This window comes from Shewanella sp. 10N.286.52.E4, assembly GCF_041468785.1.
GTDB classification, from domain to species: Bacteria; Pseudomonadota; Gammaproteobacteria; order Enterobacterales; family Shewanellaceae; genus Shewanella; species Shewanella electrodiphila.
Genome location: NZ_JBFRJJ010000007.1, coordinates 112491 through 158194, shown reverse-complemented (window position 1 = coordinate 158194; position 45704 = coordinate 112491). Strand labels below are relative to the sequence as shown.

The window sequence follows — 45704 nt, the reverse complement described above, 5'->3', positions numbered from 1 at the left end:
ATAAAATAAAAATATAATTATATTGTTGTTTTTATTGGTTAATATTGTTTTTAGGTTTTGTTAGGTCTGAGGCGTTTTATGATGTGATCTAGCTCAACAAATCATTGGTTTTTATCTTTAAACTTAGTCTTGCTCAAATTAATTATATCGCTAGCTGAACTGCCAGGTTCGACTGCAACATATAAAATAATGATGATTAGGAGTGGGACAATGAAACAGGCTAAATACAAGATAGCAGCACTAAGTGTGCTAGTTTGTCTTGGCATTGTTGGCAATGCAACAGCTGCTGGTGGCAAGTATAATAGTTTGCCAGAAATGGGTAAGACAGCACAGAAAGTTATTTCAAATCCAAATGGAGATGAAGAATCAAAAGGCGTTAAAACGCTACAAGATTATATTGTTCAAGAACAAGAACTTTTTGATTATTTATTCCAGAACCATCCAGTATTTAAATACCATGAAGAAGGTAACTTAGTGGGTGATTACCACATTAGTGATCGTGGTGAAGAGTATTTAGATACAGGTAATAGCCCTAAATATAGCAAACGTGTGGGTCGTCCAAGCGCTGTCCAATATCGTTTAGGTGCTAAATCAATTCTTGATTACCCAAACAAGTTTGTTGGACCTGAAAAATGTGGTGAATGTCATGCTGTCCAATACGAAGCATGGAATCGTTCTCGTCACTCTAAAACAATTCGTTTCCCTGGTGAACATCCAGAAGTGGATAACGATTTGAACAAGACCATGTACAACACCAAAGATACCTCTATTTTGGCTGATGGTATTACGCCTGACATGATCTACGCAACTGTGGGTACACCACGTACTAAATACGGCTTCATTGATGCATGGTTAGTCCGTGGTACTTACCATATTCGTGACGGCTTATTGAGAGATGGCAGCGGTAAAATGGTCGCTGGTGGTAACCAATTCTCACGTGGTTGGGCTGAATGGTTAACACCTGAAATGGCTGCCAAAATTAACGCAGTTATCCCAGAATTTCCTGAAACTAACGATGGTAAAGCATTTGGTTTAAGTGGTTCTCACCAAGTGGGCATGAGCTCATACGGTGCGAAGTATGAAAAAGAAATGTTGTTCCAACCTGCAAGCTCTTACTGTGAAGTGTGTCATAGCTTCAAGTTCGACTTCGAAACTAAAGATGAATACTTAGCTGCTTTAGGTGACCCTAAAAAACTACAAGAACATACCATTTCTAAAGGTATTGCTTGTGAAGAATGTCACGGAGCAGGTGGTCATCTCGATGGTGGTAATGGCGGCGGAATGCCTTCGAATTGTGAACGTTGTCACCAACGTTTTAACTTCGTTGATGAGCTAGCTGATACAGAAGAAGGCCAAGATAAACTTGAGTATGCTTTTGGTGTGAAAATGAAGTCTGCATGTCCATCATGTGGTACTGAAGGTTCGCAAATGTTCGCTTCTATGCATTATGAAAAAGGCATGCGTTGTGCGACTTGTCATGATCCACATGAAGTTACAAGCAACGATTGGAAGTCTGGTTATACCAAACCGAAAATGAAGAAAGAGTGTTCTGACTGTCACGCAGCGCAAGCTGAAATCGCAGCAAACACTAAGACTCATAGCGACCAAAGCTGTACAAGTTGTCACATGCCTAACATGGGCAGTTGTGAAAACTTCACCGCAATGCAGTTCCCTGATCAAGCTGGTTTCGACGCGGTTCGTAAGTCGCACATGTGGAAGATTGAAATCGACCCAACTCAGAAGACATTGAACCCACCAGAAGGCAAACCTCGTGAATCTACTGTGAAAGGTTGGACTGTTGCGAAGAATGCTAATGGTAATAACTACTTAGATTTAATGTGGTCTTGTGCTCGTACTGCTATCTCTGATGATAATGTCGTTAATGGTAAAGGTTGTCACAGTCAGTTCCAATCAGAACTTGATCCAAGCCTACACTACGAAGATCAACAAGAGATCTACGGTGAAGTGATGAAGTTCCAAACGCCTATCAAAGAAACTTACGCTCAAGTTGTCGGCGCTCTTGACACTATCGACCAATTATTAGAAGTGACTAAGTTATCTGTTGAAGATAAATCACAAGTTCTTCTATTGGCTGATAAAGCACAAGATGCAGTGACGCTGCTTGAAAAAGATGGTTCTTGGGGTGTCCATGGTGCGCGTTATACCCATAAACGTATTGATGCAGCACTCACTTACGTGACTCAAGCTCAAGCCATTATTAATGGTAAAAAAATGTAAAACCCTAATGGCTACTCACGTATGTGAGTAGCCATTTTTTAATAACTCGGCGTCAGCCGATGCCGAGATATTTTGAGAGAAAACCATGAAAAAACTACTTAGCAAGATTTTGATTTCAGTATCGTTGTTCGTCGCAGTGCAAGCACAAGTGTTTGCTGGTGCGGGTGGGGATCTCATTCCAATTCCTATTAATGACATTCAGCTTAATCCGATTTCAATGCGTGAAGCTGAGTCGTTAGTGGGCAATGAAGATGTTTATTTTTTTGATGTAAACACATTGGAGTTATGGGCTGAAGGGTTTATCCCTGGTGCGGTGTACTTCAACGTGAAGAACTGGAAAAAGTTACTTCCAAAAAATAAGGATGCGGTGATGGTGTTCTACTGTGCTAACACTTTATGTACTTCAAGTGCGATGGCTGCACGAGAAACAGTAAAACTAGGTTACACAGGGGTTAGACATATGGCCGATGGAATTTACGGCTGGCGATTGTCAGGAAGAGTAACAGAATTACCTTAACCATTTTATTACCTATTTAAGACCTGATGATGTGTTGTCGCTGGGTCAATCTATTTTCCAAGAGAGAGTGCCAAATGAAATTATTAAAGAAAAGTACCTTAGCCATTGCAACGTGTATGACATTGGTTTTATCAGTAGGCAGTTTTGCTGCTCAAAATGTAGAAAGCGATGTTGAAAAACAGTCTTACAGCATGGGCGCTTCTATTGGTAATTACCTATCAAGCCAAATTTATAACCAAACAGAGCTTGGCGCTCAAATTAATGTTCAATTGGTGATTGATGGTGTGATTGATGCGCTTAAGAATGAACAAAAAATGTCTGATGAAGATGTGCTGACTTACTTAAACGATCGAAGTGAACTACTTAATTTATTGAGTAGCCAAAAAATGCAACAAATTGCCCTTGAAAGTAAAAAAGCCAGTGATGCTTTCTTAGTTGAAAACAAAGCGAAAGATGGCGTTAAGGTGACGGGTTCTGGCTTGCAGTATGAAGTGATAAAAATGGGTGAAGGCAAAAAACCTAACCCTGAAGATGTGGTAACGGTGAAGTACAAAGGCACATTAGTTGATGGGACTGTATTTGATGAAACGACAGATCCAGTTCGTTTTGCATTACTGACAGCCATTGCTGGTTGGGAAGAGGGTTTACGCTTGATGCCTGAAGGCTCAACCTTTCGTTTTGCCATTCCATCTGAGCTAGCGTATGGCAAAGACGGTGCTGGTGATATTCCTGGTGATACCGCATTAATTTTTGAAGTGGAATTAGTTAAATCTGAAGCGCCGAGTGAAAACGCAAAAGGTATGGGCCTAACAGGTATGGGCATGAACGGCATGATGGGCTCTCACTAAGCTTTTACTAACAACAAGTTGTCATTGAACGTTTGGTGATAACTCATTAATTAAATTCAAGAAAGAAGAGACGCTTATGAATATTCTGGCCTTAGGTATAGCAGTATGTCTGAGTATATTTATCGGACTCTTCTGGATTCATCACAGTGTATATAACCGTAATTTGAGCAGCACTGTGATGAAACAAGCCAATAAAGTGGCTGACGGTAACAATGGCGAGCATTGCCTTAAATATGATGAATTTAAGCTTGCTGGTTCTTATCAAAGTCCATTATGGATGTCAGTCGCTGTATTGATTTTTTCGTTATCTATATATGCCAGTGGAGGACATTTCCAAGGTTGGGATAAAGGTCAGGTAGATGAATCGGTGGATTACTTGATTGCAGCCAGTATTACTAAAGGGCGAGATCAAGTTCAGCAACAACCACAAAATGAATTAGCGCTTATTTCGTTAGCACAATCATTTGCAGAAGGCGGTTTATATGCTGACTCTGTGACGACGCTAGATCAGTTAATTGAGCTAGTGGGTGCTGATGCTGAGTTATTAGGCATAAAAGCGACATCAATGTATTACCGAGATAGTCGTCAGTTTTTACCTGAGACCAAAATGGTCATTGATACAGCGTTGAGTTTTCAACGTGATGAGCTTAATACCAGATTGCTACTCGCAACAGATGCTTACCTTAAGGGTGAATATGTTGACGCGATAGATCACTGGCGCATCTTACTGACCAATCAAACTCAATCTTTTAATAGACAATCTATTAATAACGCAATTATGAAAGCCGAATTTAAATTAGATGAATTGAGTCGATGATTCGTCATTTGAATTTGCAGCGAACCAATAAATACCAGTCAGCGATAGCTGCACTAGGGAGGATGTTGTGAGTGAAAATATAGAAAGACGGAGGTTTCTAAAAGGTATTGGAGCTGCTTCTTTAATTCTGGGCCCTATGGGCTGTACTTCAGTTAAAGATGACAACGAAGATGCTAACAAACCTCATTACGTTATGGTGTTTGATCAAAATAAATGTGTCGGTTGTGGTGAGTGTAAAGAGGCATGTAATGTCGCGAATAACTTACCTGACGGCAAATCAAGAATGTTGATGGAACATCAATCTGGCGGTGTTGAAGGGCAAGCATGTCCACATTGTGGCAAAGAAGAGTGTAACTGCGAACGTAAGTTTGTACGTGTTTCTTGTCAGCAATGTAAAAACGCGCCATGTGTCAGTGTATGTCCTACAGGTGCGGCACATAAAGATCCTAAAACAGGGATCGTCACCATGGACGCAAGTAAATGTGCAGGTTGTAAATACTGTATTGGCGCCTGCCCATACAATGCACGTTTTATTAATGAAGAAACTGATGTGGCTGATAATTGCGATTTCTGTTTAAACAGCAAATTATCAAAAGGTGAGTTACCAGCTTGTGTACAACAGTGTAAATATGATGCGTTGATCTTTGGTGATGCAAACGATCCAACCTCATACGTTAATAAATTATTAGCGGTGAAAGACTCTGTGCGTATGAAGCCTCAATTTGGTACTGAACCAAGCCTTCGTTACATTCCAGTTGTTAAGTTGGGGGTATAAGATGGACGGTTCAATGGAGTTTACCATGGGGCTATCTGAAGGGGTTGCATGGCCTTGGCCAATTGCTGTTTACCTTTTCTTAGCCGGTATTTCAGGTGGTTCTTTAGTGGTTGCTTTAGCAATTCGCTTTTTTAAAGGCCAAACTGAAACTACCCCACTGTATAAAGCTGCCAGCTTAATCTCGTTTGTGACGATTGCACTGGGTATGTTATGTCTGGTTTTAGACTTAACCAACCCATTGTTCTTCTGGCGTATCTTGGTGTTCTACAACTTCACATCTGTGATGTCAGTAGGGGTTATCGCTTTATGTGTGTACATCCCACTTACGGCAGTGTTGTGTCTTTATGCCTTTGAAGATGAAATCAAATCGATTCCAGCATTAAGTTTCTTGCTACCTATTATTAATATGCTTAAACCAGTTCGCAAACCTTGTGAAGTGACTGTATTAATTTTAGCGGCATCTGTATGTGCTTATACCGGTTTCTTGATTTCAGCGTTGATCCGCTTCCCACTGATTAATACTGCAGTTTTACCAGCGCTATTTATAGCGTCAGGTGTCTCAGCAGGTGCGGCAGCATCAAAAATGTTGTCGGTATTCTTGTTCAAAGAAGACATGCACAGCAGTGAACTTAAAATCCTTCATGGGGCTGAATGGCCAATCATGATTGCTGAAATTTTGTTTATCTGCATGATCGCAATGTCGCTTGCAACGGGTAATGCTGGTGCGCAATCAGCTTTTGAAGCATTTACCGCTGGTGTATGGGCAAATCTATTCTGGATTGGTGTTGTAGGTGTTGGGTTCTTAGGGCCTATCTTGCTTAACTTCGCCACAGGTAAAACCTTTAGCCATTCAGCTAAAGCATTTTACTTATCAGGATTTTGTGCCATTAGCGGCATGATGTGTTTACGCATGTTTATCCTGTATGCAGGACAAACATACGCAATTTAGTGTTGCCAGAATCACCCTTAAGCGCATATGTCTTCCCTTAGTCATTTTTAAGGGTGATTCTTTTTACTTTGTAGAGCTCGTGTTGAGTTGGAAATTTAAATGAAAAAAATCCTATCGTTATTACTACTAGTGCCATTGTTATTTGCCTGTACTCCAGACAAGGTTGGCGCAGAGGCGAGTGGTCACAGCCATGCCATACATGAGCATGATCGTTGTCATATGTGCGGCATGATGATCACAAAGTACCCTGGTCCTAAGGGGCAATTGAGCTTAAAAAACGTTGAAGTAAACCCTTCTTTTTGTTCGACACGCGATCTGTTCAGCTTTTTATTACAACCAGAAAATACCCGTCAGGTGAACCAAGTTTGGGTGCATGATATGGCCAAAACAGACTGGGATAATCCCAAAGATGAATTCTTTATTGACGGTAAAACTGCGACATATGTTTATGGCACCAGTCGACAAGCGGTGATGGGCCCGGCTGTAGCCTCATTTAGTACTAAACAAGCAGCGCAAGATTTTGCCCGTGAGTTTGGTGGGGCTGTATTGAAGTTTGACGACATTACCATTGAATTATTAGGCGAGAATATGAGCCATCATTAAGCCTATAAAAACAAAGGTGTTAGCTTGGTAAAGTATTAATGTTTTTAATTTACTGAAAGTCATTAGCTAAGCAAATTCAGATAATTGGTTAGATGAAAGTGAGAAACTCCATGGGTAAATTTGTATTGATTTGGTGGTGGATTATTGGTGTATTTACTGCACCTATTACGCTTGCTGATTCAATGGAAATAGATGTTAATCCACTAGTCAAATCTGTTTTATTGCAAGAGATTATTGACGAAGCAAGTGCCCATGACAGCATTACTTTGAGTAATAAAACTTATCTTGGTAATGCGATTATTAATAAGCCCCTCACATTAATCGGTCATCCCAGGTCAATTATTGATGCTCAAGGTCAAGGTAGCGCCATCACGATTGCCAGTAATGACGTCAATATTAAGCAATTAAATATTCTCAACTGGGGAGACGATCAATATGAACTGAATGCAGGCATATTGATTAATGATGGCATGACTAACATTGTCATCACAGACAATGTACTCACAGGCGATGGTTTTGGCATACGCGCCGATAATACTCAGCATATTGAAATTTCTCACAACCTGATTAGCGGCGATGCTGAACGCTTTGTATTGGATAGAGGCGATGGTATTTATCTAAAACGTGTGGATCATGCTGTTATCAATGGCAATGTTATTAAAGATGTAAGAGATGGCGTGTATCTAGAATCAGGTAAACACAGTTTAGTCACCAATAATCAATTTTCTAAGCAGCAATACGGTATTCATTACATGTATACCGAAGATGACGAAGCCTTTAATAATGCAGCCACAAAAGTCGATGGTGGTTACGCATTAATGAACTCTAAGCGGATTAATCTACATCATAATCAAGTTAATGGTGCTGCGATATTTGGTGTGTTGCTAAACATGACCAATGACTCAGACGTTCATGCCAATCATGTGAATAATATCGTTAATGCAAACCCTAAAATGCCAACGGGCGATGAAGGTAAAAGCATGTTCATTTATGGCGCCCGTGATAACCGTGTTTATAACAATGAATTTGCTAATAGCGAAATTGGTATTTATATGGCGATGGGCGGCGAAGGCAATCAAATATATCGTAACCAGTTTATTAATAATCAAGCTCATGTGAAGTATGTCGGCGATACGATTGTTGAATGGAGTCATAAAGAACAAGGTAATTATTGGAGCGGTTTTATCGGTTGGGATCGAACAGGTGATGGGTTTAGCGAGCAAGCTTATCAGCCAAGCGATCATTTAGATCGTTTGTATTGGCTTTATCCTGAAGCGCATTTTTTATTGAAAAGTCCTGTGGCTTCTTTGCTGCGCTGGACTCAGCAGCAATTTCAAATTATGCCGGAAGCAGGTGTGATGGATAGTTTTCCAATGATGAGTCCGGCTGCAAATTCCAGTATTGGTTATGCCGCTGAACTAGCAGATTATCCATATGTAAATTCAAAAATAGTTTCAACAACTCAGCCTTCTGAGCATTCGTTAAATAAGTAGGTTTTTATGCCAAGAAATTCAGTTATTCAGGTTCAGAACCTCATTAAACAGTACGGTGAATTTACTGCCGTCGATAAGATCAGTTTACAGGTACATGCGGGGGAAACGTTAGCATTGCTAGGGCACAATGGTGCAGGTAAATCTAGCCTGATAAAAATGCTGTTAGGCATAGTAAAACCCACATCGGGCCAAATTACCATGATGGGTAAAACGGTGACTCATGAGAAAGATCGCCGTCAGATCAATCTAGGTTACCTACCTGAAAATATCAGTTTATATGAAAAGCTCACCGGCAAAGAGGTGTTGAATTATTTTGCCGCGTTAAAGCGGATTGATAAATCAAAAGTTCTACAAGTACTGGAAGAGTTTGGCCTTGAGCATGCGCAAGATAATCCGGTTAAAAGCTATTCAAAAGGCATGAAGCAGCGTCTAGGTTTTGCCCAAGCAATATTGTCATCTCCTGATATTTTATTACTTGATGAACCTACAGTTGGACTTGATCCACAGGCCTCACTGTTTATGTATCAAAAGATTGATGAACTCAAACGCCAAGGTTGCGCCATTGTAGTGTGTACCCATGAGTTGGCAGTTGTTGAAGATAATATTGATCGTGCTTTTATTATGGCTAACGGCATGGAATTAGCCTCTGGCTGTGTAGAGACGTTGCGCCAATTAACAGACTTAAAAGTGTTGTTTAAAGGAGAGGAAATTAATCAAGCGATAGCAGAGGATGAGTTTTTAAATACATTGGCTGTGAATAATCAATTATTGATTCATCAGGTAGATAAGCCAAGAGTCATGCAGTATCTCACGCAGCATTGTGGCGTTTATAACTTCTCTATTGAAGAACCTGGTTTAAGTGATATTTATCATCACTGCATGAATAACCGTCAGCAAAACGTTGCTTGAGGAATTATGATGTTTACACCTATTTTAACCATCGCCAGTAAAGAAATTAAAGACAACTTTCGTAATCGTTGGGTGGTGTTTATCGGTCTGATATTAACTAGTTTATCCTTAATAATTTCATTTTCAGGTTCAGTTGTCACGGGTGAGTTAGCTGTTCCAGAGCTGCCAATGTTAATGGCCAGTCTAAGTTCCATTGGAGTATTTATTTTACCATTAACGGCTATTTTGTTGAGTTATGACAGTTTTATTGGTGAAGAAGAGTCTGGTACCTTGCTGTTGCTATTGTCATACCCTTTAAGCCGCAGTCAGATATTATTAGGTAAGTTTGTTGGCCATATCACTGTGCTAGCTTGCACTATTGTATTTTCTTTTGGATTAACAGCTGCACTTATTCATGTGTTTACTGGCACTGAATTGTCATTATTGTTGCCGTTGTTCTGTCATTTAGTGTTTAGCAGTATTTTACTGAGTATGTGCTTTGTATTAGTGGGTTATGTGGTGAGTTTGCAGGTGGCTGAAAAAGCTAAAGCCATTGCTATTTTATTGTTTATTTGGGTAGCGGTTGTATTGGTTTACGACCTTATTTTACTCACACTTATGGTAGCGGAAACTGTGGAGCTTTCTAGTCAACTTTTACAGGTAATGATACTGCTTAATCCAAGTGACATTTTCCGCGCTCTGATGTTAGTTGCTGCCCCTCAACAAGATACTAGCAGTAGTTTATCGTCGTTAGTTCAATTTCCTCTGTCTAACTTGTATATCGCATTAACAATATGGGTTGGGGTAATGATGTTGATTTCACAAAGTTTATTTCATCGAAAAATATTTTAACTGCAATGCTTAATTTTAGAGAATGAAATGGTTATTCATTCACAATGTTAATAGCAGTAATTAACAAAAATATATTTTGAAGTATATCTATATAAGTGTTTGTATTATCTGATTTTAAAATATTTTAAGACTGAGTCGGCAATCACATATTTTTGATAAGATATGAATTATGATTCATGTGATTTCAATTGACTCAATAGTAAAACTTTAGGTGCAGGCAGTGCTAAAAATTACTTCATATTTAACACTCGATACTTCAGCCAAGCAGCTGATTAATCATCTTAATGATGAGAAAACCAGTCTGACTTTTTCTGAAAATGCAGTATTAATTAAACTATTAGATAATAGCGAAGAAATCTGGACAAAAGAGCACCTATTGGCGGAAGGATGGCCTGATAGGGTGGTTGCGCCTACCTCATTAACTCAATGTATTAGTACATTACGCCGTAAATTAGAGCCTTTTTCTGAAATTCATTTAAAAGCTGTCGCAAGACGTGGCTACCAGCTTCATATTGATGAACGCAGTCATGTGAAAATGGTTTCTTTAACTGACTCCGGTACGATTAGAGCTGCTTTTTTAGATGTCAGCGTGATGGTCAAAATTGCTGGAGCGTTATTTGTTATTGGATTAATCATTCTTGCTTGGTATCAATGTGAGTACCATAAAGTCCTAAAAAATACCGCATTTTGGAGCAGCGACAAGCAAGTCGAACTCAATATTGGTGGTGTAAAAGAAAGCGCAACCTTATTATATAAAGATGATACAGATCAGTTGCATGAGTCGAAATGGCAAAAACATATTGCGCCTGAAAGTAATGTTGTGCTTGGACTCAAGGGCTTTAGCGCTTTCGCATTGACCAATGGAAACAATTACTCATTTGCTGCTTGTCCTGGTTATGCATTAGATGATTGTAATGGCGTTGGGATTATCAATATCAATGCGCTATCTCCAGAGCCTGCTGGCTTGAATATGCGTGAATTTGTACCGTTAACTAAAAAAATGGAAGAACGTATTCGATTTAATCGAGTGCTGATCCCAAAAGATAGCGTTGGCAATATTATCGAGCATCATTACCATGCTGACGTGTATTTTCCCGCAGCAGGTGAGAAGCTTATCCGTGGTGATTTTAGTCTCTCACTTGTCTATGACGGTGAAAAGAGTGGCCAAATCTATACTACGACCTGCATCACTGACGAAGATTGCAGCACGACGCCAATTAAATGGAAAACCCGTGGTACGTTTAATCAATATGAACAAACCATTGGCGATTATGAGGTTGACGTTTTCTATAGCAAAATAGCTCAAAAAGAGTTTATTAAGCCAGACTTCGTTACCCCGTCAGCAATGCGCTTTTACCGTGAAATCCGTCGAATGGATATTCAAGAAACCGAATTGATTTTCTTTAGAGTGCATTCCACTGAGAATACCGCTGTATGGATATTCCCTTTTATGGATGGACTTGTAGCTTGGTCTAAATATGAGAAAGTACAATTCTAGCCATTAGTTTAGCGTACTGAATAATTGAGTTTTAGTGCGAAGAAATAATGGGGGTAAACAAAAAGCCGACTAAAATAGTCGGCTTTTTAATGGGTAAATCAATTAGGCTTATTTGATAAATGCGAAGGCATCACCATAAAGGTGAGCTTCATCAACGCCCATTTCACGAAAGACTTCACGTGCTGCACCAACCATATCAAAACGGCCTGCAATGTAGATGTCGTAACCCACTAAGCTGACATAGTCTTGCTTAATTTGCTCAAGCAAATTGGCTTGTTTGCCATTCCAGTTAGCAGGTGCTTCTTCGACAACAGGCACAAACTCTAACCAGTTGTGATCAGCGTGCCATTGACGGGCAATCGCTTGATAGTACATTGCATCTTCAGTGCGGCAGCCCCAATAGAATTGAGTTGCTACTGTTTGACCTAACGCGATTTGATTTTCAATGATGCTTTTGATGTAAGAGAAACCTGTACCACCAGCTACCATAATACGTGGACGTTGGCTTTCAACGCGTAAAAAAGCATTACCTGCTGGGGCTTCAATGTCTATGTATTCATCATTTTTTAGACGCTCTACCACTTGCATTGGGTAGCTTTCAGAAACAGCAGCGCCGATATGCAGCTCAAGCAGTTCTGCATTTGGTGCAGATGCTATTGAGAAAGGACGTTTGTCTTTTTCTCCCATCACGATCGATAAGTATTGCCCAGCTTGGAACTCAAAAGCCGCTTCAGGCTTAAGAAATACCTGAAAAACTGCGTCATTAAACGCGGTGACTTTTTCAACTTTACAGCGAATGGTGTTCATCTAACGTCCTTTGTGACCCTTTCTGAGAAGGGTTATTTTCTTTTTATATGTGGGTTCTAGGTCAAGCTAGTGTGATATAGATCACCATTATAGCGTTGGAGTGTCATCAATACCTAATTCTTCCCAAATATGATCAATCTTTTCTTTCACTTTGGTGTCCATGACTATCGGCGTACCCCATTCTCTGTCAGTTTCACCAGGCCACTTATTAGTGGCATCTAAGCCCATTTTTGAGCCTAATCCAGCCACTGGTGAAGCGAAATCTAAGTAATCGATTGGGGTGTTATCTACCATCACAGTGTCACGGGTTGGGTCCATACGGGTAGTAATAGCCCAAATGACATCTTGCCAATCGCGGCAGTTCACGTCTTCATCTACAATGATGATGAACTTAGTGTACATAAACTGACGTAAGAATGACCAAGCGCCCATCATCACGCGTTTAGCATGACCTGCATATTGCTTACGAATCGAAATCACAGCCATACGGTACGAGCAGCCCTCTGGCGGCAAGTAGAAGTCGATTATTTCAGGGTATTGCTTGCGCAAAATTGGCACGAATACTTCGTTCAGTGCAACCCCGAGCATCGCAGGTTCATCAGGTGGACGACCTGTGTAGGTGCTGTGATAAATAGCATCTTTACGTTGGGTCATATGGGTGACAGTAAAGACTGGGAACTTGTCTGTTTCGTTATAGTAGCCTGTGTGATCACCATAAGGACCTTCTTCAGCCATTTCTTCTGGGTCAATATAACCTTCTAAAATGATTTCGCTGGTAGCGGGGACTTCTAAGTCGCAACTTAATGCTTTACAGACTTCAGTGCGTTCACCGCGCAATAGGCCGGCAAAGGCATACTCACTCATTGAATCTGGTACAGGAGTAACGGCGCCTAGAATGGTCACAGGATCTGCGCCTAGAGCTACAACAACAGGGTAGCGCTCACCTGGGTGTTTTTCTTTAAAATCTTTAAAGTCTAACGCGCCACCACGATGGTCAAGCCAGCGCATAATAAGCTTATTTTTACCGAGTAGTTGCTGGCGATAAATACCTAGGTTTTGGCGTTTCTGACGTGGCCCTTTAGTGATGGTCAGGCCCCATGTTACTAATGGAGCGATATCCCCAGGCCAGCAGTGTTGAACTGGTAATTTGGTTAAATCCACATCGTCACCGGTAATAACCACTTCCTGACATGGAGGGTTACGCACGGTTTTAGGCGGCATGTTCAAGGCTTGCTTGAATTTAGGGATTTTAGCAATCGCGTCTTTAAAGCCACTAGGTGGTTCTGGCTCTTTTAAAAACGCCAGCAATTCACCGACTTCACGCAGCGCTAATGGATCTTCTTTACCCAATGCCATGGCCACACGTTTAGGTGTACCAAACAGGTTAACTAGTACTGGCATGCTGTTATCTGTTGGGTTTTCAAAAAGCAGGGCTGGACCACCAGATCGTAATACACGATCGGCAATTTCTGTCATTTCTAGATTGGGATCAACAGGATAACTAATACGTTTCAGTTCACCGTTGGTTTCTAGGTGATCGATAAAGCTACGTAAATCCTTAAAACTCATGGCTTATTCACTCTATTGTTAATCGCTCTTTGGGGCGCACTATAGCATTTTTATAATATTGGGTTAAGCCAAGATTATTAGTAGGACGGAATTTTGAGGTAAACTGAAATGAGTAAAGTTTGCCCGTTTCTTCATGTGAGTTTTTGTTTGAACCCAATTGTCAGGTAAGTGGGAATGAACTGAAGAAACTAAGGAGTAATAGTATGACTGATAAACATGATGACCGAGAGCTTTTGCACCGTAGGCTTTACGGTTTAATAATACTCACGCCTCTTTTACTAACTGTGTATTCAAGTGCTACTAATGCTGAAGTATATACTCATCATCAGCTCTCTAAAGTGGCTGCAGATGAACATTCGCGGCACGCTACAAGTTATTCGACAGGTAAGCATGTAAACGATCGGTACTCTCGCCATTCAGGATCGTCAGTGAGATGGGGTGTAGGTTATAACAACTATTGGGGCCCAAGCGTTGGTATTGGTTGGAGTAGCGGTTGGAATAATCGATGGCATAACCGCTGGGGCTATAATGGTTGGCGTTCCCCATATCGATACGATTATTATGATCGTTATTACCGTGATCGATATATGAATAATAGACCGCGCAGCAATTACGTTCAAAAAGCGACGCCGATCGAAGCGCCTAAGCGTACTACGACTAGTATTGAATATGCCAAAGGACTGACTCAGCTACCAGAAAATGCGCGAGTAATTCAGCGCGATGGTCAGACTTTTTATCAATGGGATGGTAAAGAGTACTATTTTGATTGGTCTACAGAGCGTTATCTGGCAGTGAGTCAATAAGCTCTTATTCTGCTAATTCTGAACAATATGATCACCAGTACCTGTGACAGTATGTTTTTAACTTAAAAATGGTGAGATGCAGATGTTATTCGAGCTGTCATTAAAAGTACCATTGAATAGAAAGGTAAAAGCCCTAATGAATCCATTTCATTAGGGCTTTTGTTGTTGCATTGTCTTACGACATTTTATCGTTACATATTATTATTTTTATTCCCTGTAACGTACTTCAAAATAGCCGCTGTTGTTTATGGGGGCACAACAGCAATTATTAAGAATGAACTGACAAACTTGCCTGTCATTATATTTTTATTATCCCTTCCCAATCGCTTTCGCTGATGAGAAGTCAAGCAAGTTTGTCGTAGCACTTTACGCTGTGAACCTAACCTTAATTACCACTAGATCCAGCATAATAAATTGACAAGATATGTTGCTAGTTTTAACTCTCGCTGGGGATCGAAAGCTAAACAACTTATCTTGCCGAAACTGCTAATGATTATTGAGTAACTCGCTTAACTTAGTTGTTCAATAAAACATTATAAAATTGACAAGAAGAGTGACTGTTATCAGCTAATCATAACTGCCTAATATTCGCTGGGGGACGAATATTAAAGCCACTTTTCTTGCCTGAACCGCTAATGACATTTTAAGACAAACCACTCATTCATTTGCTCAAATTCTCACTGTAAAATTGACAAGAGAAGTGGCTGTTATTATCTAACTGCTTAACCTTCGATGGGGGACGAAAGCTAAAGCCACTTTTCTTGCCTGAACCGCTATTGAAATTTTAAGACAAACCACTCACTCATTTGCTCAAATTCTCACTGTAAAATTGACAAGAGAAGTGACTGTTATTATCTAACTGCTTAACCTTCGATGGGGGACGAAAGCTAAAGCCACTTTTCTTGCCTGAACCGCTAATGATCTTTTGAGGCAAACCACTTACTCATTTACTCAAATTCTCACTGTAAAATTGACAAGAGAAGTGACTGTTATTATCTAACTGCTTAACCTTCGCTGGGGGACGAAAACTAAAGCCACTTTTCTTGCCTGAACCGCTAATGATCTTTTGAGATAAACCACTCACTCATTTACTCAAATTCTCACTGTAAAATTGACAAGAAGAGTGACTGTTATTATCTAACTGCTTAATCTTCGTTGGGGGACGAAAGCTAAAGCCACTTTTCTTGCCTGAACCGCTAATGATCTTTTGAGACAAACCACTCACTCATTTACTCAAATTCTCACTTTTAAATTGACAAGAAGAGTGACTGTTATTATCTAACTGCTTAACCTTCGATGGGGGCGAAAGCTAAAGCCACTATTCTTGCCGGAACTGCTAATGAACCAATATTTTTATTGTGTTCACTTATTTATATTCATTACTGGCTACGAACTAATTACTATTGATTGCAACCAGTTGCTGGTTTAGTTGAGACAGCTTACGTTGTAAGTTCGCTATTTCAGCAGTGATGGCACTTTTGTTCATGGTGGCGCTTTTGTTCATGGTGGCACTTTTGTTCATAGTAGCGCTAAGTCTCTGGTCTTTCTTTCTCACCCATTGATAAATGGTTTTAGCAGACACACTGTACTGTTTTGCAACATCCGAAATTAACCGGTTTTGCTGTTGAACTTCCATGATCACTTGCTGTTTAAGCTCGGTTGTATAAGTTCTGTTTATTGCTGTCATAACACTACCTACTACTTAACTTGATGCTGTTACTATTCGTATTCAATTTATTACTTAAGCCGATAACTCTATGACTTGATATTGTTATCCACATCCCAACAGCTAAAACCAAGATGATGAAAAAAGTTCCATTGGTATTGGCATTGCTCAAAGATAACTTTTAGATGCTCCATGTTTTTCTCCTTTATCATATTTTGTGTCTTCACTGTTGCTCCAAATGGGTCTTTTGGGGTGAAATTGGTCAAATATCAAACTACCCCTAAGGTGGTATATATCTATATGGAATACTTGTGCCAATTTTGTGATAAATATTTTTTCATTTAAAAACAGTAGTTTAATTTTTTAAAGTGATAACTCTAAAATATAAGGTCGCCCCTTATTGGTGCAAAATGTCTGATCTGGTGCAAAGTTGCGTGTAATTGGTAAAGAATAATAACCAGTGTTGTCAGCAAGGATTTTACCTTAAGTTTGTGTCAGAAATTTGATCGTCTAGCTAAGAAGGTAAATTAGCAATATAAGCGGGAACAGTGGTTCTAGATTTCATTGATAAATTATATAAAAGTTACAAAAATGACTGCTTTAAGTGCTTATAAATCATAGGTATAGCTAAGTAGGTTTGTATGAATTAATGTCTGAAGTTGTTATGTGAAATCTGCGTTTGAGAGTTTGAACTTTAAGATAGCCAATATGTATAGAGTAAAAGGCTCGTAAACTGCAGGGGTTTGGCTGTTTATATTATTCATTAGCTTAGGATAGATGTTCTAGCCTCGTATGATGAGGCTAGCGATGGTGGGATTTTTTACTTACACTTTTATATTAAGTAACTGATTACATGAGGAATATTGTTGCAAGCCCTAAGAATGCAAATAAGCCAATCACATCAGTGACGGTTGTCAGTACCATGCCACCTGCAAGTGCTGGATCGATGTTGAGTTTTTTAAGTATCAACGGGATACTTGCACCAGCCAAGCCTGCGACAGTCATATTGATTAGCATGGCCCCGCCAATTAAGCCGCCTAATGCCATGTCATCTTTCCAGAGCCATACCGCAAAAAATACCAGTACAGACCACATGATCCCGTTAAGGAAACCAATGGCTAATTCTTTACCGATAAGCCAACGGGAGTTACTTTGACCAATATGGCCTAGCGCAATACCACGTATAACCAGCGCTAATGTTTGGTTACCCGCAACACCGCCCATACTTGGCACAATGGTCATTAAAATAGCAATGGTGGCAAACTGCTCTAAGGTGCCTTCAAACATGTTACTTACTGATGCAGCAAGTAACGCAGCAAATAAGTTAATCGTGAGCCATAGAGAGCGTCTGAAGGTACTTTTCATGACGGGGCCGAAGGTATCTTCGTCATCATCCATACCAGCCATCCCCATCATGGAGTGTTCGGCGTCTTCACGAATAACATCCACCACGTCATCAATGGTGATACGACCTAACAGCTTTTGTTCTTCATCTACGACAGGGGCTGAAATCCAGTCATGGCGTTCGAATAATTGCGCGACTTCATTATCAGGCATTGCCACAGGGATACTTTCAAGCTCAGGATCCATAATGGTTCGGATCGTTTCGCTCGGATTACAAGTGAGCAAGTCGGCTAAGCGAACTCCGCCCAATACATGATCGTTTCGATCAACGACATACAAGGTATCTGTCGTATCGGGTAAATTCCCGCGCTGGCGAAGGTAGCGTAATACTACATCAATATTAACGTCTGGTCTGAGGGTGACGGTATCGGTGTTCATGATACTGCCAGCGGTGTCGTCAGGGTATAACAATGCTTGCTCTACACGGTGACGATCTTGGCTGCTCATTGATTGCAGTACTTTTTTATATACTGCATCAGGAAGGCTTCTTAAGATATAGGCTAAGTCATCGGTATCCATGCCAGAGGTAGCTTGCGCAACTTTTTCGGGTGTCATACCGCTGATGAGCGAATCTTTAAGTTCTTCACCAAGATCTTCTAAAATATCACCCGCTTGCTCTTGGTCAATGAGTTGCCATAGAACTTGACGAGTTTTAGGTGGAGAAGATTCAAGGATGAGGGCGACATCTGATGCTGCCATATCATGGAGCATGTTTCTAACATGGACAAACATACCGCTGCCCAAAGCTTGAGTCAGCTGATTTAGGCGCTGTTCGGTAAGCTCGCTGTCGATTACTTCGATACTCATTCGCCACTCCTCAAAAATTCGATTGCCAATATTAACTTAACAGGGTGGAAAGGGAGAAGCAGTTTCTAAGCGTCGTCAAGTTACTGCATAAAAATTAAGCGCTTTATTGATTTTTGTTTGACTTTAAACAGTATAGCGAACAAAACAAACTTGAAGGGAATTAACTGGAGAAAGGGTAGGAATAATTATAAATAGAGAGTTTGTATACCGTTGGGGTTGACTGAGGCAATTGAGATTACAACGGGTTTGATATCAACACTGGTGATTAATGTCGAGATTAGCTTTCTTCATCAAACTTGTCATTGATCAATTTACATACCGCATCTAAAGCGAGTTGAGCATCAGCGCCTTGTGCTTTGACGGTGATGACTTTACCTATGCCACTTTCTAGCATTAATAAGCCTAATACACTGGCAGCGCTAGCCTGCTTTTCACCTTGAATGAGGGTTATGCTTGCTTCAAACTCAGTGGCTAGTATGGCCAGTTTAGTGGCAGCTCTTGCATGGAGTCCAAGTTTGTTACTGATGGTGATATCTTTCGAGATACTCAATTCAGTTGTCACAGTTTGAGTTCTCTATGGCGGGCACTGACTTGATGCTTAGTATTAGAAAAGCGTTTTGTTAGTTGATCGGCAATATAAACTGAGCGGTGCTGACCACCAGTACAACCAATCGCGATCGTTAGGTAGCTACGGTTGTTACGCTCAAGGTGTGGCATCCAAGTTTCGAACAAGTTTTCAATTTGCCAAATGAATTTATTCACCAAAGGCTGTCTACCTAAGAATTCCTGCACGGGTAAATCGAGACCTGTTAGAGGTCGTAACTCAGTTTCCCAATGAGGATTTGGTAAAAAGCGTACATCAAACATAAAGTCAGCTTCAGTAGGCATACCATGTTTGAAACCAAAAGATTCAAAGTGGATCACTAATTCTTTATCAATGCTACCCATTAAGATTTGTCTGACTTGATCGCTTAAGTCATAAATCGTTAGCTGTGAAGTATCAATGTAGTGATCGACCATTTTAGCGATAGGCTCGAGTAAACGGCCTTCTAATTGAATCGCTTCTTGCAGTGAAATTTGGTTTTTTGACAGAGGGTGTAAACGGCGGGTTTCACTGTAGCGCTTTAACAGCACTTGATCATTAGAATTTAAAAATAGACTAATGATGGTCGTATCGTCAGAAAGTAAGGCTATCTGCTCTTCTAGCACTTTGCCTTGCTCTTCAATATTACGAACGTCGACGCTAATCGCGACAAGGTCGTTATTGCCTTTGAGCTGTTCAAGTAAACTACCAATAAGTGGTAAAGGTAGGTTATCAACACAGTAATAACCTAAATCTTCTAATACCCTTAGTGCTACTGATTTACCTGAGCCTGATCGTCCTGATACGATGACAAGTTTCATGCAGTTATAACCTGATAAAGTTCTGTAGCGTCATGACTCTTTCGAAGTCGCTTAAGGATTAATTTATCGCTCAGTTTTTCAGCCATACTCGACAGCGTACTTAAATGCTGTTGGCATTGATCAGAAGGAACTAACAGCGCAAATAATATATCCACGGGTTTCTTGTCGATAGCATCAAACTCAATGCCTTCTTCACACTTGATCAAAATTGCTATCGGTTCTTCGATATCAGTTAATCGACCATGAGGAATCGCAATGCCATTTCCTATACCTGTACTACCCATTTTTTCACGGGCTATTAAACTTTCAAAAATAGCCTGTGAAGATAGGGTTGGGTACTGGGCAGCCATTAAATCGCTGATAAGTTCCAGTACTTTTTTCTTACTGCCCGGCGTGGCGCAGGTAGTGCACGCCGGCTGCAGAATGGTGCGAAGTTCCATCGTTAGTGTTTAATTAACTTCTCTTTGTGTTTAATTACCTGACGATCTAATTTGTCGATCAGGGCGTCAATTGCAACATACATATCAGCGTTCTGTGATACCGCAAAAACTTCACCTCCTTTGAGGTGTAATTTTGCCTCTGCAATTTGTTGCAGCTTTTGAACATTGAGCACAACGTGAACATTATTGATCTGTTCGAAGTGTCGTTCAAGCTTTGAAAACTTAGTTTGTACATACTCACGTAAAGATTGAGTAATTTCCACATGGTGCCCAGTCAGGTTAATTTGCATATATCATCCTCCAATAACAAAGGCTTATAGGCTTTTGCGTTGGTTTGAGGGAGGGATGAGCATTGCTTCACGATATTTGGCGATCGTACGCCGAGCAACATTGATCCCTTGTTCTGCCAATAGCGTCGCCATTTTACTATCGCTAAGTGGCTTTTGCTGGTTTTCTGCCGCAACAAGCTTTTTAATAAATGCGCGAATTGCAGTAGAAGAACACTCTCCGCCATCATCAGTACTCACATGGCTTGAAAAGAAATATTTTAGTTCAAAAAGTCCCCTAGGGGTGTGCATATACTTTTGTGTCGTGACACGCGAAATGGTTGATTCATGCATTTCAACGGCTTCAGCAATGTCATTAAGTACCATTGGCTTCATTGCTTCTTCGCCAAACTCAAAAAAGCCTTGTTGAAATTGCACAATACAATTAGCCACTTTTAATAAGGTTTCATTGCGGCTTTCAATACTTTTGATAAACCATTTTGCTTCTTGCAAATGACCACGGATAAATTGGCTGTCTGATTGGTTTGCTGAGCCTTTTGCCATTGCTGCATATTGCTGATTCACACCAATTTTTGGCATGTTATCTGGATTTAACTCAACGACCCAACGGCCACTCTTTTTAAACACTGTCACATCTGGAATGACATATTCATCTTTAATAGGAGTGATCTGTAACCCTGGACGTGGGTTAAGCGTTTGAATAAATTGAATCGCTTCGCGTAAATCATCTTCTTTAAGCTTGGTTTTACGCATTAATAATCTAAAGTCGCGGCCTGCAATTAAGTCTAGGTGTTCTGCAATCAGTAGCTTAACGTTATCGATACAAGGTATTTCACTAGGGTATTGGCCCAGCTGAATCATCAAGCATTCGCTTAAATCTCTTGCTGCAACGCCTACAGGATCAAAATGCTGTACTCGTTTGAGTACAGCTTCAACTTCATCGAGTTCAATATCTTCTAGGCCTAAAGCTTGCAATATGTCTTCAGTTGTTTGGGTTAAGTAACCACGTTCATCAACGGCATCGATAATCGCCGTAGCAATTACCAGATCGTTTTCAGAAAAAGGGGTGAGATTTTTTTGCCACTCTAAATGCTCATATAAGCCTTCTGTGGTTTCACCCTGAAAAGGCATATCGTCATCACGAGCCACTGCGCCAGAACCTGAACTTGGTGATGCTGTGTAAACTTCATCCCATGTGGTATCCATTGGTAATTCGTCTGGCATGGATTCTTTGGTTAACGATTCAGTGGTGTCTACGGTTGAGGTGTCTTTTTCAACAGTCACTTGGCTGTTATCACTAAAATCAGTATCGGTTTGCTGGGCGTTTTCTTTTACAGGTTCTTTTGCTTTAGCAAACTCATCTTCGAGCTCAAGGAGTGGATTTGAGTCAAGTGCTTGTTGAATTTCTTGCTGTAGCTCCAATGAGGAAAGTTGCAATAAGCGAATGGCTTGTTGCAACTGTGGGGTCATAGTCAGGTGTTGACCCATTTTGAGTTGGAGTGAGGCTTTCATTTACCGCTTATCCCTAATTGAGTTTCATCATCGCGACTAACAATTGTGTGGGTCTAGCACCTTTTTAAACTGCTTCTAGGCTTAAGCTGAACCTTGGCTTAAGTTCAGTCTAGAACATTGCACTAAAAAGTGGGACTGATACTGGTCGCGACATGCCATATTGTGCACTAAAGAATGCTAACTATAGCTTGAATTGCTCACCTAAGTATACTGACCTGACTTGCTGATTGTCTAAGATTTCAGCAGGCGTGCCTTCTGCAATTAAATCACCGTGGCTAACAATATACGCGCGCTCACATACATCAAGCGTTTCACGAACATTATGGTCGGTAATGAGTACTCCAAGTCCACGATTTTTTAGTTGTTGAATAATTTTCTTGATATCTATCACAGAGATAGGGTCGACACCAGCAAAGGGCTCATCTAGCAGAATGAACTTAGGGTTTGCCGCTAATGCGCGTGCGATTTCAACACGTCGACGTTCACCACCCGATAATGCCATACCTTGGCTATCGCGAATGTGAGTAATATTAAACTCTTCTAATAAGTGCTCTAACTCTTCGATGCGCTGCTCAGTCGTTAAACTTTTGCGGGTTTGCAACACCGCCATAATATTATCGTGTACGGTTAACTTGCGAAAAATGCTGGCTTCTTGCGGTAAATAACCAATGCCTTTGCGTGCACGCAGGTGCATTGGATCTGCCGTGAGATCATCTGAATCAATTAATATGCGGCCTTTATCACTTTTAACTAAGCCAACGACCATATAAAAGGTGGTGGTTTTACCTGCACCATTTGGCCCTAATAGCCCAACAATTTGCCCAGTTTTAACGGTAAGACTGACATTTTTGACCACTTGGCGACTTTTGTAGCTTTTAGCCAAGTTTTCAGCTGTTAAGGTAATTTGGGTCATTATTGAGTTTGCTCTAGCGCTGGTGTTTCAGGTAATGCATCTGAAGCTGGTTGCTCATCACTTGATGCAGGTTTAGCTATTGCAGGTGTTTCAGCTTCAGTTGCTGCTGCCGAATCCAAACCATTTTCAGTGTTTTCGATAGCGGCATCAGATTGATTTTCAATTAACTTCTCAGCTGTTTCTTCAGGTGCTTGCTCTGTGACTTCTTCTGTTGAAACAGGCTCAGATGAGGCGCTATCTGGTTGCTCTGAAGTGTCTTTCGATTCATTTAAATCAGGATAGTTTTCAGGCTGGAAAATTGTGATGACTCGGTCTTTTCCGTCGCCAGTACTTTCAGCGATCAATTGCTGTTTTTCAATATTATAACTGATGAGGTTACCGGTAACTTGGCTACCTGCTTGATCAAGTTTAGCGTTACCTTTTAAGGTTAAAATACTGCTGGCTAGCTCATATCTGATTTCATTGGCACTGGCTGTACCAATACGACCATCATCTAACTCTTGCGAGAATGTAGCCGGATTACCGGTGGCAACCATGGTTTTTTGACCGCCAGACTCTTCACTAAATGCGCGCAATTCATCTGCATTAATGTTAATCGTGCCTTGGGTGACGTTAACAGGGCCAAAGAAAATAACTTGGTTATTTTTAATGTCTGCTTTTTGGCTCACAGCTGCGACTTTTAGCTCTTGTTGTAGATCGCCTTCTTTAGCGTTAACGCCAGTCATTCCAATTAGGCTTATTCCAACTAGGCTCAACTTTACAAAATGTTGTAGTGAGACAGTAAGGTTATTACTTTGCTTCATACGTTCCTTCTACTTGACTTAAAAGCTCTAATTCTTCGGCATTTAAATCAGCGTAAAGGCCTAAGCCTTGTATATTAAAATCTTGACCTGTGACATATATTTGTCTGTCAGACGTCATGATCATAGTGTTCAAATCGAGAGCCAACATAGTGGTTGTCAAAGATTGTACTGGTTCATTGATGTTTATTGCATCAATAATAACATTATTTTGTAGCACTACTTTGCCAGTTTCTTTATTAAGCTTGCCTAAATCAGCAGTTAATTGCCACTCAGCTTCACCATTTTCTGGATAGACAAGATAAACAGGTTCAGTGAACAAGGTTTCATTTGTTTGCTGAAAATGTTCCATGTGTTTTGCTGATACACGACTTTGGACTAAGCCTTGCTCGTTAAATTCAGTACTACGTAAGTCATTAGCTATAAACTCAGGACGAGCAGGATCAGGCAGCTTTGATGCTTCCATCTGGCTGCGCTTGACTTGGACTTGCCAATATAAAATCAGTGCAGCGCCAAAGAAGGCTAAAATGGCCAATGTGGTGCGGCTCATATACTCATTCCATGGGCCGATTCAAATTTGTCTTGGCTAACCAATAGCAGATCAGTTAATTCGCGTAGTGCCCCATTGCCGCCATTTATACTAGTAATCATTTGGCAGTGACGTTTTACAAAAGGGTGACCGTCTGCCACACAAACCGCAAGACCCACTTCTTTCATGACGGGTAAGTCGACCATGTCATCACCGATATAGGCGACTTCATCAGGTTTGACATTATAAATGCTCAGCAAGTCTTTAAACGGGGTAAGTTTATCATCCACGCCTTGATAGATATGGCTGACGCCAAGAGCTGTCATTCTATTTTCTACAATGGCAGATTTACGGCCTGTGATCACAGCGACTTGAATACCACTAGTTAAAATTGAGCGGACGCCATAACCATCTCGAGTATGAAATGCTTTGAGTTCTTCACCTGCATTACTTAAGTAGATGCGGCCATCGGAAAAAACGCCGTCAACATCGCAGATAAGCAGTTTGATTTTTTTAGCGCGCTGCCAAATGTCATCACTGACAGGGCCATATAAGCCTTGATGAACTTGTGTTTCAGACATATTAAATGACTCCTGCTTTAACCATATCGAGCATGTTTAGTGCGCCAACAGGTTGTTGATTGTTATCAACCACGATTAAGCCGTTAATGCTTTTTTCATCCATAATTTGCAATGCTTGTGCAGCCAAAATATCGGCACTGATGGTAATACAGTTTGGTGTCATGACATCGGCAATGGCTGTGGTACGTAAATTCTTTTCTGCATCAATCACGCGGCGTAAATCCCCGTCAGTAAATATACCCACAAGTTGACCGCCATCATCAGTCACAGCAGTCATACCTAAACCTTTATTTGAAATTTCATATAAGGACTCAGTGATACAGACACTGCTGTTAACTATAGGTACATCAGCACCTTGATGCATAACATCTGACACTTTTAACAGTAATTTACGGCCTAAAGAGCCGCCTGGGTGAGATAAAGCGAAATCATCACGAGTAAAGCCCCTTGCTTGAAGCAAAGCGACAGCTAGTGCATCGCCCATGACCAATGTTGCCGTTGTGCTTGAAGTGGGGGCGAGTCCTAACGGACAAGCCTCTTCTGGTACTTCAATACAAAGATGCAATTTCGATAAGCGCGCCATATTCGAGTCAGGTTTCCCTGTAACCGCGATAACCGGTACGCCCATTCTTTGAATTACTGGTAGCAAAGTGAGAATTTCGCTTGATTCACCAGAATTTGAAATTGCTAAGACGATATCATTTTTAGCCAAAGCCCCTAAATCGCCATGGCTTGCTTCACCTGGGTGAACAAAAAACGCTGGTGTGCCTGTACTGGCGAGAGTGGCTGAAATCTTGTTACCAATATGGCCCGATTTTCCCATACCCATGACAATGACTTTGCCTTTACATTGCAAAATAAGTTCACAAGCTTGGCCAAACTCATCGGAATCAACATATTGATAGAGGTTATCTAATGCCGTTTTCTCGATATCAATGACCTGACGGCCCCATTGGCGCAATTGTTTCTGATCTATCATAGGTCTCTCGCTCTGTTCTAACACTAATTAAACATTAGCATTAGTGAGATAAAAGTCTTTATGCCCCGTTATTGAGATTGAAATAAGACAATCTGGTACGCAATAAAGACGACTAATAAAATGACGCCATGCCAGCGAGTTAGCTGCTTTTTGGCACCACTGGATAAAACGAGTACTGCTAATGCGGCACTGGTACCCAGCACCATATAAAAATCTCGGCTACTTGCTTGCGCATCAATCTCACCTGGAGCGATGAGCCCAGGAATAGCCAATACTGCTAAAATATTAAATAAGTTCGATCCGACAATGTTACCAATGGCGAGATCGTCTTCTTTCTTCAACACCCCAGCAATACATGCAGCAAGCTCAGGTAAACTGGTACCCACTGCAATAATGGTCAATCCGATGACTAAGTCGGAAAGCCCAAATGTCTTGGCAATGCCTACAGCACCAGTCACCATCCAATCGGCAGAAAGCGGCAGTAGGATCATGCCCACAATGATCCAGATAATAGCATGTAATGTGGGTACATTTTTAGGGATCTCTGCATCAGATTCGTCAGATAACGGATCTATTTGCTTATTTCTCATGGCTTGCCAAATGAAATAGCCCATTAATCCAAAAAATGCGACTAATAAAACACCGCCTTCAAAACGAGTTAGCATGCCGTCATGGATGAGGTAACCGGCTAAAACAGTCGCTGCTAGCATTAGCGGTATTTCTCTTTTGAGTGTTTGAGAACTCACTGAAATAGCACCAAGTAGGGCGGTAATACCAAGAATTAAGGTGATGTTAGCAACGTTTGAGCCCAGCACATTACCTACGGCTGTATTGCTCATGCCTTCCATTGATGCTGTGGCTGCGACAAACATTTCGGGTGCTGAACTTCCCATTGCAACAATGGTTAAACCAATCAGCATTGGCGGCAGTCCAAGGTTACGAGCGAAAGCGGCTGCGCCATATACGAAGCGATCTGCGCTCCAAACTAATACGCCTAGGCCAGCGATTAGCATCAAGATATTAAAAAGCATGTTTGTCCAAAAAAAGTGTTGATAGCTATATTTGTGCAGAATTTTAACAAAAATATGAGCAGATGCGATAATTGTTGTGGATTGTAACTCATGGTGATTGATTTGTTGTAGGTTCTTACACAATTTCGTACAATTCAGATCTACATCTTGCGGGCCAGGAAGGCTATTATTTCCTCTATGTCAGATTCAAGTTCATTACAAAATACATCCCCTTTGGTTGAAATTCGTCATATGAAATTCAATCGTGGTTCACGTGTCATCTTTGATGATATTTGTTTGAACATTCCTAAGGGAAAAGTTACCGCAATTATGGGCCCCAGCGGCATCGGTAAAACGACGCTCCTTAAATTAATTGGTGGTCAATTAACCCCAGACAGCGGTGAAGTAATATTCAGTGGTGAAAATATTCACCAACTCAAACGTCAGCAATTATTTGAGCTGCGTAAACGCATGAGCATGCTATTTCAAAGTGGTGCCTTATTCACCGACATGAATGTATTTGATAATGTGGCTTTTGCATTACGTGAGCATTCTGGTTTACCTGAAAGCATTATTCGTAAAGTGGTGATGATGAAGTTGCAAGCGGTGGGATTACGAGGCGCAGCTCAGATGAACCCTAATGAGTTATCAGGTGGTATGCAAAGGCGAGCAGCGTTAGCGAGAGCGATTGCCTTAGAGCCTGAAATGATCCTTTATGATGAGCCATTTGCTGGGCAAGATCCTATTTCAATGGGGATGCTGGTGAAATTAATCGGTGAGCTATCCAGTACCTTAAAACTCACTTCTGTCGTTGTTTCCCATGATGTTGACGCTGTTCTGAGCATTGCTGATTACGTGTACGTGATTGCTGAAAAGAAAGTGATTGCCTCAGGGACTCCCGACGAGCTTAGAGCATCAAATAACCCTCAAATTGAACAGTTTATTAATGGCCGACCAGACGGGCCTGTGCCTTTTCATTTCCCCGCTGAAGATTACCAACAGGAGATGCTAAATGGGCGTAGTTAGTCGTGTGGCGGACTTAGGCCGAGTTGCATTGGATGTTTTAGCAGGGCTAGGCCGTGCAGGCTTAATGCTTTGGGGTGCGATTATCAATGTGCCTAATATCAGTAAAGGTTTGCCATTAGTGGTTAAGCAAATTTATGTGCTTGGTGTGCGCTCAATGGTGATAATCATCGTATCAGGCTTATTTATTGGTATGGTTTTGGCGCTTCAAGGTTATACCGTTTTAGCTGATTTTGGCACTGTTGAAAGTTTAGGCCCGATGGTTGCGCTGAGTTTACTGCGTGAACTTGGCCCTGTCGTGACGGCATTATTATTTGCGGGACGTGCAGGTTCAGCATTAACCGCAGAAATAGGCTTAATGAAATCCACTGAGCAATTATCTAGCTTAGAGATGATGGCTATCGATCCATTAAGGCAAGTGATTGCGCCGCGTTTTTGGGCAGGGGTGATAAGTGTACCTTTATTAACAATGATGTTCTGCCTCGTTGGTATTTTAGGTGGTCATCTTGTTGGGGTTGAATGGAAAGGCATCGATAGCGGGTCTTTTTGGTCAATACTGCAAGCATCTATCGAATGGCGCCAAGATATTGTGAATTGTTTGATTAAAAGTGCTCTATTTGGCGTGGTAGTAACTTGGATTGCTTTGTACCGCGGGTATGAGGTCACGCCAAACCCAGAAGGGATAAGTAAGGCAACCACTTCGACAGTGGTGCAAGCAAGTTTAGCGGTACTCGCACTCGACTTTTTGCTTACAGCAATCATGTTTGGTCAGTAACAAATTTCGCATTCATTAATTAAGTGGTTGAAGCATATGTTGACAAGGAAAGTAGAATTATTCGTTGGGCTCTTTTTACTAACAGGGTTGTTGGCATTTTGTGTATTGGTGTTTAACGTTGCCAATGTGGAACTAAAGTCGAGTAAAGAGACCTATACTTTAAGAGCTGAGTTTAACAATATCGGCGGTTTAAAGGTGCGTTCACCTGTGAAGGTTGGCGGTGTTGTCGTTGGCCGAGTCTCGAAAATTACACTGGATAATAAGAAGCTGGTGCCCGTAGTTGCCTTAACCATGGATAAAGAGTTTAATCAGTTCCCTGAAACGAGTAGCTTATCAATTTTAACGTCAGGGTTATTAGGTGAGCAATTTTTAGGGCTGACCCCAGGCTTTATGGACGATGACATAGAAATGTTAGCAGATGGGGATAGAGTGCATGACACTCGCTCTGCATTGATTTTAGAGGATTTAATTGGGCAGTTATTATATAGCGTTTCTTCAAAGGACAATTAGGAGAGAAGTATGAGCCAAGTCTTTAAACGTATTTTGCAAACTATGGTGTTGTTAGTTGGCAGTGCTGTGAGTCTCACAATGTCAGCGAGTGAAGTGACAAGTGAAGTTATAGATACTCATGATCCTTTTAAGTTAGTCCAGCAAGTATCGAATAAAACCTTTGATCGCTTTAATACTGATAAAGCGTTAATTGATGCAGATTTAAGTCATTTAAAGGTGATTGTGCGTGAAGAATTAATGCCATATGTCGATTACAAATATGCTGCTTATAAAGTCATGGGGCAGTATTTACGCGACACGACACCAGAACAACGTGAGCGTTTTGTCGAAGCGTTTGAAGGTTACTTGGTGGCGACTTACGCTCAAGCCTTTACCGAGTATACAGGTCAAAAAGTACAGTTTTCCCCTGCGAGTGATTTTGCCGATGAGAAATTCGTCGATGTAAATGTGCAAATTATTGAAGATGGCCGCCCACCGATTAAAGTGATGTTTAAAGCAAGACGCCTTAAAGATGATAGTTGGAAGGCATTTGATTTAGTCGCTGAAGGGGTGAGTCTACTTGCGTCAAAACAGTCTGAAATTTCAAACTTAATTCGCCAGAAAGGCGTGGATTCGGTGATTGAAATGCTAAAAGATCGCACCCAACAAGAAATCAATTACAAACAGGATAAGGAAAATGCTGCGTGATTGAGTTTTTACAACAAGGTGACACTTGTGAAATTAAAGGGCAATTAAGGCAAACAGAGGTCATTGATTTATGGCCAAAACGACAACAGTTGTTTACTGATAGCACGCAAGTGTTAGACTTGTCTGCTTTAGAGTATGCCGACAGCGCAGGCGTCGCATTTTTACTTGAGCTGATATGCTTAGGTAATTGCAGTAAAAGCACTACTCAGCCAAGAACATTGGCAAATCCGAGTACACATCTAAAAAAACTCATTGAGTTATATGATTTAGAATCCTTTTTTCTAGAAAACTAGCATTGAATTTAAGGTAGCAAATTCCATGGATTGCAAAGTAATCGAACAAATTTTATCAGACGCACTCACTGTAGATGAAGTTCATGTCACGTCTGACGGTAGTCATTTTAAGGTCGTTGCCGTAGGCGAATGCTTTGATGACATGAGTAAAGTAAAGCAACAACAGACGATTTACGCACCATTGAATGAATTCATAGCCAGTGGTGAGTTGCATGCGCTGACCATCAAAACTTTTACGCCGACACAGTGGAAGCGTGAAAAACTATTTAATATGTAATTTCAGAGAGTCAGTGTGGATAAACTAACAATTCAAGCCAGTCAGCCGCTTTCTGGAAATGTGACCATTTCTGGGGCGAAAAATGCCGCTTTGCCGATTTTGTTCGCAAGTGTGCTAGCAGAGACTGACTTTATCGTTTCTAACGTACCGAGTCTTCGAGACGTCAATACAACGTGTAAGTTATTGCGTTGTTTAGGCGCAGAAGTGAAAGAGTTAGGCGACAGCAAGTACTGTATTTCAACTCAAAACTTAAATGAGTTTTGTGCTCCTTACGATCTCGTTAAAACCATGCGAGCGTCTATTTTAATCTTAGGCCCATTACTCGCAAGGTTTGGTACTGCAGATGTATCATTACCTGGTGGTTGTGCCATTGGTGCCCGCCCTGTAAACCTTCACTTGCAAGGCTTAGAGCAAATGGGCGCTAAGATTGAAGTGAAAGAAGGTTACATCAAAGCGCGTGTTGATGGCCGTCTTAAGGGCGCGCATATCTTTATGGATATGGTCAGCGTCGGCGCGACTGAAAACTTACTTATGGCCGCCACACTTGCAGATGGTGAAACAATCATCGAAAACGCTGCGCGTGAACCTGAAATTAATGATTTAGCCCATTGCTTAATTAGCATGGGGGCCAAAATATCTGGTGTAGGCACTGCAACACTAAAAATTGAAGGTGTTGAACGCTTGTCTGGCTGTGAGTATCGAGTGATGCCAGATCGAATCGAAACCGGTTCGTTTTTGGTTGCAGCAGCAGTAACGCGCGGAAGTATTCGTTGTGTTGATGCTGACCCTTCATCACTTGAAGCTGTACTTGCCAAACTTGAAGATGCAGGTGCGAAAATTACCACAGGTGATGATTGGATCGAGCTTGATATGCAGGGTAAACGTCCTGTCGCTGTTAATATTAAAACAGCGCCATATCCTGCATTTCCAACCGATATGCAAGCTCAGTTTTGTGTACTTAATGCATTAGCTGAAGGCACCAGTCATGTGACTGAAACGATTTTTGAAAATCGTTTTATGCATGTACCTGAGCTAAGTCGTATGGGCGCCGAGATGGAACTTGAAGGTAATACTTGCATCATTAAAGGTATAGAGCGCATGAATGGTGCTCAAGTGATGGCGACGGATTTACGTGCATCAGCAAGTTTAGTGATTGCGGGCTTAATGGCTGATGGTGTCACAACTGTCGATCGGATTTATCATTTAGATCGCGGCTATGAACATATCGAAGATAAATTTGCAGGCTTAGGCGGCAAAGTGGTTCGCGTTAGCTAAGCTAATATCTGTATTGATAACTAAAGCCGCTTTTTGAGCGGCTTTTTTATGTCTTAATATTTAGTCATCATGAATTTGGAGTGATTAAAAAGCCTGCATAAGCAGGCTTTATTTGAGGATAAACCAGTTTAAATTAACTATCAGTAGGGAGCTTCTCTCCAATAACAACGGGTAGTTCTAGTGGTTTGCCTTCACGAATAATAGTGATATTCACTTGATTACCTGGTGTGGTTTCAGCAATTCTATCCATTAACATTTCAACGCCTGGTACGCTTTCTTCTTCGTATTGAATAATCACATCACGAGGACGCAGCGTTGCTTTTGATGCAGGGCCATTTGGATCAACACCTGTGACTAATACGCCTTTAAGGTCGGGTAAGTTGAGAATTTGCGCCATTACAGGACTCAAAGGTTCGCCTGAAATACCCAGTGCACCACGGATCACGCGGCCGTTAGTAATCAATTTCCCCATAATGCTATGGGCAAGCTTTATAGGAATAGCAAAGTTAATCCCGTGACCACCACCTTCAGCCCCAATTTGGAAAGCAGCAGTATTAATACCAATAAGCTCACCACCGGTATCAATTAACGCGCCGCCAGAGTTACCTGCATTAATAGCAGCATCGGTTTGTAAAAAGTCGAGATAGCCTGAACTTAAACCATTACGACCTGTAGCACTAATGATGCCTTGCGTAATAGTTTGGCCTAAATTGTATGGGTTACCAATCGCTAACACGACATCACCGACTTGGGCTGGATTATTGAGGTTAATTGGTACAATGGGGACGTTATCACCATCAATCTCGATTTTAAGTACCGCTAAATCGGTGATTTGATCTGAGCCGACAACTTCAGAGGTGAACTTTCTACCATCTTGCAGCGCGATAACAATCTCATCGGCTTTTTTGATCACGTGGTAGTTAGTTAAAATGTAGCCTTCTTTGCTCATGATCACTCCAGAGCCAAGGCCTTGGAGTGAGCTTGAGTTCAGTGGACTATTTTGATCTAAACTTAAGCTGTATATGTTTACAACTGCTGGAGCGGCTCTACGTACAGCGCTAGCAAATGACAATTCATTATGATGTTGAGTCGTCGTTAAGCCGTTATTGAAGCTATTGTTGTTAGTAATGGAATTAACAAATAAGAATACAGCAGCCATGACCAAACCAAATACCACAGCCTTGCTTAAGTAAAGAATAGTGTCTTTGAAGTTCATTGGTCGACTACATATAGGAAAGATGAGCAAATATTATCATGACTAAAAAAATTAAGCATCGTAGCGACAAACTACAATGCTTAATTTATGTTTGATAATAAGATTTAATTTAAGGCTTTATCTCAGTACTAAGTACATTAATTTGTTATCGCGGAGCACCTTTAACGCAACAGCACCTTGTGGATTCTTTAGCTCTTCTTTTAACGCGTTCAGGTTTTTGACCTTACTGCGATTTAAGCCGACAATTAAGTCTCCTTCTTGAAGGCCATTTCGTGCTGCTGGAGAGCCCTGTGCAATACTCGTAATTTCGATACCTTTACGGCTATTACTCAGTTCTGCCCCTTCTAACATTGGGTGGAGGGCATTATCGGCAGAACCTGAACTCGAGGTTGATTCACCTAGAACTACGTTCGCGGTTTCTTCATCGCCATCACGAATAATGCCAATTTCAACTTTTGCACCAGCGCCCATCGTGGCTACTTTGGCTCTAAGCTCTTGGAAATTTTTAATCTTTTTACCATTAACGCTAACAATAATGTCGCCAGCTTCTATGCCTGCTTTATCAGCGGCGCTATCAGGCATGACTTCACTGATAAACCCGCCATGTTGGGTTTCAAGGCCAAACGCTTTTGCCAGCTCGTTATCTAAATCGCGCCCCGTGACACCAAGTACGCCACGCTTCACTTCACCATGTTCAATAATTTGATTAATGAGGTTGTTCACCATATTGGCGGGAATTGCAAAACCAATCCCGACGTTACCGCCACTTGGTGCAACGATTGCTGTATTGATACCGATAAGCTCACCATTTAAATTAACGAGTGCGCCGCCAGAATTACCGCTGTTAATCGCGGCGTCGGTTTGAATAAAGTTCTCAAGCATTTCAATGCCAAGGCCACTACGTCCTAGAGCACTAACAATCCCTGAAGTTACGGTTTGTCCAAGGCCAAATGGGTTACCAATAGCCACAGCAAAGTCACCCACTCGAATATCATCTGAGTTAGTCTGTTTAATTGCCGTTAGGTTTTTTGCTTCAATTTGCAGTAGCGCAATATCAGATTCTGGATCAGCGCCTATTAATTTAGCATCAATTTCTCGTCCATCATGTAGGCCAATTTTGATTTCATCCGCGCCGTTAATGACGTGGTTATTGGTGACGATATAGCCTTCTTTGGCATCAATAATAACCCCTGAACCTAAGCCTCTGAATGGTCGCTCTTGGACTTGCTCTTGCGGCGCATTAGGGCCAAAGAAATACTTAAATACATCTGGGATTTGTTGTTTCGATGTTTGGGTACCACTTACCGCAACCGATACAACAGCAGGTGTTGTTCTTTCAAGCATGGGCGCTAGGCTTGGTAATGCTTGACCATCAACAGTTTGGGGAATTGCCGCTTGTGATAAGGCCGGCATTAAAGATAGCGAGGCTGATAAAATTGCTGCTGAGAGTAAAGTTAATTTTGGTTTCATTAATTATTGCTCCTTGAAAAATTAAATCATGGCTCGGTAAAAGTTTACAGTTATCGCCTTTGATCAAATTTAATCTGATAATCGTACATGGTATATATAACCTCGGAGTCTATGCTGTTTCAATAAGTTCAGCCTATATTAACAAAGGTTAATTTTTTGTAGTTATAAACGTTACCTCAATTGTAGCTGCATGCTATGATTGTTTCGAATTTTCAGCAGTATAAGAGAGTCGTACTTGTGTCGCAGTTAAGCCCTTGGCAGCATTACCAGCAAGATTTAACCCGTGATGGTTTTTCTCACGATATAGCACAAGAGCAAGCGGTAAAATCGCTACAACGAGTTTATGAAGAAGTCATTGCTGCCGATGTCCAACCTTCAGGTATTGGCAAGTTGTTTAGTGCGATAGGATTGAAAAAATCTGACTCATCGATTCAAGGACTGTATTTATGGGGTGGAGTAGGGCGCGGTAAAACCTACTTGATGGATACCTTTTATGATGCACTGCCTACAGATAAAAAATTGCGTGCACATTTCCATCGTTTTATGCACCAGCTGCATCATGATCTCGGTGAAATGGAAGGGGTACAAGATCCGCTCATTAGCATTGCTAAGAAAATGGCGCAGCAATATAAGATAATCTGCTTTGATGAATTTTTTGTCTCAGACATTACCGACGCGATGTTACTGGGCACCTTATTCCAATATCTCTTCAAAGAAGGTGTTGCCTTAGTGGCGACCTCTAATATCATTCCTGACGACTTATATAAGAACGGGTTACAACGCGCACGCTTCTTACCTGCAATTAAACTGATTAATGAGCATTGTGAAATATTAAATGTCGATTCGGGAATTGATTACCGTTTACGTACTCTTGAACAAGCAGAGATTTATCATTTCCCCTTAGATCAGCAAGCGGATACCAATTTAATCACTTACTTTGGTCAACTCGCGCCAGAATCAGAAGTGCTTACAGGTTCTATTGAAATTGAAGGCCGTGAGATTGCTATTCGCCAACAATCTCAAGGTGTCTTATTAGCTAACTTTAGAGACTTATGTGATGGTCCTCGTTCGCAACGTGACTATATGGAAGTGGCGAGGCTGTATCACACTGTTTTAGTGAGTGGCCTCGAGCAAATGGGGTCTTCAACCACAGGTGACGATATCGCGAGGCGCTTTTTGGCCATGGTCGATGAATTTTACGAACGTAATGTAAAACTGATTATTTCTGCAGAAGTTTCATTAGAAGATATCTATACCGATGGCTTATTGAGCTTTGAGTTTAGGCGCTGCCGTTCAAGACTGATTGAAATGCAGTCTCATGACTATTTAACTTTAGAGCATCTTCCTTAAATAGGGCATATATCAAATTGCTGTTTAGGTTTACTTATATAGGTAACTTATTCGCTAGCTATATTTGAGTTGATAGGGTTGAGTGTTTATTGAACGACTCATGTCGATGAGATAGTGAATATTCAGCATAAAATCCAGAAATCACCTTCATAGGTGATTTTTTTATAATTATGAAAAAATTAGATGATTTTTAACTCAAGTTTGTCTATAATCCGCCACCTGCCCTCGTTACTCCACCGAATTTGGGTGGAAGATTTAAACCAATTTCAGCTCGAAGGGGCTTTGAAATGGTCATTGTGTTGATTGCATGTGCAGTCAGCATTGAGACAGAATTTTAATCATTGGGTTTTTGTAAAATGAAGACTACATTTACTGCTACACCAGAAACAGTCACACGTGACTGGTTCGTCGTTGATGCTGAAGGTAAAACTTTAGGTCGTATCGCTACTGAAATTGCTACTCGTTTACGCGGTAAGCATAAGCCAGAGTATACTCCTCATGTTGACACTGGTGACTACATCATCGTTATTAACGCTGAGAAAGTTACAGTGACTGGTAACAAAGCTAAAGGCAAAGTTTACTACTCACATTCAGGTTTCATCGGTGGTATCAAGCAGATTACTTTTGAAAAGCTGCAAGATCATAAGCCTGAGATGATTATCGAGAAAGCAGTTAAGGGTATGTTACCAAAAGGTCCTTTGGGCCGCGCTATGTTCCGTAAACTTAAAGTTTACTCTGGCGCTGAACATAACCACGCTGCACAACAACCACAAGTTCTTGATATCTAATCCGGGAGTAAGCTAATGTCTGCAACTCAGTACTACGGCACTGGCCGTCGTAAAACATCAACTGCTCGCGTATTCGCTAAAGCAGGTAGTGGTCAAATCGTTGTTAACCAACGTCCACTAGATGTATATTTTGGTCGTGAAACTGCTCGTATGGTTGTTCGTCAACCACTTGAGCTAGTTGAAATGACAGATAAACTTGACATCTATGTAACTGTTAAAGGCGGTGGAACCACTGGCCAAGCAGGTGCAATTCGTCACGGTATTACTCGTGCATTGCTTCAGTTAGACGAAGCTCTACGTCCTTCTTTACGCGGCGCTGGTTTCGTTACCCGTGATGCTCGTAAAGTTGAGCGTAAGAAAGTTGGTCTACGTAAAGCACGTCGTAAGCCACAATTCTCAAAACGTTAATTCGTTTTTGGAATTCAAAAAGCCCAGCTATATGCTGGGTTTTTTATTGCCTTTTTTTTATCAAATACAGCTATGATACAAAATGATAATGGTGTTTCATTTATTTGATGCTGCCACTGTTCTGTTGTTGAGTTAATAATAAATTGTGGGATGAATGATGGATTTTCAAGTGTGGATGTTTGCGATTGGTTTAGTTTTGGTTTTAGAAGGGATTGGACCGTTACTATTTCCACAGCAATGGAAAAAATATTTAGCTGAGATTTCGAGCCAAAACAAGAATGTTCTCAGGAGGTTAGGTGGATCATTGGTGTCTGCTGGCATAGTACTATTAATAATTTTCGCATAAAATACTTGCAATACACCCCCAGAAATCTGTTAAAATTCGCCTTTATACCGCAACCTTGCAGCAGACGATGGGCAAAAACGTAGTAGTACTCGGCACTCAATGGGGTGACGAAGGAAAAGGTAAGATTGTCGACCTTCTAACAGAACAGGCAAAATATGTAGTTCGTTACCAAGGCGGCCACAATGCTGGTCATACTCTTGTTATCGACGGCGATAAAACAGTACTTCATTTGATTCCGTCAGGGATCTTACGCGACAATGTGAAATGCATTATCGGTAATGGTGTAGTGCTCGCTCCCGATGCTTTGATGAAAGAGATCAACATGCTTAAAGAGCGTGGTGTTCCTGTCGAAGAGCGTCTTCTTATTTCAGAAGCATGTCCACTAATTCTACCTTTCCATTGTGCTCTTGATGTGGCTCGCGAAAAAGCGCGCGGCAATCAAGCTATCGGTACAACGGGTCGTGGTATTGGTCCAGCTTATGAAGATAAAATTTCTCGTCGTGGTCTTCGCGTAGGTGATTTGTTCAATGCTGAACTTTTCGCTGTTAAGCTAAAAGAAGTGATGAAATATCACAACTTCATGCTAACCGAATACTATGATTGTGAAGCTGTTGACTATCAAACAACGCTAGATGATGCATTAGCTATCGCTGATTATCTGAAAAGCATGTGTACTGATGTGACTGAATTACTAGATACTGCCCGTAAAGCGGGTGAGCCAATCTTGTTTGAAGGCGCACAAGGTACATTACTTGATATCGACCATGGTACATACCCATATGTGACTTCATCAAACACTACAGCAGGTGGCGTAGCTACTGGTTCTGGTTTTGGTCCTCGTCACTTAGATTATGTATTAGGTATCATGAAAGCTTACACCACTCGTGTAGGTGCTGGTCCATTCCCAACAGAGCTTGAGAATGAGATTGGTGACTACTTAGGCCATAAAGGTCAAGAGTTCGGTGCTACAACTGGTCGTAAACGTCGTCCAGGTTGGTTAGATGCTGTGGCAATGCGCCGTGCAGTTCAAATCAACAGTGTAAGCGGCTTCTGTCTAACCAAACTTGACGTTCTAGATGGCCTAGAAGAAGTTAAGATTTGTGTTGGTTACCAGTATCCAGATGGGTCTGTTGAAACAGTGACTCCTTTAGCTGCTGAAGGTTACGAGCAGGTAACACCTGTTTTCGAAACTATGCCAGGCTGGAGCGAAACCACTTTCGGTGCGACATCAATTGAGCAACTGCCACAAGCAGCACTTAATTATATTGCGCGTATCGAAGAGTTACTTGAAGCTCCAGTTGATATCGTATCAACGGGTCCTGACAGAAACGAAACAATCGTATTAGTTAATCCATTTAACTAACACATTGAAGGCCGCTAATTAGCGGCCTTTTTATTGTGTAGTTGACCTAGTTTTATTGATTGAAAATTTACATCGAACATTCACTGTTATCCTCCAGTTACCTTCGTCATTTTCTCCTATCTAATACAAGCGATTCAGTTTTCTATTGTGTTGAATAATTGCGGTTTGTGCAGTTAATACTCAAGAATTGAGCTATAATGCCGATGCATTGAGTAACTAAAGTGTCATTGAGAATCGTTATGCTGCGTTTAAGTTTATTGTTGTTGTGTTTTATTCCATATATTACCGTTGCCGAAATGGCTTCAGTGGATATTTATAATGATGAGCAATTACTTAAATTGATCCGAACGAATCAATATTTACAGCAAGTTAAAGCCGATGATTGCCAGCTAGTACAAGACATCGAAGCGAGAGCCGAAGTGCTAAAGCAGCCCATGTATCAATTCTTATGGGGTGAGATGCTTAATCATGGTGTTTGTGTGCCGCAGCATGCATCCAGAGGCATGAAACAATTACAAATTGCTGCAGAGCAAGGTAGCGCAGAGGCGATGCTAAAACTGGCCGAGTATTACTATCACGGTAAAATGGTAGTCAAAGATAAAAATCGTGCAGTGCAGTATGTGATGCCTGCTGCTGCTAATGGCGATGTGCCAGCACGATTAATGTTAGTTCGCCTTTTTGGCGAAGGTTATGGTAGCCCTGTAGATTACAAGTTAGGTTACCATTGGTTATATAACAGCGTATTTAATGATGAAGCGACACAGAAAAAAGCGTCTTCATTATTGCAGACATTAGCCGCTAAGATGCCCGCGAGTATAGTCGCGCGAGCACAGCAGCCGCAGCTGCACTAAACGCTAATACTCCAACATTGGAGTAAATTATTTGGAAATTGAATGATCAACGATCCTCATTTTGAGAGAGAGCAAGACAAGTACGAAAACCCAATCCCTAGCCGTGAATACATCTTAGAGTATTTACGCGCCCAGAAATCACCTGTGACTAGAGAGCACATTGCCGCAGCATTAAACATGGTCGATGAAGATCATCTTGAAGCGCTAAGAAGACGTTTGCGTGCAATGGAGCGTGATGGACAACTAGTGTACACCCGCGGACATAGCTATGGTTTACCTGAAAAGATGGATTTACTTTCAGGCAGCGTGATTGGTCACCGAGATGGATTTGGATTTTTTAAATCTGATGAAGGCGGAGATGACTTATTTATTAATAACCGCGATATGCAGATGTATTTTCACGGCGATAAAGTCCTAGCACAAAAAGCGGGCTCAGATCGTCGTGGACGTCGTGAAGCACGTATTGTACGTCTAGTTCAGCAACGAGCAGCACCATTAGTAGGCCGCTATCACGTTGATGCTGGCATGGCATTTGTGATTGCTGATGATAGACGTATTACCCAAGAAATCTTAATTGCTAAAGAAGACAGGAATGGCGCTCGCGCAGGCGACGTGGTTGTAGTTGAGTTAACCCGCAGACCTGGCCGCTTTGTTAAAGCCGCTGCGAAAGTCACTGAAGTACTTGGTAAAACGATGGCCCCCGGTATGGAAATTGAAATTGCTCTGCGCAATTATGATTTACCCCATAAATGGTCATCAGTGATTGAGAAAAAACTCAAGCGCATTCCTGATGAAGTACCAGAGTCTGATAAGCAAGGTCGAGTCGATTTACGTCACTTACCTTTAGTGACGATTGATGGTGAAGATGCCCGTGATTTTGATGATGCAGTTTATGCTGAGACAAAACCTAGTGGTGGCTGGCGTTTATGGGTAGCGATTGCAGATGTGAGTCATTATGTACGCACTGATTCTGCATTAGATGAAGAGGCGCGTGCCCGTGGTAACTCGGTGTACTTCCCATCGCAAGTTATTCCAATGTTGCCAGAGAAAATTTCCAACGGCTTATGTTCGCTTAATCCGCATGTTGACCGTTTATGTATGGTCGCAGAAATGACAATTTCAGCGGCGGGTAAGTTATCTGGCTATAAGTTTTATCCTGCAGTGATGCATTCACATGCAAGATTTACTTATACCCAAGTCGCAGCAATGCTCGAGGGCGGCGAAATCGCGCCTGAGCATGAAGCACTATTCCCGCATCTTCAATGTTTACAGTCTCTGTATTTAACTTTGAACGAGCGTAGAGCTGAACGCGGTGCAATTGCATTTGAAACCGTTGAAACCCAGTTCATCTTTAATGAACAACGTAAGATTGAAGCGATTGTGCCCCGTGGACGTAATCAAGCTCATAAGATTATTGAAGAGTGCATGATCCTCGCAAACGTCGCTTCTGCTAAGTTTGTGAAGAAACATAAAGGTGAAGTGCTATATCGTGTCCATGAAGCGCCATCTGAAACTAAGCTAGCAAACTTTAAAGAGTTTTTAGCTGAACGCGGATTATCAATGAATGGCGGTGATGAACCTACACCATCTGATTATCAAGATGTGATGCTGAAAATTGCTGATAGACCGGATGCAGAACTGATTCAAATCATGTTACTGCGTTCAATGCGCCAAGCAGTATATAGCCCTGATGATGATGGTCACTTTGGGTTAGCATTAACCGAATACTCGCATTTCACTTCGCCAATTCGACGCTATCCAGATCTGGTGTTGCACCGTGTGATCCGCTACCTGTTAGCTGCACAAGATGGCAATGTTAAGGATAAATGGACTCCTGAAGGGGGTTATCATTATGACCTTGAAGAGTTGGATAAGTTAGGCGAAGAATGTTCAACGACTGAACGCCGTGCAGATGAAGCGACGCGTGATGTAGCTGATTGGCTTAAATGCGAATACATGCAAGATCATGTTGGTGATGATTTTGAAGCCGTTATCGCATCGGTAACAAGCTTTGGTTTATTTGTGAGGCTGAAAGATCTCTACATCGATGGCTTGGTGCATATTTCAAGTTTAGTCAGTGATTACTACCAATTTGATCCAATGCGTCAACGTTTGATTGGTGAAAACACCAAGAACGTATATCAAGTGGGCGATGAAGTGAATGTAAAAGTGGCCGCAGTTAACTTGGATGATCGTCAAATAGACCTTATCATGCTTGGCGATCATGGGAAGAGCCGTAAAAAAGCTAATCGTAAACCGTTAACAGCACGTGAACGCGCTAACCTTGAAGGCGCTAAAGCGGGGGCTGGAAAATCTGGTTCAAGCAAGTCAGGAGCGGGTAAAGATAGTTCTGATACTAAAGATGATAAAAGTGGGGCAAAACGTAGTTCAAGTGCTAAAAAGCCACGTTCTAAATCTAGCGCTAAGAAAAAAAGTGCAGGAAAATCATCTAAAAAACCGGTAAACAGTTCAGCTACAACAGCTGCAAAAAAACCATCTAAAGCAAAGCGTAAGAGAAAATAAGTAAATGAAAAAACAAGATATCATTTTTGGCATACATGCTGTTGAAGCTTTGCTACGAAATGCACCAGAGCGTGTGATTGAATTATGGGTAGTACAGGGTCGCGAAGATGAGCGTGTTCTGCCATTAATTAACACTGCAAACCAATATGGTGTTTCTGTGCAGCGCTCTGGACGTAAGGTACTTGACGACAAATCAGCAAGCAGCCAACATCAAGGTATTGTCGCACGAGTGAAACCAGCCAAAATACTCACTGAAAATGATTTAGATGCCTTGCTTGAAAAAACAGAGCAGCCATTTCTACTTATTCTTGATGGTGTTACCGACCCTCATAACCTTGGTGCATGTTTGCGAAATGCGGATGCTGCAGGGGTTCAAGGTATTATTGTACCAAAGGATAATTCAGTTGGTTTAACTGCAACCGTGAGTAAAGTGGCATGTGGCGCAGCTGAAACTGTTCCTTTGTTTCAAGTGACTAACCTTGCCCGCACTATGCGCCATATTCAGCAAAAAGGTGTGTGGATTATTGGTGCTGCAGGTGAAGCAGATTGTGAATTGTACCAAGCCGACTTAAAAGGTCCACTTGCTATCGCAATGGGCGCTGAAGATAAAGGTTTGCGTCGCCTAACACGTGAAAGCTGTGATTCAATCGTATCTATCCCAATGGCGGGTAGTGTTTCAAGTTTAAATGTATCTGTTGCAACGGGTATTTGTTTATTTGAAGCAGTGCGCCAGCGTAAAGGCTAATCTTGCTAAGATAAATTATCAGCATTAAAAAACGGGCTTATGCCCGTTTTTATTTGCTTTGAATTTGAATGCTACTGGAAAGTATAAAGCAGGTTAAACGTGGTAATGGTATCGGTTTTAAAACTGTCTTCAGGAACAACGGCGGTGTACTTAACATTAACGCCAATTTTAAATGCCCAATCCTGTAAAAAGGTATTTTTATAACTTAAATCTAAAGTCAGGGTATTGTTGTCTTCACCGACTTCTGAGGTGAGATCGGCATTTAAACTGGTATATTCCTGTAGCTTGACCGAATACTTTGCTGCAGTACGTAAAATGATGTCTTGGTTGGCTTCTGGATTTAAATCGGAATCGGTGGCTTTAGGCAAATCATAACGATAACCAGGACCCACTTCTAAACTGAGTTTGGTTTGGTAATTTGAAATAATATCGAAACCGTAACCAGCAGATATCGTTGACAGTTTGGTATAACTACCAAAATCATCCCAAGTGAATTCCCCGCGTCCGAATACATAACCGCTATCCAGTTTATAACTAGATTGCGCGTAAAGATCATATTTTTCAGCTGTCGTCGATTCATCATCAGCTGCATAGTAGGCTTTTAAGGTTAATTCTTGTCGGGCTTTTTCAGTGTCGTAATTTAAGTAAGTACGGCCATTGAAGTTTTGCGACTGGTTGTTACCGGTGTTTAGTTGCATTCCCGCTTCAATTTCAGCGTTAAAGTCACTTGGTGGCTCTTTGTAATCTGGTGGTACTAATGCCCATGCAGAAGATGAGGCGAGCAAAGTAGAAGTAAAAATGATGACTTTATTCATTACGCTTATCTATGGGTTGTTATGAGGAACGCCTGGAATACGGATGAAGCGTCATAATACCTGTATTCGTGTAGGCTGCAAAGCAATCCGTTACTTAAACACTGTCTTGAAGGGTTAAGTTATTAATTTTTATATCGTATTTATGTGTTGTTAAGTTAAATGACAGTCTCACTTTTAGTAGAGACTAAACGAATAGACTTGATGGCAAAGTATTACTTGAGTTTGCTGTTGTGTTTATGTACTATGTCGCGCTCAAATCAGTCATTTAATTTCGTTCCTTGCCTCCAACTTGGTCTGACTGAGCCACACGTGAGGCTAATTAACCGTAAGGAGCAATAAATGCGTCATTATGAAATCGTATTTATGGTTCACCCAGATCAAAGTGAACAAGTCCCAGGTATGATCGAGCGTTACAGCAGTGTAATTACTGATGCTAACGGTACTATCAGCCGTCTAGAAGATTGGGGTCGTCGTCAATTGGCTTACCCAATTCAAGACCTACATAAAGCTCACTATGTTCTTATGAACGTAGAAGCAACTGCAGAGTCTATCGAAGAGTTAGAAACAGCTTTCCGTTTCAATGACGCTGTTCTGCGTAACATGGTAATGCGCACTAAAACTGCTGTTACTGAAGCTTCTCCAATGGCTAAAGCAAAAGATGAGCGTGATTCACGTCGTGCTCCTACTGCTGCACCAGCTGCTGAAAAAGAAGTTGAAGCAAGCGCTGAAGAATCTGCTGAATAATTAATCTGTGGTTAATCACTTAGTATTGTCAGGAACGATAACTCGTTCTAAGCGGTTTGATAGCCCAAGCGGGATTCCACATAAGGTAATCACGTTAGAGCACAAAGCGCAGCGGTATGAAGGCCAGATGTTGAGAAACGTTTATTGCCTCATCCAAGTCATATTAAGTGGACAACGTTTTAATAGCGTTACAGAAGAATTAAAAGCAGGCGTGCAGGTCCAAGTTGAAGGGTTTATCTCTATGCAGCAAGGACGAAATGGCCAAAATAAATTGGTTATGCACGCCGAAAATGTCGAATTGAAAACTTAGGAGACTGTCAACATGGCACGTTATTTCCGTCGTCGCAAGTTCTGTCGTTTCACCTCTGAAGGTGTTGCAGAAATTGATTACAAAGATATCGTTACTTTAAAAAACTACGTAACAGAAAGCGGTAAGATTGTTCCTAGCCGTATCACTGGTACTAGTGCTAAATATCAACGCCAACTAGCTCGCGCGATTAAGCGTGCTCGTTATCTTTCTCTACTGCCTTACACTGATTTACATCAGTAATCGCAGTATTAATCAGAGGAATTAGATAATGAACGTTATTCTGCTTGATAAAATCGCTAACCTTGGAAACCTAGGTGACCAAGTTTCAGTTAAAGCCGGTTACGCACGTAACTTCCTTTTGCCACAAGGCAAAGCTGTTGTTGCTAATGACGAAAACGTTAAAGTTTTCGAAGCACGTCGCGCTGAATTAGAAGCTAAATTAGCTGCTGAATTAGGTGTTTGTGCTGCACGAGCTGAAAAGCTTGCTGCATTAGAAGCAGTTGTTATCGCTTCTAAAGCTGGTGACGAAGGTAAACTATTCGGTTCAGTTGGTACTCGCGACATCGCTGATGCAGTTACTGCTGCTGGCGTTGAGCTTGCTAAAGCTGAAGTACGTCTACCTTTAGGTGCTTTACGCACTTTAGGTGACTTCGAAGTTGAAGTTCAGCTTCACACTGAAGTTAAAGCTGTTGTTAAAGTTTCTGTTGTTGCAGAAGACTAATAGCAATTTGCTTTAAAGAAAACACCGCCAATTGGCGGTGTTTTTTTATGTCTGGAATATGTAAAACTGCAATGTGATGGGCTGCATACTTTGACTTGAAATAATGCAATAAAAGTAATTTTGACGAAAGTAATCTGGACTTACTCTGGCAAAAGTTAAGGCAAAAAAATTCAGGCAAGAAGTTCAGGCAAGAAGTTCAGGCAAGAAGTTCAGGCAAAAAGTTCA

At 41.3% G+C, this 45704-nt stretch carries 48 protein-coding genes and 1 pseudogene; 31 read left to right on the top strand and 18 right to left on the bottom strand.

From position 1 onward, the window contains the following. The first annotated feature begins 210 nt into the window (after positions 1-210). The 11 genes from AB4153_RS04605 (at position 211) to AB4153_RS04555 (ending at position 11478) form a co-directional block, all read left to right on the top strand. Complete coding sequence (locus AB4153_RS04605) at positions 211-2238, top strand: cytochrome C (RefSeq protein ID WP_303517013.1); 2028 nt, start codon at positions 211-213, stop codon at positions 2236-2238. 85 nt (positions 2239-2323) lie between these two features. Then, positions 2324-2755 carry a rhodanese-like domain-containing protein gene (locus AB4153_RS04600; RefSeq protein ID WP_102440243.1) on the top strand — a complete coding sequence of 144 codons (432 nt, stop codon included), beginning with the start codon at positions 2324-2326 and terminating at the stop codon, positions 2753-2755. 74 nt (positions 2756-2829) lie between these two features. Next, positions 2830-3603, top strand: coding sequence for an FKBP-type peptidyl-prolyl cis-trans isomerase (locus AB4153_RS04595; protein ID WP_371996514.1), 774 nt, complete (start codon positions 2830-2832; stop codon positions 3601-3603). Between the two features lie 76 nt (positions 3604-3679). Further along, entirely contained in the window at positions 3680-4420 is a 741-nt protein-coding gene (locus AB4153_RS04590) for a nitrite reductase (protein WP_371996513.1), read from the top strand. Positions 4421-4487: 67 nt separating this feature from the next. Further along, entirely contained in the window at positions 4488-5195 is a 708-nt protein-coding gene (locus AB4153_RS04585) for a 4Fe-4S dicluster domain-containing protein (protein WP_102475886.1), read from the top strand. A gap of 1 nt (position 5196) precedes the next feature. After that, positions 5197-6144, top strand: coding sequence for an NrfD/PsrC family molybdoenzyme membrane anchor subunit (gene nrfD, locus AB4153_RS04580; RefSeq protein WP_102528043.1), 948 nt, complete (start codon positions 5197-5199; stop codon positions 6142-6144). A gap of 99 nt (positions 6145-6243) precedes the next feature. After that, positions 6244-6747 carry a nitrous oxide reductase accessory protein NosL gene (locus tag AB4153_RS04575; RefSeq protein ID WP_102528042.1) on the top strand — a complete coding sequence of 168 codons (504 nt, stop codon included), beginning with the start codon at positions 6244-6246 and terminating at the stop codon, positions 6745-6747. A 110-nt stretch (positions 6748-6857) separates the two neighbouring features. Continuing rightward, positions 6858-8240, top strand: coding sequence for a nitrous oxide reductase family maturation protein NosD (gene nosD, locus AB4153_RS04570; RefSeq protein ID WP_371996511.1), 1383 nt, complete (start codon positions 6858-6860; stop codon positions 8238-8240). A gap of 6 nt (positions 8241-8246) precedes the next feature. Then, positions 8247-9149 carry an ABC transporter ATP-binding protein gene (locus AB4153_RS04565; protein ID WP_102528040.1) on the top strand — a complete coding sequence of 301 codons (903 nt, stop codon included), beginning with the start codon at positions 8247-8249 and terminating at the stop codon, positions 9147-9149. A gap of 9 nt (positions 9150-9158) precedes the next feature. Next, on the top strand, positions 9159-9980 hold the full coding sequence (locus tag AB4153_RS04560; RefSeq protein WP_102528039.1) for an ABC transporter permease: 822 nt from the start codon (positions 9159-9161) through the stop codon (positions 9978-9980). A gap of 220 nt (positions 9981-10200) precedes the next feature. Continuing rightward, positions 10201-11478: a winged helix-turn-helix domain-containing protein gene (locus AB4153_RS04555; protein ID WP_248957033.1), complete on the top strand. Its 1278-nt coding sequence runs from the start codon at positions 10201-10203 to the stop codon at positions 11476-11478. 108 nt (positions 11479-11586) lie between these two features. Here the strand turns inward: AB4153_RS04555 and fre are convergent, their stop codons facing one another. Then, positions 11587-12285 carry an NAD(P)H-flavin reductase gene (gene fre, locus AB4153_RS04550; RefSeq protein ID WP_102528037.1) on the bottom strand — a complete coding sequence of 233 codons (699 nt, stop codon included), beginning with the start codon at positions 12283-12285 and terminating at the stop codon, positions 11587-11589. Positions 12286-12372: 87 nt separating this feature from the next. After that, positions 12373-13854: a 4-hydroxy-3-polyprenylbenzoate decarboxylase gene (gene ubiD, locus AB4153_RS04545; protein WP_303517009.1), complete on the bottom strand. Its 1482-nt coding sequence runs from the start codon at positions 13852-13854 to the stop codon at positions 12373-12375. A 203-nt stretch (positions 13855-14057) separates the two neighbouring features. Between ubiD and AB4153_RS04540 the strand changes: the two genes are divergently transcribed. Beyond that, entirely contained in the window at positions 14058-14657 is a 600-nt protein-coding gene (locus AB4153_RS04540) for a hypothetical protein (protein ID WP_102528035.1), read from the top strand. 1393 nt (positions 14658-16050) lie between these two features. Here AB4153_RS04540 and AB4153_RS04535 read toward each other — a convergent pair. From AB4153_RS04535 to AB4153_RS04475, 13 genes and pseudogenes are all read right to left on the bottom strand, one after another. Further along, on the bottom strand, positions 16051-16344 hold the full coding sequence (locus AB4153_RS04535; protein ID WP_371996508.1) for a transposase: 294 nt from the start codon (positions 16342-16344) through the stop codon (positions 16051-16053). Between the two features lie 828 nt (positions 16345-17172). Beyond that, positions 17173-18534 (bottom strand): magnesium transporter, encoded by a 1362-nt coding sequence (gene mgtE / locus AB4153_RS04530; RefSeq protein ID WP_102528033.1) that lies wholly within the window; start codon positions 18532-18534, stop codon positions 17173-17175. Positions 18535-18811: 277 nt separating this feature from the next. Continuing rightward, on the bottom strand, positions 18812-19084 hold the full coding sequence (locus AB4153_RS04525) for an HPr family phosphocarrier protein (protein WP_102528050.1): 273 nt from the start codon (positions 19082-19084) through the stop codon (positions 18812-18814). A gap of 8 nt (positions 19085-19092) precedes the next feature. Further along, positions 19093-19938: an RNase adapter RapZ gene (gene rapZ, locus AB4153_RS04520; protein WP_248955659.1), complete on the bottom strand. Its 846-nt coding sequence runs from the start codon at positions 19936-19938 to the stop codon at positions 19093-19095. Further along, positions 19935-20378, bottom strand: coding sequence for a PTS IIA-like nitrogen regulatory protein PtsN (gene ptsN / locus AB4153_RS04515; RefSeq protein WP_102528031.1), 444 nt, complete (start codon positions 20376-20378; stop codon positions 19935-19937). Before ptsN ends, rapZ begins: the two co-directional genes overlap by 4 nt. 2 nt (positions 20379-20380) lie before the next feature. Next, positions 20381-20668: a ribosome hibernation promoting factor gene (gene hpf / locus AB4153_RS04510; RefSeq protein WP_102528030.1), complete on the bottom strand. Its 288-nt coding sequence runs from the start codon at positions 20666-20668 to the stop codon at positions 20381-20383. Positions 20669-20692: 24 nt separating this feature from the next. Then, positions 20693-22177 (bottom strand): RNA polymerase factor sigma-54, encoded by a 1485-nt coding sequence (locus AB4153_RS04505; RefSeq protein WP_248955658.1) that lies wholly within the window; start codon positions 22175-22177, stop codon positions 20693-20695. Between the two features lie 181 nt (positions 22178-22358). Next, positions 22359-23090 carry an LPS export ABC transporter ATP-binding protein gene (gene lptB, locus AB4153_RS04500; protein ID WP_102528028.1) on the bottom strand — a complete coding sequence of 244 codons (732 nt, stop codon included), beginning with the start codon at positions 23088-23090 and terminating at the stop codon, positions 22359-22361. A 272-nt stretch (positions 23091-23362) separates the two neighbouring features. Beyond that, a pseudogene (lptA, locus tag AB4153_RS04495) lies at positions 23363-23815 on the bottom strand (lipopolysaccharide transport periplasmic protein LptA); the annotation flags it as partial. A gap of 64 nt (positions 23816-23879) precedes the next feature. Beyond that, entirely contained in the window at positions 23880-24440 is a 561-nt protein-coding gene (gene lptC / locus AB4153_RS04490) for an LPS export ABC transporter periplasmic protein LptC (protein ID WP_102528026.1), read from the bottom strand. Further along, positions 24437-25000: a 3-deoxy-manno-octulosonate-8-phosphatase KdsC gene (kdsC, locus tag AB4153_RS04485; RefSeq protein ID WP_102528025.1), complete on the bottom strand. Its 564-nt coding sequence runs from the start codon at positions 24998-25000 to the stop codon at positions 24437-24439. The genes lptC and kdsC overlap by 4 nt, the downstream gene beginning before the upstream one ends. Before the next feature lies 1 nt (position 25001). After that, on the bottom strand, positions 25002-25979 hold the full coding sequence (locus AB4153_RS04480; protein ID WP_102528024.1) for a KpsF/GutQ family sugar-phosphate isomerase: 978 nt from the start codon (positions 25977-25979) through the stop codon (positions 25002-25004). 68 nt (positions 25980-26047) lie between these two features. Then, on the bottom strand, positions 26048-27010 hold the full coding sequence (locus AB4153_RS04475; protein ID WP_371996506.1) for a calcium/sodium antiporter: 963 nt from the start codon (positions 27008-27010) through the stop codon (positions 26048-26050). Between the two features lie 177 nt (positions 27011-27187). Between AB4153_RS04475 and mlaF the strand changes: the two genes are divergently transcribed. The 7 genes from mlaF to murA all read left to right on the top strand — a co-directional run bounded on the left by mlaF (position 27188) and on the right by murA (position 31829). Further along, positions 27188-28015 carry a phospholipid ABC transporter ATP-binding protein MlaF gene (gene mlaF / locus AB4153_RS04470; RefSeq protein WP_371996505.1) on the top strand — a complete coding sequence of 276 codons (828 nt, stop codon included), beginning with the start codon at positions 27188-27190 and terminating at the stop codon, positions 28013-28015. Then, positions 28002-28787, top strand: coding sequence for a lipid asymmetry maintenance ABC transporter permease subunit MlaE (gene mlaE, locus AB4153_RS04465; protein ID WP_102528021.1), 786 nt, complete (start codon positions 28002-28004; stop codon positions 28785-28787). The genes mlaF and mlaE overlap by 14 nt, the downstream gene beginning before the upstream one ends. Before the next feature lie 36 nt (positions 28788-28823). Further along, positions 28824-29297, top strand: coding sequence for an outer membrane lipid asymmetry maintenance protein MlaD (mlaD, locus tag AB4153_RS04460; protein WP_371996504.1), 474 nt, complete (start codon positions 28824-28826; stop codon positions 29295-29297). Between the two features lie 78 nt (positions 29298-29375). Beyond that, entirely contained in the window at positions 29376-29984 is a 609-nt protein-coding gene (locus AB4153_RS04455; protein WP_371996515.1) for a phospholipid-binding protein MlaC, read from the top strand. Further along, positions 29981-30277 (top strand): STAS domain-containing protein, encoded by a 297-nt coding sequence (locus tag AB4153_RS04450; protein ID WP_248955657.1) that lies wholly within the window; start codon positions 29981-29983, stop codon positions 30275-30277. Before AB4153_RS04455 ends, AB4153_RS04450 begins: the two co-directional genes overlap by 4 nt. A 25-nt stretch (positions 30278-30302) precedes the next feature. Then, positions 30303-30554: a BolA family protein gene (locus tag AB4153_RS04445; RefSeq protein ID WP_371996502.1), complete on the top strand. Its 252-nt coding sequence runs from the start codon at positions 30303-30305 to the stop codon at positions 30552-30554. 15 nt (positions 30555-30569) lie between these two features. Further along, positions 30570-31829, top strand: a complete 1260-nt coding sequence (gene murA / locus AB4153_RS04440) for a UDP-N-acetylglucosamine 1-carboxyvinyltransferase (protein WP_371996501.1) — start codon at positions 30570-30572, stop codon at positions 31827-31829. Between the two features lie 133 nt (positions 31830-31962). On the opposite strand, the gene degS is transcribed toward murA, so the two are convergent. Together degS and AB4153_RS04430 are read right to left on the bottom strand one after the other, a co-directional pair. Further along, the gene (gene degS, locus AB4153_RS04435) at positions 31963-33045 is read right to left on the bottom strand and encodes an outer membrane-stress sensor serine endopeptidase DegS (protein ID WP_102528015.1); all 1083 of its coding nucleotides are present in this window, start codon (positions 33043-33045) and stop codon (positions 31963-31965) included. 117 nt (positions 33046-33162) lie between these two features. Further along, positions 33163-34515, bottom strand: a complete 1353-nt coding sequence (locus AB4153_RS04430; protein ID WP_102528014.1) for a DegQ family serine endoprotease — start codon at positions 34513-34515, stop codon at positions 33163-33165. Between the two features lie 237 nt (positions 34516-34752). Here AB4153_RS04430 and zapE point away from each other — a divergent pair, with 237 nt between their 5' ends. The 8 genes from zapE to rlmB all read left to right on the top strand — a co-directional run bounded on the left by zapE (position 34753) and on the right by rlmB (position 42889). Further along, entirely contained in the window at positions 34753-35865 is a 1113-nt protein-coding gene (zapE, locus tag AB4153_RS04425; protein WP_102528013.1) for a cell division protein ZapE, read from the top strand. Between the two features lie 356 nt (positions 35866-36221). Beyond that, positions 36222-36653, top strand: a complete 432-nt coding sequence (gene rplM / locus AB4153_RS04420) for a 50S ribosomal protein L13 (RefSeq protein ID WP_102528012.1) — start codon at positions 36222-36224, stop codon at positions 36651-36653. A 15-nt stretch (positions 36654-36668) separates the two neighbouring features. Beyond that, entirely contained in the window at positions 36669-37061 is a 393-nt protein-coding gene (rpsI, locus tag AB4153_RS04415; protein WP_102528011.1) for a 30S ribosomal protein S9, read from the top strand. Positions 37062-37218: 157 nt separating this feature from the next. Continuing rightward, complete coding sequence (locus AB4153_RS04410; RefSeq protein WP_102528010.1) at positions 37219-37407, top strand: DUF2065 family protein; 189 nt, start codon at positions 37219-37221, stop codon at positions 37405-37407. Between the two features lie 67 nt (positions 37408-37474). Then, positions 37475-38770 carry an adenylosuccinate synthase gene (locus tag AB4153_RS04405; RefSeq protein ID WP_229371092.1) on the top strand — a complete coding sequence of 432 codons (1296 nt, stop codon included), beginning with the start codon at positions 37475-37477 and terminating at the stop codon, positions 38768-38770. 239 nt (positions 38771-39009) lie between these two features. Then, positions 39010-39621 (top strand): tetratricopeptide repeat protein, encoded by a 612-nt coding sequence (locus AB4153_RS04400; protein ID WP_102528008.1) that lies wholly within the window; start codon positions 39010-39012, stop codon positions 39619-39621. A 42-nt stretch (positions 39622-39663) separates the two neighbouring features. Then, entirely contained in the window at positions 39664-42144 is a 2481-nt protein-coding gene (gene rnr / locus AB4153_RS04395) for a ribonuclease R (RefSeq protein ID WP_371996497.1), read from the top strand. Positions 42145-42148: 4 nt separating this feature from the next. Further along, positions 42149-42889: a 23S rRNA (guanosine(2251)-2'-O)-methyltransferase RlmB gene (gene rlmB, locus AB4153_RS04390; protein ID WP_229371098.1), complete on the top strand. Its 741-nt coding sequence runs from the start codon at positions 42149-42151 to the stop codon at positions 42887-42889. Between the two features lie 71 nt (positions 42890-42960). On the opposite strand, the gene AB4153_RS04385 is transcribed toward rlmB, so the two are convergent. Next, positions 42961-43704 carry a YdiY family protein gene (locus tag AB4153_RS04385; RefSeq protein ID WP_102528005.1) on the bottom strand — a complete coding sequence of 248 codons (744 nt, stop codon included), beginning with the start codon at positions 43702-43704 and terminating at the stop codon, positions 42961-42963. 339 nt (positions 43705-44043) lie between these two features. On the opposite strand from AB4153_RS04385, the gene rpsF reads away from it, so the two are divergent. From rpsF to rplI, 4 genes are read left to right on the top strand one after another with little or no spacing between them, the layout of a single operon-like run. Then, a complete protein-coding gene (rpsF, locus tag AB4153_RS04380) occupies positions 44044-44448 on the top strand; it encodes a 30S ribosomal protein S6 (RefSeq protein ID WP_055023456.1) in 405 nt (134 codons plus the stop codon). A 7-nt stretch (positions 44449-44455) separates the two neighbouring features. Next, positions 44456-44758 (top strand): primosomal replication protein N, encoded by a 303-nt coding sequence (gene priB, locus AB4153_RS04375; RefSeq protein WP_102528004.1) that lies wholly within the window; start codon positions 44456-44458, stop codon positions 44756-44758. Positions 44759-44770: 12 nt separating this feature from the next. Further along, positions 44771-44998: a 30S ribosomal protein S18 gene (gene rpsR / locus AB4153_RS04370; protein ID WP_055023454.1), complete on the top strand. Its 228-nt coding sequence runs from the start codon at positions 44771-44773 to the stop codon at positions 44996-44998. Between the two features lie 28 nt (positions 44999-45026). Next, on the top strand, positions 45027-45479 hold the full coding sequence (rplI, locus tag AB4153_RS04365; protein WP_102528003.1) for a 50S ribosomal protein L9: 453 nt from the start codon (positions 45027-45029) through the stop codon (positions 45477-45479). Positions 45480-45704: the final 225 nt, after the last annotated feature.

Coding starts and splice junctions, on each gene's coding strand:
- AB4153_RS04595 (WP_371996514.1), top strand. CDS start 2,830: ATGAAATTATTAAAGAAAAGTACCTTAGCCATTGCAACGTGTATGACA.
- AB4153_RS04575 (WP_102528042.1), top strand. CDS start 6,244: ATGAAAAAAATCCTATCGTTATTACTACTAGTGCCATTGTTATTTGCC.
- ubiD (WP_303517009.1), bottom strand. CDS start 13,854: ATGAGTTTTAAGGATTTACGTAGCTTTATCGATCACCTAGAAACCAAC.
- rlmB (WP_229371098.1), top strand. CDS start 42,149: ATGAAAAAACAAGATATCATTTTTGGCATACATGCTGTTGAAGCTTTG.
- AB4153_RS04455 (WP_371996515.1), top strand. CDS start 29,376: ATGTCAGCGAGTGAAGTGACAAGTGAAGTTATAGATACTCATGATCCT.
- AB4153_RS04410 (WP_102528010.1), top strand. CDS start 37,219: ATGGATTTTCAAGTGTGGATGTTTGCGATTGGTTTAGTTTTGGTTTTA.
- AB4153_RS04565 (WP_102528040.1), top strand. CDS start 8,247: ATGCCAAGAAATTCAGTTATTCAGGTTCAGAACCTCATTAAACAGTAC.
- rpsI (WP_102528011.1), top strand. CDS start 36,669: ATGTCTGCAACTCAGTACTACGGCACTGGCCGTCGTAAAACATCAACT.
- AB4153_RS04430 (WP_102528014.1), bottom strand. CDS start 34,515: ATGAAACCAAAATTAACTTTACTCTCAGCAGCAATTTTATCAGCCTCG.
- lptB (WP_102528028.1), bottom strand. CDS start 23,090: ATGACCCAAATTACCTTAACAGCTGAAAACTTGGCTAAAAGCTACAAA.
- AB4153_RS04385 (WP_102528005.1), bottom strand. CDS start 43,704: ATGAATAAAGTCATCATTTTTACTTCTACTTTGCTCGCCTCATCTTCT.
- AB4153_RS04400 (WP_102528008.1), top strand. CDS start 39,010: ATGCTGCGTTTAAGTTTATTGTTGTTGTGTTTTATTCCATATATTACC.
- mlaE (WP_102528021.1), top strand. CDS start 28,002: ATGGGCGTAGTTAGTCGTGTGGCGGACTTAGGCCGAGTTGCATTGGAT.
- mlaD (WP_371996504.1), top strand. CDS start 28,824: ATGTTGACAAGGAAAGTAGAATTATTCGTTGGGCTCTTTTTACTAACA.
- AB4153_RS04605 (WP_303517013.1), top strand. CDS start 211: ATGAAACAGGCTAAATACAAGATAGCAGCACTAAGTGTGCTAGTTTGT.
- rnr (WP_371996497.1), top strand. CDS start 39,664: ATGATCAACGATCCTCATTTTGAGAGAGAGCAAGACAAGTACGAAAAC.
- degS (WP_102528015.1), bottom strand. CDS start 33,045: ATGAACTTCAAAGACACTATTCTTTACTTAAGCAAGGCTGTGGTATTT.
- rapZ (WP_248955659.1), bottom strand. CDS start 19,938: ATGAAACTTGTCATCGTATCAGGACGATCAGGCTCAGGTAAATCAGTA.
- AB4153_RS04540 (WP_102528035.1), top strand. CDS start 14,058: ATGACTGATAAACATGATGACCGAGAGCTTTTGCACCGTAGGCTTTAC.
- mlaF (WP_371996505.1), top strand. CDS start 27,188: ATGTCAGATTCAAGTTCATTACAAAATACATCCCCTTTGGTTGAAATT.
- AB4153_RS04600 (WP_102440243.1), top strand. CDS start 2,324: ATGAAAAAACTACTTAGCAAGATTTTGATTTCAGTATCGTTGTTCGTC.
- AB4153_RS04475 (WP_371996506.1), bottom strand. CDS start 27,010: ATGCTTTTTAATATCTTGATGCTAATCGCTGGCCTAGGCGTATTAGTT.
- AB4153_RS04405 (WP_229371092.1), top strand. CDS start 37,475: ATGGGCAAAAACGTAGTAGTACTCGGCACTCAATGGGGTGACGAAGGA.
- rpsR (WP_055023454.1), top strand. CDS start 44,771: ATGGCACGTTATTTCCGTCGTCGCAAGTTCTGTCGTTTCACCTCTGAA.
- kdsC (WP_102528025.1), bottom strand. CDS start 25,000: ATGTCTGAAACACAAGTTCATCAAGGCTTATATGGCCCTGTCAGTGAT.
- fre (WP_102528037.1), bottom strand. CDS start 12,285: ATGAACACCATTCGCTGTAAAGTTGAAAAAGTCACCGCGTTTAATGAC.
- nrfD (WP_102528043.1), top strand. CDS start 5,197: ATGGACGGTTCAATGGAGTTTACCATGGGGCTATCTGAAGGGGTTGCA.
- rpsF (WP_055023456.1), top strand. CDS start 44,044: ATGCGTCATTATGAAATCGTATTTATGGTTCACCCAGATCAAAGTGAA.
- AB4153_RS04590 (WP_371996513.1), top strand. CDS start 3,680: ATGAATATTCTGGCCTTAGGTATAGCAGTATGTCTGAGTATATTTATC.
- rplI (WP_102528003.1), top strand. CDS start 45,027: ATGAACGTTATTCTGCTTGATAAAATCGCTAACCTTGGAAACCTAGGT.
- AB4153_RS04535 (WP_371996508.1), bottom strand. CDS start 16,344: ATGACAGCAATAAACAGAACTTATACAACCGAGCTTAAACAGCAAGTG.
- nosD (WP_371996511.1), top strand. CDS start 6,858: ATGGGTAAATTTGTATTGATTTGGTGGTGGATTATTGGTGTATTTACT.
- lptC (WP_102528026.1), bottom strand. CDS start 24,440: ATGAGCCGCACCACATTGGCCATTTTAGCCTTCTTTGGCGCTGCACTG.
- mgtE (WP_102528033.1), bottom strand. CDS start 18,534: ATGAGTATCGAAGTAATCGACAGCGAGCTTACCGAACAGCGCCTAAAT.
- AB4153_RS04560 (WP_102528039.1), top strand. CDS start 9,159: ATGTTTACACCTATTTTAACCATCGCCAGTAAAGAAATTAAAGACAAC.
- hpf (WP_102528030.1), bottom strand. CDS start 20,668: ATGCAAATTAACCTGACTGGGCACCATGTGGAAATTACTCAATCTTTA.
- AB4153_RS04480 (WP_102528024.1), bottom strand. CDS start 25,979: ATGATAGATCAGAAACAATTGCGCCAATGGGGCCGTCAGGTCATTGAT.
- AB4153_RS04505 (WP_248955658.1), bottom strand. CDS start 22,177: ATGAAAGCCTCACTCCAACTCAAAATGGGTCAACACCTGACTATGACC.
- ptsN (WP_102528031.1), bottom strand. CDS start 20,378: ATGGAACTTCGCACCATTCTGCAGCCGGCGTGCACTACCTGCGCCACG.
- rplM (WP_102528012.1), top strand. CDS start 36,222: ATGAAGACTACATTTACTGCTACACCAGAAACAGTCACACGTGACTGG.
- AB4153_RS04445 (WP_371996502.1), top strand. CDS start 30,303: ATGGATTGCAAAGTAATCGAACAAATTTTATCAGACGCACTCACTGTA.